Annotated in this window: 50 protein-coding genes and 1 pseudogene (2 of these 51 cut by a window edge); 36 read left to right on the plus strand and 15 right to left on the minus strand. The window is 43.2% G+C overall.

Annotated elements, in window-relative coordinates; translation table 11 throughout:
• Positions 1 to 943: the final stretch of an FdhF/YdeP family oxidoreductase gene (locus tag UF05_RS14210; protein WP_045545393.1), read on the plus strand. Its footprint begins 1,382 nt before the window's first position; only the last 943 of its 2,325 coding nucleotides appear in the window; the start codon falls outside the window, past its left edge; it ends in the stop codon at positions 941 to 943.
• Between the two features lie 106 nt (positions 944 to 1,049).
• On the opposite strand, the gene UF05_RS14215 is transcribed toward UF05_RS14210, so the two are convergent.
• Positions 1,050 to 2,753: an FAD-dependent oxidoreductase gene (locus UF05_RS14215; protein WP_005498910.1), complete on the minus strand. Its 1,704-nt coding sequence runs from the start codon at positions 2,751 to 2,753 to the stop codon at positions 1,050 to 1,052.
• A 71-nt stretch (positions 2,754 to 2,824) separates the two neighbouring features.
• A complete protein-coding gene (locus tag UF05_RS14220; protein ID WP_005460908.1) occupies positions 2,825 to 3,010 on the minus strand; it encodes a YgaP family membrane protein in 186 nt (61 codons plus the stop codon).
• Between the two features lie 178 nt (positions 3,011 to 3,188).
• Between UF05_RS14220 and UF05_RS14225 the strand changes: the two genes are divergently transcribed.
• From UF05_RS14225 to UF05_RS14245, 5 genes are read left to right on the plus strand one after another with little or no spacing between them, the layout of a single operon-like run.
• A complete protein-coding gene (locus UF05_RS14225) occupies positions 3,189 to 3,497 on the plus strand; it encodes an ArsR/SmtB family transcription factor (RefSeq protein WP_005460911.1) in 309 nt (102 codons plus the stop codon).
• 28 nt (positions 3,498 to 3,525) lie between these two features.
• Positions 3,526 to 3,945 (plus strand): YeeE/YedE family protein, encoded by a 420-nt coding sequence (locus UF05_RS14230; RefSeq protein ID WP_005394547.1) that lies wholly within the window; start codon positions 3,526 to 3,528, stop codon positions 3,943 to 3,945.
• Between the two features lie 10 nt (positions 3,946 to 3,955).
• The gene (locus UF05_RS14235) at positions 3,956 to 4,414 is read left to right on the plus strand and encodes a YeeE/YedE family protein (protein WP_005460965.1); all 459 of its coding nucleotides are present in this window, start codon (positions 3,956 to 3,958) and stop codon (positions 4,412 to 4,414) included.
• 28 nt (positions 4,415 to 4,442) lie between these two features.
• Positions 4,443 to 7,751: an efflux RND transporter permease subunit gene (locus UF05_RS14240; RefSeq protein ID WP_045545394.1), complete on the plus strand. Its 3,309-nt coding sequence runs from the start codon at positions 4,443 to 4,445 to the stop codon at positions 7,749 to 7,751.
• Complete coding sequence (locus UF05_RS14245; protein ID WP_045545395.1) at positions 7,748 to 8,803, plus strand: efflux RND transporter periplasmic adaptor subunit; 1,056 nt, start codon at positions 7,748 to 7,750, stop codon at positions 8,801 to 8,803. The genes UF05_RS14240 and UF05_RS14245 overlap by 4 nt, the downstream gene beginning before the upstream one ends.
• Positions 8,804 to 8,891: 88 nt before the next feature.
• Here the strand turns inward: UF05_RS14245 and UF05_RS14250 are convergent, their stop codons facing one another.
• Complete coding sequence (locus tag UF05_RS14250) at positions 8,892 to 9,758, minus strand: endonuclease/exonuclease/phosphatase family protein (protein WP_025794132.1); 867 nt, start codon at positions 9,756 to 9,758, stop codon at positions 8,892 to 8,894.
• 309 nt (positions 9,759 to 10,067) lie between these two features.
• On the opposite strand from UF05_RS14250, the gene nrdD reads away from it, so the two are divergent.
• Both nrdD and nrdG read left to right on the plus strand, forming a co-directional pair.
• A complete protein-coding gene (gene nrdD, locus UF05_RS14255; protein WP_020842161.1) occupies positions 10,068 to 12,188 on the plus strand; it encodes an anaerobic ribonucleoside-triphosphate reductase in 2,121 nt (706 codons plus the stop codon).
• 84 nt (positions 12,189 to 12,272) lie between these two features.
• A complete protein-coding gene (gene nrdG, locus UF05_RS14260) occupies positions 12,273 to 12,743 on the plus strand; it encodes an anaerobic ribonucleoside-triphosphate reductase-activating protein (protein ID WP_045545396.1) in 471 nt (156 codons plus the stop codon).
• 84 nt (positions 12,744 to 12,827) lie between these two features.
• On the opposite strand, the gene UF05_RS14265 is transcribed toward nrdG, so the two are convergent.
• A complete protein-coding gene (locus tag UF05_RS14265) occupies positions 12,828 to 14,213 on the minus strand; it encodes an MATE family efflux transporter (RefSeq protein WP_045545397.1) in 1,386 nt (461 codons plus the stop codon).
• Between the two features lie 158 nt (positions 14,214 to 14,371).
• Here UF05_RS14265 and UF05_RS14270 point away from each other — a divergent pair, with 158 nt between their 5' ends.
• From UF05_RS14270 to UF05_RS14280, 3 genes are all read left to right on the plus strand, one after another.
• Complete coding sequence (locus UF05_RS14270; RefSeq protein ID WP_045545398.1) at positions 14,372 to 15,229, plus strand: AraC family transcriptional regulator; 858 nt, start codon at positions 14,372 to 14,374, stop codon at positions 15,227 to 15,229.
• 155 nt (positions 15,230 to 15,384) lie between these two features.
• Positions 15,385 to 16,572, plus strand: a complete 1,188-nt coding sequence (locus UF05_RS14275; protein WP_005460937.1) for an amino acid aminotransferase — start codon at positions 15,385 to 15,387, stop codon at positions 16,570 to 16,572.
• A gap of 11 nt (positions 16,573 to 16,583) precedes the next feature.
• Positions 16,584 to 17,261, plus strand: a complete 678-nt coding sequence (locus UF05_RS14280; RefSeq protein WP_005498901.1) for an ATP-dependent zinc protease family protein — start codon at positions 16,584 to 16,586, stop codon at positions 17,259 to 17,261.
• A 77-nt stretch (positions 17,262 to 17,338) separates the two neighbouring features.
• Here the strand turns inward: UF05_RS14280 and UF05_RS14285 are convergent, their stop codons facing one another.
• Both UF05_RS14285 and UF05_RS14290 read right to left on the minus strand, forming a co-directional pair.
• Complete coding sequence (locus tag UF05_RS14285) at positions 17,339 to 17,875, minus strand: hypothetical protein (protein ID WP_005460944.1); 537 nt, start codon at positions 17,873 to 17,875, stop codon at positions 17,339 to 17,341.
• Between the two features lie 155 nt (positions 17,876 to 18,030).
• Positions 18,031 to 18,402 carry a YgiW/YdeI family stress tolerance OB fold protein gene (locus tag UF05_RS14290; protein WP_020842156.1) on the minus strand — a complete coding sequence of 124 codons (372 nt, stop codon included), beginning with the start codon at positions 18,400 to 18,402 and terminating at the stop codon, positions 18,031 to 18,033.
• A gap of 161 nt (positions 18,403 to 18,563) precedes the next feature.
• Between UF05_RS14290 and UF05_RS14295 the strand changes: the two genes are divergently transcribed.
• From UF05_RS14295 to modC, 4 genes are all read left to right on the plus strand, one after another.
• Complete coding sequence (locus tag UF05_RS14295) at positions 18,564 to 20,015, plus strand: cobyric acid synthase (RefSeq protein WP_025587111.1); 1,452 nt, start codon at positions 18,564 to 18,566, stop codon at positions 20,013 to 20,015.
• 125 nt (positions 20,016 to 20,140) lie between these two features.
• Positions 20,141 to 20,896, plus strand: a complete 756-nt coding sequence (gene modA / locus UF05_RS14300) for a molybdate ABC transporter substrate-binding protein (protein WP_025505836.1) — start codon at positions 20,141 to 20,143, stop codon at positions 20,894 to 20,896.
• Positions 20,897 to 20,923: 27 nt separating this feature from the next.
• Positions 20,924 to 21,613 (plus strand): molybdate ABC transporter permease subunit, encoded by a 690-nt coding sequence (modB, locus tag UF05_RS14305; RefSeq protein WP_045545399.1) that lies wholly within the window; start codon positions 20,924 to 20,926, stop codon positions 21,611 to 21,613.
• Entirely contained in the window at positions 21,610 to 22,716 is a 1,107-nt protein-coding gene (modC, locus tag UF05_RS14310) for a molybdenum ABC transporter ATP-binding protein ModC (protein WP_045545400.1), read from the plus strand. Before modB ends, modC begins: the two co-directional genes overlap by 4 nt.
• 74 nt (positions 22,717 to 22,790) lie before the next feature.
• Here modC and UF05_RS14315 read toward each other — a convergent pair whose 3' ends face one another.
• Positions 22,791 to 23,228, minus strand: coding sequence for a DUF3069 domain-containing protein (locus tag UF05_RS14315; protein WP_005461031.1), 438 nt, complete (start codon positions 23,226 to 23,228; stop codon positions 22,791 to 22,793).
• Between the two features lie 181 nt (positions 23,229 to 23,409).
• On the opposite strand from UF05_RS14315, the gene UF05_RS14320 reads away from it, so the two are divergent.
• Both UF05_RS14320 and UF05_RS14325 read left to right on the plus strand, forming a co-directional pair.
• Entirely contained in the window at positions 23,410 to 24,369 is a 960-nt protein-coding gene (locus UF05_RS14320) for a GGDEF domain-containing response regulator (protein ID WP_005479359.1), read from the plus strand.
• Entirely contained in the window at positions 24,366 to 25,355 is a 990-nt protein-coding gene (locus tag UF05_RS14325; protein ID WP_045545401.1) for a Solitary outer membrane autotransporter beta-barrel domain, read from the plus strand. Before UF05_RS14320 ends, UF05_RS14325 begins: the two co-directional genes overlap by 4 nt.
• A gap of 75 nt (positions 25,356 to 25,430) precedes the next feature.
• On the opposite strand, the gene UF05_RS14330 is transcribed toward UF05_RS14325, so the two are convergent.
• Positions 25,431 to 26,675: a GGDEF domain-containing protein gene (locus UF05_RS14330; protein WP_011106381.1), complete on the minus strand. Its 1,245-nt coding sequence runs from the start codon at positions 26,673 to 26,675 to the stop codon at positions 25,431 to 25,433.
• Between the two features lie 256 nt (positions 26,676 to 26,931).
• On the opposite strand from UF05_RS14330, the gene UF05_RS14335 reads away from it, so the two are divergent.
• From UF05_RS14335 to UF05_RS14375, 10 genes are all read left to right on the plus strand, one after another.
• Positions 26,932 to 27,300 (plus strand): late competence development ComFB family protein, encoded by a 369-nt coding sequence (locus tag UF05_RS14335; protein ID WP_005479403.1) that lies wholly within the window; start codon positions 26,932 to 26,934, stop codon positions 27,298 to 27,300.
• A gap of 53 nt (positions 27,301 to 27,353) precedes the next feature.
• Positions 27,354 to 27,635, plus strand: a complete 282-nt coding sequence (locus UF05_RS14340; RefSeq protein WP_005460998.1) for an HlyU family transcriptional regulator — start codon at positions 27,354 to 27,356, stop codon at positions 27,633 to 27,635.
• A 433-nt stretch (positions 27,636 to 28,068) separates the two neighbouring features.
• Complete coding sequence (locus UF05_RS14345) at positions 28,069 to 29,625, plus strand: Re/Si-specific NAD(P)(+) transhydrogenase subunit alpha (protein ID WP_045545402.1); 1,557 nt, start codon at positions 28,069 to 28,071, stop codon at positions 29,623 to 29,625.
• Positions 29,626 to 29,634: 9 nt separating this feature from the next.
• Positions 29,635 to 31,011 carry a Re/Si-specific NAD(P)(+) transhydrogenase subunit beta gene (gene pntB, locus UF05_RS14350; protein ID WP_045545403.1) on the plus strand — a complete coding sequence of 459 codons (1,377 nt, stop codon included), beginning with the start codon at positions 29,635 to 29,637 and terminating at the stop codon, positions 31,009 to 31,011.
• A gap of 155 nt (positions 31,012 to 31,166) precedes the next feature.
• Entirely contained in the window at positions 31,167 to 32,621 is a 1,455-nt protein-coding gene (gene vxrA, locus UF05_RS14355) for a sensor histidine kinase VxrA (protein WP_029839387.1), read from the plus strand.
• Positions 32,596 to 33,258, plus strand: coding sequence for a response regulator transcription factor VxrB (gene vxrB, locus UF05_RS14360; RefSeq protein WP_005479407.1), 663 nt, complete (start codon positions 32,596 to 32,598; stop codon positions 33,256 to 33,258). The genes vxrA and vxrB overlap by 26 nt, the downstream gene beginning before the upstream one ends.
• A 6-nt stretch (positions 33,259 to 33,264) precedes the next feature.
• The gene (locus UF05_RS14365) at positions 33,265 to 34,146 is read left to right on the plus strand and encodes a DUF2861 family protein (protein WP_005455351.1); all 882 of its coding nucleotides are present in this window, start codon (positions 33,265 to 33,267) and stop codon (positions 34,144 to 34,146) included.
• Positions 34,147 to 34,206: 60 nt separating this feature from the next.
• Positions 34,207 to 35,328, plus strand: coding sequence for a conjugal transfer protein TraF (locus UF05_RS14370; protein ID WP_005455289.1), 1,122 nt, complete (start codon positions 34,207 to 34,209; stop codon positions 35,326 to 35,328).
• Positions 35,329 to 35,371: 43 nt separating this feature from the next.
• Positions 35,372 to 35,530 (plus strand): YoaH family protein, encoded by a 159-nt coding sequence (locus UF05_RS24765; RefSeq protein ID WP_005479401.1) that lies wholly within the window; start codon positions 35,372 to 35,374, stop codon positions 35,528 to 35,530.
• Between the two features lie 747 nt (positions 35,531 to 36,277).
• On the plus strand, positions 36,278 to 36,667 hold the full coding sequence (locus tag UF05_RS14375) for a universal stress protein (protein WP_045545404.1): 390 nt from the start codon (positions 36,278 to 36,280) through the stop codon (positions 36,665 to 36,667).
• A gap of 48 nt (positions 36,668 to 36,715) precedes the next feature.
• Here UF05_RS14375 and UF05_RS14380 read toward each other — a convergent pair whose 3' ends face one another.
• Both UF05_RS14380 and UF05_RS26560 read right to left on the minus strand, forming a co-directional pair.
• Entirely contained in the window at positions 36,716 to 36,928 is a 213-nt protein-coding gene (locus UF05_RS14380; protein ID WP_005479370.1) for a hypothetical protein, read from the minus strand.
• A gap of 332 nt (positions 36,929 to 37,260) precedes the next feature.
• Positions 37,261 to 37,491 (minus strand): annotated as a pseudogene (locus UF05_RS26560) (LysR family transcriptional regulator); the annotation flags it as partial.
• 1,531 nt (positions 37,492 to 39,022) lie between these two features.
• On the opposite strand from UF05_RS26560, the gene UF05_RS14385 reads away from it, so the two are divergent.
• The 6 genes from UF05_RS14385 to UF05_RS14410 all read left to right on the plus strand — a co-directional run bounded on the left by UF05_RS14385 (position 39,023) and on the right by UF05_RS14410 (position 47,923).
• Positions 39,023 to 40,483 carry a site-specific integrase gene (locus UF05_RS14385; RefSeq protein WP_231583873.1) on the plus strand — a complete coding sequence of 487 codons (1,461 nt, stop codon included), beginning with the start codon at positions 39,023 to 39,025 and terminating at the stop codon, positions 40,481 to 40,483.
• Complete coding sequence (locus UF05_RS14390) at positions 40,467 to 42,110, plus strand: site-specific integrase (protein WP_231583874.1); 1,644 nt, start codon at positions 40,467 to 40,469, stop codon at positions 42,108 to 42,110. The genes UF05_RS14385 and UF05_RS14390 overlap by 17 nt, the downstream gene beginning before the upstream one ends.
• 3 nt (positions 42,111 to 42,113) lie before the next feature.
• Positions 42,114 to 44,654 (plus strand): hypothetical protein, encoded by a 2,541-nt coding sequence (locus UF05_RS14395; RefSeq protein ID WP_045545405.1) that lies wholly within the window; start codon positions 42,114 to 42,116, stop codon positions 44,652 to 44,654.
• Positions 44,647 to 45,144: a hypothetical protein gene (locus UF05_RS14400; RefSeq protein ID WP_031829309.1), complete on the plus strand. Its 498-nt coding sequence runs from the start codon at positions 44,647 to 44,649 to the stop codon at positions 45,142 to 45,144. The genes UF05_RS14395 and UF05_RS14400 overlap by 8 nt, the downstream gene beginning before the upstream one ends.
• A complete protein-coding gene (locus UF05_RS14405; RefSeq protein ID WP_031829308.1) occupies positions 45,141 to 45,602 on the plus strand; it encodes a hypothetical protein in 462 nt (153 codons plus the stop codon). Before UF05_RS14400 ends, UF05_RS14405 begins: the two co-directional genes overlap by 4 nt.
• Positions 45,603 to 45,730: 128 nt before the next feature.
• Positions 45,731 to 47,923, plus strand: a complete 2,193-nt coding sequence (locus tag UF05_RS14410) for an AAA family ATPase (RefSeq protein ID WP_197065584.1) — start codon at positions 45,731 to 45,733, stop codon at positions 47,921 to 47,923.
• A gap of 609 nt (positions 47,924 to 48,532) precedes the next feature.
• On the opposite strand, the gene UF05_RS14415 is transcribed toward UF05_RS14410, so the two are convergent.
• Genes UF05_RS14415 through UF05_RS14425 form a run of 3 tightly spaced genes read right to left on the minus strand, consistent with a single transcriptional unit; the run spans position 48,533 to position 51,123 of the window.
• On the minus strand, positions 48,533 to 50,134 hold the full coding sequence (locus tag UF05_RS14415) for a DUF2326 domain-containing protein (protein WP_031829305.1): 1,602 nt from the start codon (positions 50,132 to 50,134) through the stop codon (positions 48,533 to 48,535).
• Positions 50,127 to 50,342 carry an ABC-three component system middle component 7 gene (locus UF05_RS14420; RefSeq protein WP_127891323.1) on the minus strand — a complete coding sequence of 72 codons (216 nt, stop codon included), beginning with the start codon at positions 50,340 to 50,342 and terminating at the stop codon, positions 50,127 to 50,129. The genes UF05_RS14415 and UF05_RS14420 overlap by 8 nt, the downstream gene beginning before the upstream one ends.
• Positions 50,332 to 51,123, minus strand: coding sequence for an ABC-three component system protein (locus tag UF05_RS14425; RefSeq protein WP_031829304.1), 792 nt, complete (start codon positions 51,121 to 51,123; stop codon positions 50,332 to 50,334). The genes UF05_RS14420 and UF05_RS14425 overlap by 11 nt, the downstream gene beginning before the upstream one ends.
• 589 nt (positions 51,124 to 51,712) lie before the next feature.
• Between UF05_RS14425 and UF05_RS14430 the strand changes: the two genes are divergently transcribed.
• The 3 genes from UF05_RS14430 (at position 51,713) to UF05_RS14440 (ending at position 55,512) form a co-directional block, all read left to right on the plus strand.
• Complete coding sequence (locus tag UF05_RS14430; RefSeq protein ID WP_260834204.1) at positions 51,713 to 53,068, plus strand: RES domain-containing protein; 1,356 nt, start codon at positions 51,713 to 51,715, stop codon at positions 53,066 to 53,068.
• Positions 53,069 to 54,274: 1,206 nt separating this feature from the next.
• Positions 54,275 to 54,778: a hypothetical protein gene (locus UF05_RS14435; RefSeq protein ID WP_031829302.1), complete on the plus strand. Its 504-nt coding sequence runs from the start codon at positions 54,275 to 54,277 to the stop codon at positions 54,776 to 54,778.
• Positions 54,779 to 54,987: 209 nt separating this feature from the next.
• A complete protein-coding gene (locus UF05_RS14440) occupies positions 54,988 to 55,512 on the plus strand; it encodes a hypothetical protein (protein ID WP_031829301.1) in 525 nt (174 codons plus the stop codon).
• A gap of 256 nt (positions 55,513 to 55,768) precedes the next feature.
• On the opposite strand, the gene UF05_RS14445 is transcribed toward UF05_RS14440, so the two are convergent.
• Together UF05_RS14445 and UF05_RS14450 are read right to left on the minus strand one after the other, a co-directional pair.
• On the minus strand, positions 55,769 to 57,379 hold the full coding sequence (locus UF05_RS14445; protein WP_045545407.1) for a hypothetical protein: 1,611 nt from the start codon (positions 57,377 to 57,379) through the stop codon (positions 55,769 to 55,771).
• Between the two features lie 2 nt (positions 57,380 to 57,381).
• Positions 57,382 to 57,671, minus strand: the 3' portion of a protein-coding gene (locus tag UF05_RS14450; protein ID WP_031829298.1) for a hypothetical protein. The gene runs 70 nt beyond the window's last position; only the last 290 of its 360 coding nucleotides appear in the window; its start codon lies off the right edge, out of view; its stop codon occupies positions 57,382 to 57,384.

Genomic DNA, 57,671 nt, shown 5'->3' on the forward strand with positions numbered 1-57,671 from the left:
TATCGGTTTGGGCGGTAACTTTGCACAAGCTACGCCAGACACAGAACGTACGCACAACGCGATGCGAAACTGTAATTTGACCGTACACATTTCGACGAAGTTAAATCGTTCTCACCTTGTCACAGGTAAAGATGCGCTTATTCTTCCATGCTTAGGCCGTACTGAAATTGATCAGCAAGCGACGGGCCCACAAGGTGTGACGGTTGAAGATACTTTCAGCATGGTACATATCTCATTTGGTCAGCTAAAACCGCGTTCGGAGCATTTGCGTTCAGAACCAGCGATTATTGCCGGTATTGCCAATGCTACACTCGGGGCAAAACCAATTGATTGGTTGTGGGCGATTGAAGATTACGACCGTATTCGCGATTTGATTGCCGACACGATTCCGGGCTTTACCGACTTTAACCATAAGCTTAAACACCCGGGTGGATTCCACTTGGTAAACCCAGCTGCTGAGCGTCGATGGAACACACCAAGCGGCAAAGCGCAGTTCAGCTCTAGCGAGTTGCCGAAGCAGTTGATCAGCGAAGCGATACTCGAAAAAGGCCAAAAGCCAGATTTGATCTTGCAAACCATGCGCTCACACGACCAATACAATACGACACTTTACGGCTTGAATGACCGTTATCGTGGAGTATTTGGTATGCGCGAAGTGCTGTTTATCAATGAAGCGGATATTCGTAAACTCGGTTTTGAACCGGGCGACAAAGTGGACATGGTGTCATTATGGGAAGATGGCGTTGAGCGTCGCGTGAGCGGATTTACGCTTGTTGCCTATGATGTGCCAGCAAGTCAGGCGGCGGCTTACTATCCAGAAACAAACCCATTAGTTCCTTTAGATAGTTATGGGGATAGAACATTTACGCCAACCTCCAAGTTTATTGCGATCAAATTGGAAAAATCGACATCCGATAAGATCGCTTTGGTGGAAACGGAATAGTTACCAAACCAGCACTACAATATTCGGGATAAGAAAAACGGCTGATATATGTATCAGCCGTTTCTATTTCTCAAATCAAACAGATTTAATGTTTGCGAAGATTACATTACGCTTTTGCAAACTTGTAAGTACGGTAACCACCAATCAAGTTACGAGCTTTGTAACCGTTGTTGACGAGTTGACGGTATGCCACGTTACCGCGCAAGCCTACTTGACAGTAAATCACAATCTCTTTGTCTTTTGGTAGTTCACCCATACGATGGCGCAGCTGATCAACCGGAATGTTGATTGCCCCTTCAAGATAACCAACCGACTCCAATTCACCCGGGTTACGGACGTCGAGGAGAATTTGATCTTCAGTCAGGTTGTCGATTTCATCGTAATGAATCGCCGTTGCGTCACCTTTGATGATGTTATTTGCCACAAATGCTGCTTGGTTGATCACATCTTTTGCACTGCCGTAAGGTGGCGCGTAAGTCAGTTCAAGATGCTGCAGTTGTTCAACCGTCATGCCAGCGCGTTGTGCAACAGCCATAACGTCGATGCGTTTATCGATGCCATCTTTACCAACTGCTTGAGCACCTAAAATCTTGCCTGATTGTGGGTCGAACAACATTTTGAACGACACCACTTCGGCACCAGGGTAGTAACTCGCGTGGCTTGCTGTATGCACGTACACTTTGTCGTATGCGATACCAGCGCGTTTTAGTTGCTTCTCGTTTTTGCCGGTAGAAGCTACTGCAAGGTCAAAGATCTTACAAATCGCTGTCCCTTGTGTGCCTTGGTAGGTTTCTTTGCGGCCGAGCATATTGTCCGCTGCCATACGGCCTTGACGGTTTGCCGGGCCTGCAAGTGGCACTAGAGTTTGCTCGCCTGTAACGAAGTCTTTCTCTTCTATCGCGTCGCCGACAGCGTAGATCGAAGGATCGCTGGTTTGCATGTATTCGTTCGTGTAAATACCGCCTAGTGCGCCAATTTGAAGGCCAGCTTCTTGCGCCAGTTTTGTCTCAGGACGTACACCGATTGCCATGATCAGAATATCGGTAGTGAGTTTTTCACCGTTGTTCAGTGTTAACTCCAATTCACCTTCTAGGTGTTGGTGTTTCTCACTCTCACCAGAGTCGAAACTTGCAACGTGTTCGTTAGGTACGAATTTCACAGATTCAAGCGCGACGCCAAGTTTGAGGTCGACACCTTTGTCACGAATTTCTGCATGAGCAAAACCTGCCATTTCACGGTCTACTGGCGTCATGACTTGGTCTGCCATTTCGATCAGAGAGGTTTTAATGCCAAGTTGGTGGAAGGCTTCCATCATTTCTAAACCGATGAAACCGCCGCCAACAACTGTCGCATGCTCTGGCTTGTTCATTTGGATCGTTTCGATGATGCGATCCATATCTGGAATGTTACGTAGCGAGTGGGTGAGCGGGTTATCGAGGCCTGGGATTGGCGGAACAATAGGGCCTGCACCTGGGCTAAGCAGTAGGAAGTCGTATGATTCTACGTATTCAGACTCATCCAACAGGTTTTTGATCGTAACGGTTTTGTCCTGTCGGTTAATAGATACCACTTCATTCATCACGCGAACATCAACGTTAAAGCGTGCTAAAAAGCTTTCTGGCGTTTGTAGTAGTAACTTACTGCGTTCTTGGATATCGCCGCCGATGTGATAAGGCAAGCCACAGTTGGCAAATGAAACGAATGGGCCACGTTCAAACATGATGATTTCGGCATCTTCGCTTAGACGACGAGCACGCGCCGCCGCAGATGCACCACCTGCAACACCACCGACGATTAAGATCTTAGTCATTTTTAACTCCAAGTTTTAGGGCGAGCTGACCTTTCACGAATAGCCTGTGTGAAAGGTCACTACGCTCTAGATTATCTAAAACCAAATTTCTTTAAAAAATAAGCAGCAGGGCAGATTCCCGTGTAAGCACTTTGAATAAGATTAACGCCGATAAACACGGTGAACCAAATGAAGTTACTGTGAACGAACACGGTTAGTATGACCGAGACCAATACCATCGTGCCTGCAAAAACTCGTACTGCATTTTCTAACGTCATAACTCTTCTCCTTCGTACTCTCAAACTGAGAACGCCATCCTTTGATGTTCATCACTATAATTAACTAAATTAGAAATGTCTAATGTTAATTTGTCTAAATTCACAATTACTAATTTAGTGTTGACTAAATATGTTGTTTTAGTAATATCTAATTTAGTTTTTAATGTAGAGGTGAGTCATGAGCTATACAGATATGGATGTAGCAGCAATGAAAGGCAATGCAAATGAAGCTGCTGATCTCCTAAAAGTAATGGCACATCCGGAAAGGCTAATGGTGTTGTGCCAACTGACCCAAGGTGAAGTTGGTGTTGGGGAACTGCAAAAGAACTCGTTCCTTAGCCAATCCGCCTTTTCACAGCACTTAACGGTGCTTCGCAAACACAAATTGATCACGGCTCGTAAGGCATCACAGCAAGTGTTTTATTCGTTGTCAGAACCAAGGGTTGAGTCATTAATCAAAGCGCTTCATGGCGTTTTCTGTAACTAATTCGTAGCTAAGATTTTAGAGGTAAATAATGTTAAACGTTATTCCATGGGAATCGTTGTTTGGTGGCATTTTGTTAGGGATCTCCGCCACTATATTGTTGTTGGTTAACGGTAAAATTGCCGGAATAAGTGGAATTATGAATGGCATTATGTCACCGAAAAAAGGTGATTATTCGTGGCGATTGCTTTTTGCGGTTGGAATGATAGCTGGTGGCTTGATTAGCGTTCTGATGTTGGGCGTTGCGGTTCCTAGTACCGCGAACCTTTCTTTAGGGATGGTGATTGCCGCTGGTTTATTGGTAGGAATCGGGACCAGACTGGGTAACGGATGTACTAGCGGACACGGCATTTGTGGCATGGGCCGTTTGTCTAAGCGCTCTATTGTGGCGACCTGTGTATTTATGGCTGTCGCTGGCCTAACGGTATTCGTTCGACTTCACCTAGTTTAAGAGAGATTCCATGAACAAGACTATTTTTCGTTTTTCTGCTCTTTTGAGCGGTGTGTTATTCGGTATGGGCATGGCGGTGTCCGGCATGATCGACCCAGCTAAAGTCATTGGATTTTTAGATATTTCTGGCAGTTGGGACCCAAGTTTGGCTTTTGTGATGGGCGGCGCACTCGCGGTATTCATGCCAAGCTATTTTTTAATCATCAAGCCGAGAAAACAATCAGTTAGCGGTGAAGCGTTTTGCACACCAACCAATAAGAACATCGACGGACGTTTGTTATCTGGTGCGGCGATCTTTGGTTTAGGTTGGGGTTTGGCAGGTATTTGCCCTGGCCCTGCAGTTGCGAGTTTGGCATTAGGCAACGTGAGCATTGTAGTGTTCTTCCTTGCGATGTTAGTTGGGTCTCTGTTCGCGAAAGCGATCATTACTAACCGTAACGCGAAGAAGATGAAAACCGCGAACGCGTAAACAATCAATCTGATATGGAGGGGAAAGGATGCCCGACAAACTAAAGCGAAGTTTTGTTCAGTCTGTGATGAACAGCTTTTTCCCTCCGATCATGATCTTACTCGCGCTTGTGGTCGGTGCCGCAGCCTTGTGGTTGACCCCGAAAGAGGAAGACCCGCAAATCGTTGTGCCGATGGCAGATGTATTGGTTTCGGCTCCCGGACTCAGCGCTTCTCAAGTCGAAAATCAAATCACTGAACCATTAGAAAAGCTTGTTAGCCAAATTGACGGTGTGGAATACGTTTATTCCTCGTCCATGGAAGGTGCTGCGCAAGTCATCGTTCGTTTCTATGTCGGCGAAAACCGCGAAGATGCTCTGGTTAAGCTGTATAACAAACTCTATTCCAACCAAGACAAAGTTCCTCCTTCTGTCACTAACTGGCTTGTAAAGCCTGTTGAAATCGATGATGTACCCATTGTTGTTGCCGCAATTTATTCCACCGATCCAGACATTCTCGATCGCCATCAGCTGAGACGTATTGCAGACCAAGCCACGTTAGGCATTAAATCATTGGATGCCACCAACAAGGTGGAAGTGATTGGCGGTGAGCCGAGAAAAATCCAGATAGAGCTTGATTCCGTTGCGATGGCAAACTTCAAAGTGACCATTGATGATCTCGAACAGGCCATTCAGCTCAGTAATAGCAAAACCCAAGGCAAGAACATTCGCGTAAACGAGCAAAATTACACATTGGAATCGGGACGGTTTCTGACTAACGCAGAAGAGGTTGGCGATCTTGTTATCGCGGTGCTCAATGGTAAACCCGTTTATTTGAAAGATGTCGCGCGTATTTACGACGGTGAAGGTGAGGCAACATCCGATACTTGGTATCGCGATAAAAACCACGATGAAGCATACCCAGCGGTGTTTATTTCTGTCGCTAAACAAAAAGGCTCGAACGCGGTTAACGTCGCTCAGTCTGTTCGGAATAAACTGGCGGCGCTTCAATCAGAGCAGTTTCCTCCACAAGTTCAAGTTGCAGTCATTCGTGACTATGGCGAAACGGCGAATGCGAAAGTAAACAACTTGGTATCAAGCCTTGGCATCTCTATTCTAACGGTCGTGGTGTTTGTCGGTTTGTTCTTGAACTGGCGAAGCGCATTGGTGGTTGGTATCGCGATTCCGATTAGCTATGGTGCCGCGCTCGGGATGGACTTGGCATTTGGCTATTCCATCAACCGAGTCACACTCTTTGCGTTGATTTTGGCGCTAGGTTTGATCGTGGACGATCCGATCGCGAGTATCGACAACATTGAACGCTACCTCAAACGCAAAAATCTAACACGAACCAACGCGATTGTTCTCGCCATGGCAGAAATTCGTAGCGCCTTGTTAATGTCGACGGTCGCAATCGTGATCGTGTTTACGCCGATGTTTTTTATCACTGGGATGATGGGGCCTTACATGGCACCACTGGCGTTCAACGTTCCGATCAGCGTTATCTTTAGTACCGTTGTCGCGTTTATGATCACGCCTTGGCTTGCCAAGAAGCTACTCAAAGGTGCTGAGGAAAACGGCCACTATGACATCCAATCTTCGCCGATGTATCGTTTGTATCGTGGAGTGTTGATTCCGCTACTTGAAAGTCGCAAGAAAGCATGGCTTTTCCTTGGTTTGGTTGCCTTGTTGTTCGTCTTGGCAGCATTGTTGCCAGCACTTCGCTTAGTTCCACTCAAGTTGCTGCCTTATGACAATAAAAATGAGTTCCAATTGGTATTAAACATGCCAGAGTCTTCAAGCTTTGTGGATACCTCCAACGCGCTGTCGAGCTTTACGGACTATTTAATGACGGTGCCGGAAGTGACAAGTGTGTCGGGGTTTGCAGGCACCGCTTCCCCAATGGATTTCAACGGCATGGTGCGCCACTACTTTATGCGTAGCGAACCATACCAAGGCGAGCTTCGAGTCGTTCTTGCAGAGAAGAATCGCCGCGCAATGCAATCACACGAACTGGTGACACGACTCAGGGCGGATTTAGAGCAGATTGCAGATAAGTTTGACGCTGACGTGCAGCTAGTCGAAGTGCCGCCAGGCCCGCCTGTTATCGCCACCATTACGGCAGAAGTTTACGGTGATGAAGCGACATCTTATGAAGATCTGATGATTCAAGCAGAGAAAGTCGCGGATAGGCTTCGCAAAGAACAGTTGGTTTCTGAGGTGGATACCAGCATCCAAGGTGATTTAGAAACGTGGCAATTCATCGTTGATCAAGAAAAAGCGGCGCTGTCCGGTGTTTCTGTTGCTGATATCAATAACACGCTTATTACCGCCGCGAACGCCAAAGTGCTCGGTTATATCGCCGATCCAAGAGAAGTGGACCCACTACCTATCGAAGTGCAGCTCCGACGCGAAGACAGAGATAACCTGAATCAACTAGAGCAGCTTTATGTGCGAGGCCGTCCGGGCATTGCAAAAGTAGAATCCAATGGGGCGGTTGTGGATGCTCCTCAGCCTATCGTGCAGTTGTCTGAAGTCGGTCATTTTGTGAAACGTGCAGCGGACAAACCGATTTTCCATAAAAACCTCAAGCCTGTTGTGTATGTCTACGCCGAGGTAGTTGGGCGTGTTCCGGGTGAAGTGATTGCCGATGTGATGGCTGACCAAGATACAACTCACGCGGAAGATGTGCATCGTCACTGGCAAGATCGCACGTACTTGAGCAATGGCGCTGGTGTCAATTGGAGCTTGCCAGACAACATCGAAGTGGTTTGGAGTGGTGAGGGGGAATGGAAAATCACAGTGGACGTATTCCGCGATTTAGGCATTGCTTATGGCGCAGCGCTGCTTGGCGTATTTGTGGTGATGTTGATTCAAACTGGTTTACCTGCGGTATCGGGCATCATCATGCTGGCGATACCTCTGACTGTGATTGGGATTATGCCGGGGTTCTGGATTTTGAATGTGTTAAGCAGTGACATCGGTAATTACCCGAATCCAGCTCTGTTCACGGCGACCGCGATGATCGGCATGATTGCGCTAGCAGGGATTGTGGTGCGTAACTCACTCGTTTTGATTGAATTTGTTCAGCAATCGCTGGCTGAAGGTCGTAGCCTACATGATGCGTTGATTGAATCTGGTGTTGTTCGTATGCGGCCAATATTACTGACCGCGGGTACAACGTTACTGGGTAATGTCGTGATTACGTTAGACCCAATTTTTAACGGTTTGGCTTGGGCAATCATATTCGGAATTACCGCCTCGACCATCTTTACGTTGCTTGTGGTTCCGGTGGTTTACAACCTTGCATACCAAAACACCAAAGGACATGGATTACCTCAGATGGAGGAAGAGCAATGAAATTAGATACCAAATGGTTAGGCGTGATTCTGTTTGCCATACTCGCGCTTCTTTTTCTCTATATGGCTGGATTTTTTACAGAAAAGTTGCCGACCGAACATGACGCGAAAACTAACCAGATTGATGTAAATAATGCAGAGACACATCAACTGATGTTAACCAGCGAACCGGTTGTTCGAGAGTTTCCGGGCGTCGTCGTTGCAGAGCAGCACGCCGATATCGCTGCACGGTTAACGGCATCGGTGATGGAGGTATTGGTGAAGGTTGGCGATAGAGTGAAGCAAGGAGACGTGTTGGCGCGGCTAGAAAGCGATGATCTCGACGCGCGAGTTCGTCAAAGTGAGCAGGCTTTATCCTCTGCACAAGCGCAGCTCAATGCGGCGAGAAAGGAGTTTTCTCGTGTCAGAGCGCTTTTAAACAAAAAGCTGATCCCTCAATCGCAATTTGACCAAGCGGAAAGTGCGTTGCAAACCGCACAAGCCAACTTTAATAAAGCGCAGGCGGCGGTCTCTGAGGCGGAAACGACCTTTGGCTACAGCATTATTACTGCGCCGTTTGATGGCTTGATCACGCAAAAGCCCATCAACAAAGGTGATACCGCGACGCCGGGGGCTTTGCTTTTATCAATGTACAATCCAAACTCGTTGGAAATAGAGGTGAACTTTGCTGAGTCTGTCATGCCTTATGTGACTTATGATAAAGAAGTGGACGTTGTTTTTCCGTCTTACAACCTCAACGCGCAAGCGGCAGTAAAAGAAGTGACGCCGTCGGCAGATGCCAACTCGCGCAGTTATACCGTAAAGCTTCAATTTGAGCCGCCAACGGCTATCTATCCAGGTACATACGCCAAAGTTGCGTTGACCTTGACCGACGATGTCATACTTCGCGTGCCAAAAGAGGCGGTTTACCAAGTTGGCCAATTGGACTACGTAAAAGTGGTGCAAGACAGCGGTGAGGTAGAAACTCGGCTTATTCAGCTTGGAGAGTTGGGGAGAGTGCGAACTGGGTTAAAGCAGGGTGACATAGTGCTGCTGAATCCAAGAGCGCTTTGATAGAACGGTTTCTCTTGTTAACTAGTTAAACGTCTATCTAGCAAACAACATAAAATAGCCCAGCATCATGCTGGGCTATTTTGTTCGTTCAGTTAAGCGTTACCGTTGCGTTTACAGGGCAATGGTCACTCAGTTTGTAATCCAAAACATCTTGTGAGCTGAACAGCGTTTGATGCGCGTTTTTCGCTTTTATTTGCGGGCTAACAATAATGTGATCAATCAAAGAGCGAAATTGATGTGTTTTGCTTGGGTTCTTATTTGAGCGAACCTTGCAATCGGCTTGGGTATCTCGCGTTACCAATTGTGCATCGTTACCGAGCGTCATGATCGCCCACAACCAATCACGTTGATACGACAAGTTGTGATTGAAATCGCCCATTACAGCGTACTGCTCTTTTTTCTTTTCTCTTTCGCTCATCCATTTCGCAAGTGCTTCTCCTTGTTGACTCAGTGTCTGGCAATCACGACTGTTTTTATACGCTCCGCTGCATCCTGCTTTTAGATGCACAGAGAGCAGGTGAAGCTCGTCCTTTTGACTTGGGTTAACGACGATGTAGCTGGCAAAGCGCAACTTGCTATTACCACGCGTGATTGAGAAGTCTGCTGGGTCAGACACTTCAATGTCTTTGCGCACAGCAAAACCGGTGTACTGATTGGTATCAGAAAACTGAAGGTGCTTATTGTTTGATTGAGCTCGATCAGAGAGATAAATCGCGTAGCCATCGCCTACAGCTTTTTGAACTGCGGCTTTGGAGTCGACCTCCTGAAAGGCGATGATGTCGGCTTGAGTTTTATCCACATATTGGTTGAGTTTGACGAAATCGTCACTGGTTCTCGAAACCTTATCTCCATTTATAGACAGCCATTCTATATTCCAACTGGTTAAGTTGATGGAGTTTTGAGCAAGTGACGTTGAACTAAAAATTAATAAGGCAGTAACAAATAGTGATCGCATATTGGCTTGTTTCACTCCTGGTTTTTAGCGTATTCCTTTCCAACCTTTATTCTATAAGACATCCCAAAAAAGCAAGTAGATTTAGTTCCAATTTTGCAATTTTCACGGTTTTCTTCGCAACTGAGATCAGTACCAATAAGATCGATTTGTTCTTGTCCGCTAGCCGATCTTTATTGATCAAAATCAATGTTTTCAAGTGGTGCTTTTCGTTAAATACGCCACAATATATTGTGTTAGCAGAATAAAAAATAACCCCATATAGTGTGTTTGTGGATAACTCTGTGAGTATGCTGGGGTAAGGAGAAGAAAGTGAAACCAATCGTAATCAAGCGTGACGGCTCAAGAGCTCCGTTCAACAGGGATCGTATCCAAGCAGCAGTTGAAGCGGCAGCGGAAAACAAAGATAAAGATGTCGCCATTTATGCTCTTAATGTCGCTCTTGCTGTCGAGTTACAGCTAAAAGATCACGATGAAGTTCACATCCATGAGATTCAAGACTTAGTCGAGAATGAACTCATGCAAGGTCCTTACAAAGCTCTAGCACGTTCTTACATTGAATATCGCCATGATCGCGACATCGCGCGTGAAAAGCAAAGTGCACTAACTCGTGAAATTGAAGGCTTGATTGAAGAAAGTAACCTTGATTTGATCAACGAAAACGCGAACAAAGACGGCAAAGTTATCCCAACTCAGCGTGACCTTTTAGCGGGTATCGTGGCGAAGCACTACGCGAAAACGCACATCCTGCCTCGAGATGTGGTTCAAGCACACGAAGTGGGTGACATTCACTACCACGATCTGGATTACGCGCCATTCTTCCCGATGTTTAACTGTATGCTTATCGATTTGAAAGGCATGCTAACGCACGGCTTCAAAATGGGTAATGCAGAAATCGACACGCCTAAATCGATTTCAACTGCGACTGCCGTAACGGCGCAAATTATTGCGCAAGTAGCTAGCCATATTTATGGCGGTACGACAATCAACCGTATCGACGAAGTGCTTGCTCCGTACGTTATGACAAGCTATGAGAAGCACCTAGAGATCGCGAAAGAGTGGAACATTGCCGAGCCAGAAGAGTTCGCTAAAGCGCGCACCGAGAAAGAGTGTTACGACGCATTCCAATCGCTAGAGTACGAAGTAAATACACTGCACACGGCAAACGGTCAAACGCCATTCGTTACGTTTGGTTTTGGTCTTGGTACAAGCTGGGCGTCTCGTCTTATTCAGCAATCGATTTTGAAAAACCGTATCGCTGGTCTTGGCAAAAACCGTAAAACCGCCGTATTCCCTAAATTGGTGTTCGGTATTAAAGACGGTCTAAACCACAAGGCAGAAGATCCAAACTACGACATTAAGAAACTTGCACTTGAGTGTGCTTCAAAACGTATGTACCCAGACATTCTTAACTACGACAAAGTCGTGGAAGTAACGGGTTCATTCAAAACACCTATGGGTTGTCGTAGCTTCCTAGGTACTTACGAAGAGGATGGCGAACTTATCCATGAAGGTCGTAACAACCTTGGTGTAGTTAGCTTGAACTTGCCACGTATCGCACTTCGCGCAAAAGGCAGCGAAGCGAAGTTCTATGAACTTCTTGATGATCGTCTACGTCTTGCTCGTAAAGCACTGGAAACGCGTATTTCTCGTCTAGAGAACGTAAAAGCGCGCGTTGCACCAATTCTATATATGGAAGGTGCATGTGGTGTGCGCTTGAAAGCGGACGATTCGATTGCAGAAATCTTCAAAAACGGCCGTGCGTCAATTTCTCTAGGCTACATTGGCGTGCATGAAACTATCAACGCGTTGTTTGGTACTGAAGCGCACGTTTACGATGATGCCGTATTGCGTGAAAAAGCGGTCGCGATCATCAAACATCTAAAAGATGCGGTGAACCAATGGGCTGACGAAACTGGCTATGGCTTTAGCTTGTACGCAACACCAAGTGAAAACCTATGTAGTCGTTTCTGCCGCATCGACACCAAAGAGTTTGGTTTGATTGAAGGCGTAACAGACAAAGGTTACTACACCAACAGCTTCCACTTGGATGTTGAGAAGAAGGTTAACCCTTACGACAAGATCGACTTCGAGATGCCTTACCCAGAAATCTCAAGCGGTGGCTTCATCTGTTACGGTGAGTTCCCGAACATGCAACGTAACGTAGAAGCGCTAGAAAACGTGTGGGACTACAGTTACACCCGCGTTCCTTACTACGGAACCAACACTCCGATTGATGAGTGTTACGAATGTGGTTACACCGGTGAGTTTGAATGTACAAGCAAAGGCTTTACTTGCCCAAGCTGTGGCAACCACGATTCAACCAAAGTATCGGTGACACGTCGCGTATGTGGCTACTTGGGCAGCCCAGATGCACGTCCGTTTAACTTCGGCAAACAAGAAGAAGTTAAACGTCGAGTGAAACACCTATAAGGTTAATTACCACTCGATTCAACACTTTGAAAATCAACCTGCTTTAGGTTGATTTTCTTTTTCGCGACAACAAAGAGACGCATTATGAACTACCACCAATATTATCCAATTGACGTTGTTAACGGACCGGGTACGCGCTGCACATTGTTTGTGTCGGGGTGCGTGCATCAGTGTCGTGGCTGTTATAACCAGTCGACGCAACGCTTGGATTCGGGGGTGTTGTTCACGCAAGAAGCGGAAGACAAGATCATCAATGACTTGAATGACACGCGCATTAAACGCCGTGGCTTGTCGTTGTCTGGAGGAGATCCGCTTCATCCTGCTAATGTACCTCATATTCTAAAGATCGTGAAAAGGGTGAGAGAAGAGTGTCCGGGCAAAGACATCTGGGTTTGGACAGGCTACACGCTGGCTGAACTGGATGACACGCAAAGAGAAGTGGTGCAATACATCGACGTTTTGATTGATGGTAAGTTTGAACAAGACAAGAAAGACCTCAATCTCGAATGGCGTGGCAGTTCAAACCAAATCATTCATCGCTTTACGGACATCTAACCAAGCATTCTCCAGACATAAAAAGGGCTCACGCGTACATAACGGGTAAGCCCTTTTGGTGTGAGTTTATTGAGTTAGTTTGAGTTACACTGTCATTACGTGGTCATCTTCAACCATATTGTTTATCCAACGTTTAGACTGAATACGATAAGTCGTCAGCACGCCTTTTACGAACTCTTCGGCTAGCAGCGACATCAAGACAAAATGCAAAGGCAGCCCAAGTACCATCCCAGTGTAATAGGTAAGGGGAATACCAATAGCCCACTGGCCGAACGTATCAATAAAAATACTGTAGCGAATATCTGCGCCGCTTTTAAGTACGCCGCCAATCCCCACCATGTTAAACACTCTCAAAATCATACCCAGCGCCATGACTAAGCATACGTTAAGTGCCATGTCTGCATCGGTTAATGGACTCAATACCAACAAGTGATGAATCAGAGGCGAGTTTAACCACACTAGGAAAAACAGCAAGGTAGCTAAGATTGCGCTGGTTAACACATACCACCACGCTGTTTTCTCGACCCGATCATAATGTTTTGCGCCAATATCATTCCCAAGAAGAACGGATGCAGCGACCGCAAAGCCCATAAAGGTTGAAATCAGTACACCTTCAATTGGCGACAAGAATGAGATGATCGCAAGTTCTGAAACGCCCAATTGACCATAGATGATGCTGTAAACGATCAGTCCACCAGTCCAGAGCGCATCGTGGACCAACATGGGTAGAGAAACCTTAAAGTATTTTTGACGATACTGCTTTAAACGGCCTTGTGCCCAATCGAATTTGGTCGGAATCAGGTGCGCATAACGTTTGCAGAAAAAGTAAATCAATACCGCAGTTTGGAAAAATCGAGAAACAAAAGTACCGACTGCTGCACCAAATACGCCCCATTGAGGAAATCCAAATAAACCGAAAATCAAAACGGAGTTCAGCACGACATTCACAACAATGGCGGAGATACTAACGTTGGTTGCCAGTTTGGTTTGGCCTACGGAGCGCAATACCGCTTCAATCGGTACCACTATCGCCGTTGCAATGAGACTAAAGCCCGTAACCACAAGATAGTCACGTGCATAAGTGACGTATTCAGGATCGTCTGACATGAAAGAGACGATCTCTTCATCAAAAATCGCATAAAGAACAATAAATGGCAGTGTCACTAAAATGGAAATACACCAAGACTGCGCCAACGTTCTGCGAATTCCCGCCATATTCCCTGAGCCGTAATATTGAGAAGCCAGCACCGTTACCGCACCACACAGGCCAAAAACGACCGCAAGGTTGAAGAAAAAGATGCGGTTTCCGACACCGACCGCAGCTGTTGCGGATTCGCCGAGTAGACTCACCATGAAAATATCCACGACGCCGAGCAACGCAAAAAGCATGGATTGCAGTGAAACAGGGAGGCCAATCGCAATCAGCTTTTGCCAAAATGCTTTATCGATGTATTCGCGTGTTAAGAGCATCGCATTTCTCCTTAAAGATTGATGCGAGTAGTTTATCCCCATGATTTCGCGTTGTATTTTTCAAAGGCATCCAAAACTTTTGCAAAACTCTCAACTAACACCCGCAAATAAATTTTGTCATTGTAAAAACGCGATGACTCACAGTACGAGCCACCGACATGGAAGAAAAGCAAGAGCGCTACACCATCTCAGAGAAAACCTATCAAGAGTTCATTGATCACACGCGAGTGCTTGCACTGGAAGAACGAGGCATTGTGCAGTGTGGGATCGCGACTTGCCGTGACTTCTTTTCCGTTTATCGCAAGAACCAGAAGAAACACATGCTGCTTTATACTGTGCGGGGTAAAGGTTGGTTAGAAAGTGGGGCGTGCCGTTATGAGCTTGAACCCGGATCGCTGGTGGTCGTGCCTGCGGGGATTGAAAATGGGTTTGGAATGGAATATGAAACGTGGCAAATCGCTTGGGTATTTCTTTCCCAACATAAAGAGTGGTCGATGGTGGGAGAAAACATCAGCTATCAACTAACACCTGCACCGGAAGTGATGTATTCATGTATTCAGACATTGCTTCGTAGCATAAATCTGTCCATTGATTACGGCAGTGCGGTCGGTGCTCACAGCGCAGCGCAACTGGAATTGATGCTGAATATGCCGTCTTCGGAATCTGTTTCTCGCAATCAGCTTAAACTTCGCCGCGTATTTGACCTCGTTCAGCGTCAATTACATAAAGACTGGAGCGTTGAGCAGTTAGCGGCACTCTATCCATGTTCGGAGCCCCATTTACATCGTTTAACGCAGCAACAATTTGGTCGAAGCCCGATGGCACACTTGATGCGCATGCGAATGGAGTATGCCGCGCGTTTACTTCGTTCAACAGAGTGGCCGATTCAACATATTGGTGAGATTGTCGGGTACCCAACCAGCGCAAACTTTAGTACGCGCTTCAAAGCGTGGTCGAGCATGACGCCAAGAGAGTTCAGACAAAATGGAAGAATAGAGCGAGATCCTGAGAAGTGATTCGTACTTTTTGTGAACGATTGGGCGCACAGAACCTCTTGGCTCTCAGAATATTCTCCTCTAATTGATGAAATAAGTGAAAAATCATTTCGCCATTTTTAACGATAGTGTTAACGTGAGGTTCGATACTTGAATTTCAAAGGGTTATGACTTTCATGTTTTCTAATCTACCAACTCCCGTATTAGATCCAATTTTATCTTTATCCGTTGCATACCGTAACGATGAACGTCCAAACAAGGTTGACCTTGGTATTGGCGTATACAAAAACAGCGCAGGCGAAACGCCGATCATGAAAGCCATTCAAATGGCTCAAGATGTCGTTGTTGAAACTCAAAAAACCAAATCTTACGTTGGTCTTGCTGGTTGTGAAGAATTCAACCAAAGCATGATTGATCTTCTACTGACGGGAACGTCAGCGATGGATCGTGTTGCTGCAATTCAAACGCCAGGAGCGAGTGGTGCACTGCGTATGCTGGGTGACCTAATGAAGGTCGCACAACCAGATACAACGGTTTGGATTTCGAATCCAAGCTATGTGAACCACAAGCCAGTAATGGAAGCTGCTGGGCTTAAAGTTAAGTTCTACCATTATTTCTCGCCAGAAACGAAACAAGTCGACACTGCAAAAATGCTGGATGATCTTGCTAAAGCAGGGCCGACAGATGTGGTTCTACTGCATGGTTGTTGTCACAACCCAACAGGCGCAGACATCGACTTTTCCGCATGGCAAGCTATTACAGAACTTTCTCAAAAGAACGGTTTTACGCCATTTGTTGATATCGCGTATCAAGGTTTTGGTGACGGCTTAGAAGCTGACGCAAAAGGTCTTCGTTACATGGCGGATAATGTCGAAGAGATGTTGATTACAACTTCTTGTTCTAAAAACTTTGGCTTGTACCGCGAACGTACTGGTGCTGCTATTGTTGTGGGTAAGAACACGCAAGACATCACTAACGCGAAAGGCAAATTGTTAACGTTGGCGCGCTCTACGTATACGATGCCACCCGACCATGGTGCTGCTTTAGTGAAAACCATTCTGCAAGATGCGAACCTGACTTCTGTCTGGAAGCAAGAGTTGAGCGAAATGCAACAACGTTTGGTCAGCCTTCGTCAAAGTTTGTGTAACGAATTGAGAAACAACCATAATACAGATCAATTTGACTTCATTGAGAGTCACAAAGGCATGTTTACTGTGCTAGGCTTTAGTGAAAACCAAATGGCGCAACTGCGTGAAGATTATGGCATTTATGGTGTTGGCGATGGTCGAATTAACATCGCTGGCTTAACCGAAACTCATATTCCATACGTAGCTGACGCAATTAAGAAAATATCTCAACCTTAATTGGAGTGTGGATGAATAACTGGAAACTGATTCTGCCGCTTATGATGAGCGGCAGTTTAATTGCTTGTACGTCAACTCAAACGACCACAGAGCCTGTTGAGCCAGAAACACCAAAAGTTGAACAACCGGTGACGGTTGAACCAGAAGTGAAGCCAGAGGTTGAACCTAAGCCTGAGGTGAAACCTAAACCGGAAACAAAGCCTGAAAAGAAACCAGAACCAAAAAAACCTGTGAAGGTGCAAAAAACACCTGATGGTATGCTGATTTTGGGTTCAGAAGAGTGGGTTTATGTGCCCGCGATTGACCAGACGTTTAAAGCGAGAGTCGATACCGGTGCAACAACGTCTTCAATCAGTGCGACGGAAATCGTGCCTTTTGAGCGTGATGGTAAAGATTGGGTTCAGTTTAAAATCGACATCAATGGTAAGACGAGCAAAGAGTTCAAAGTGCCTGTTGAGCGTTGGGCTAAGGTGAAGCAGTCATCTTCTGATGAAGTAGATAAACGCGCTGTTGTTGTCGCTTATATCCAAGTTGGCGATTACAAAGAGAAGACGGAGTTTACTCTAGCTGACCGCGATCACATGAAGTTTCCAATTCTCTTAGGCCGAAGCTTCTTCAGAGATATCGCAGTTGTGGATGTGTCTAAAAAGTACATTCAAGACAAACCAACAAAGTCGACCAAAAAATAAGAGTTTTAATACGACAAAGGCCTCCAAAACGGAGGCCTTTTTATCTTACAGAGAAATTAGATTGGCCTGAATCAACATTAGAACGCGAAACGGGCAGACATTACGATCTGCTGACCATAAACACCGTTGTTTTTGAAATCTGCGCCTAAAGATAGCTGTTGTGTCGAGTGGAATCGAGCACCAACGTTGTAAATCGTATTGGCGTTGTCGTTATCCATGATTTGACCAAGGCGCGCGTGAAGTTCTAAATTTTGCATAAACCAAATGCGAGTACCGATGTTGACCTCTGTGCGCCACTCATCGCCAACTTTATCGCTGCCGTGTTCTTTGATGTTATGTACCAACATCTGACCGTAAATATCAGCAAATTGACCAGCAGGGCCATTGAAACCAATACCACCAGCAACATCCCAGTCACCACTGAATTCACTGTCAGCGCGCGCAACAAAGTGGGTGTTTTCTGTAAAGTACGTAGTGAACTCGCCACCAAAAGTACCAGGGCTAGTGCCCATGCGAAATTCCATCATGTTGTAGTTGAAATTATTTGCATGTGCGGATAGTGGCAAAACAGCACACAAACCAATGGCTGCAACCTTTAGAGCTTTACCTAGCATGGCGTCTCCGGGCAAGATGATTAAAATGAACAAAAAAATGGTCTGCAAAAAGCAGACCAAGAATCGTAAAGCTATCATTTTAAGTGCTTGCCGTCATCTGTTAACAGACACAATTTCTTACATCATGCTGATATAAAGCGAAATTTGTGACTACCTTACATAATGACTAATTGCTCAACCTCGATTTCTGGCTTGTTGCCACCTTCGAACTCACCAAACAAGCGAACTTTGGTGGTTTGGTCAATCGGAGAATTTAGGCGAATGTCATCGTCTAACTCGACCATAACTTCACCGGTTCCATCGCTAAAAATGAACGTATCAGCACGAACTTGGCGGAGTAAATTACCTTCTACTACTACGTCTTTCTCTGTGAACATATTGGAATCTTTCAATAGCGTATCTAACTTTTCGACGGTAACTGGGCCGCCAAATTGCACGTTAGATGGGGTTTGATTGTGATCTTTTGCAAGTGCGATAGATGGGGCAATAGTCAATGCTGCAATTGTTGCGATAATTGTTTTTTTCATGATGTTTGATTCCTATGTGTGTTTGTTTTCGATGGTGCTATTAAAACAAACCGAGTTTGAACCAATGATGATTTCAACATTCATATTCCATTCATTTGCTTGAGTCAGGACTGACGATAACGTTATGATTGTTCATCTTCTTTTACTCCTTACAAATGTTCATGAAATCAGCAATTCCATCGTTAATGGTTCAAGGTACCACCTCGGATGCCGGAAAAAGTGTGCTTGTGGCAGGTTTATGCCGTGTATTAGCCAGAAAAGGGATAAATGTTGCCCCATTTAAGCCACAAAATATGGCGCTCAATAGTGCCGTAACCAAAGATGGCGGTGAAATTGGACGAGCTCAAGCGGTTCAAGCTCAGGCGTGTAATATTGAGCCAACTGTGCACATGAATCCGGTTTTGATTAAGCCAAATAGCGACACAGGTGCTCAGATCATTCTTCAAGGTAAAGCTTTGTCGAATATGGATGCCGCCAGTTTCCATGACTACAAAAAAGTGGCCATGAACACGGTGTTGGATTCGTTTTCTAAGCTGACTAAAGAGTTTGATTCGATCATGATCGAAGGTGCTGGTAGCCCAGCGGAAATCAACTTGAGAGAAGGCGATATCGCAAACATGGGGTTTGCGGAAGCAGCCGATGTGCCAGTGATCATTGTTGCGGATATTGATCGTGGCGGTGTGTTTGCGCATTTATACGGAACATTGGCGTTACTTTCTGAATCTGAACAGGCGAGAGTAAAAGGGTTTGTCATTAATCGCTTTCGTGGCGATATTCGTTTGCTGCAATCAGGTCTGGATTGGCTAGAAGAAAAAACGGGTAAGCCTGTTTTAGGCGTGTTGCCATATCTGCACGGCTTGAACCTAGAAGCCGAAGACGCCATTACTGCACAGCAGGAGTTGAACTCTGAAGTTAAGTTAAATGTGGTTGTTCCGGTGTTAACGCGCATTAGCAATCATACTGACTTTGATGTTTTACGCTTAAATCCCGACATTAATCTTCGCTATGTTGGGAAAGGTGAGAAGATCGATAAAGCCGATCTCATCATTTTACCGGGAACGAAATCAGTACGAGACGATTTGGCATATCTAAAAAGCCAAGGTTGGGATAAAGACATTCTGCGCCACATTCGTTTAGGTGGAAAAGTAATGGGCATTTGTGGTGGCTACCAGATGCTTGGTAAAACGATTGATGATCCAGACGGTGTAGAAGGTGAACCGGGTTCAAGCGAAGGTTTGGGACTATTGAATGTTCATACCGTGCTGACTGGTAGTAAACAGCTCACCAAGACTGAAGCTGTGCTCAATCTCAATAACCAAAAAGCGAAGGTGAAAGGTTATGAGATTCATGTTGGTAGAAGCCGGGTACTTGACGAACAACCGCTTGAACTCGACAACGGAGAATGTGACGGTGCCATTAGTGAATGTGGCCAAATTATGGGAACCTACTTGCACGGATTTTTTGACGAAGCGGAAGCGCTAAACCTCATTACTGAGTGGGTGAATGGCACTCAGGTCAAACAGCAAGATTTTGAAGCATTGAAAGAACAAGGTATTAACCGTATTGCGGATGCGATAGAACAACACATGAACCTTGACTTTCTGTTTAAATAACTCCTTAACCAAACGCTATCTTTAACCAAATTTTCTCTCGGCTCCTTATTAGAAAAACGGATCGGGCTGGGAACGCATTCATTTGGCTAGATAGAATTTTCGCTTGCCTTGTACGGAGTCACTTTATGAAAGCATGGAAAACGCATGCTTGCCTAGCGGCAATATTAAGCATTTCATTCTCAACAAATGCAGCAACGGATCTGAAAGTTTATGCTGCGTCTTCGATGACGAATGCGATTGACGAAATCGCTCAAGATTTTAAAGAAAAGTATGACGTAACAGTTACGCCTGTGTATGGCGGCTCGTCTTCGATCGCACGACAAATTATCAATGGTGCCCCAGCTGATGTGTTTATTTCTGCAAACACGAAATGGATGGACTACTTGGTTGATGAAGGTGTTATAGATGGTGACAATGTCACTAATTTAGTGCGCAATAGTCTCGTTCTTATTGCACCTCAAACGTCAAGCTTAGCCGTATTTAACTTCGCGGATGCAAAAGCTTGGGAAGCGGCGTTAAATGGCAGTCGCCTCGCATTGGGCAACCCTACGTCTGTGCCGGCAGGGATGTACGCGAAAGAATCACTGACTACACTGGGTGTATGGAAAGAGATTCAAACCAAAGTTGCACCAGCAAAAAATGTACGTCTTGCTTTGGCTTTAGTTGAGCGCGGAGAAGCTCCTTTAGGGGTGGTTTATAAGACCGATGCGCAGTTGACTAGCAAAGTGAAAATCGTTGGCGAGTTTGCGAGTGATACGCATGCGGCCATCGTTTATCCAGCGGCGGTAGTGAACGATTCAACGGAATCGAGACAATTCTTCCAGTATTTGAAATCGGAAGACGCGAAGCGAGTTTTTGCTCATTACGGTTTCCAACAATAATGCTGTTTTCAATAATAGGGACAAAGAGTGACAGAACTTGAATACCAAGCCCTAATGTTGAGCTTAAAAGTTGGCGCTTATGCGGTACTTTGGCTTATTCCTTTAGGTGTATTTCTTGCTTGGTTACTTTCTCGCAAAGAGTTCTTCGGCAAATCTATTTTAGATAGCTTGATTCATTTACCACTGGTGCTTCCACCAGTGGTGATTGGTTATTTGTTGTTGGTCTCGTTAGGGCGACAAGGCTTTTTAGGGCGTTGGCTCTATGAGCATTTAGGTTTGGTGTTTAGCTTTAATTGGAAAGGGGCAGTTGTCGCTTGTATTGTTGTCGCATTGCCTTTGATGGTTCGCTCTGTCCGGTTGAGCTTGGAGGGTGTGGATCCTAAGCTGGAACACGCGGCATCCACGTTGGGCGCATCGCCTTTAAAAGTCTTTTTAACCATTACTTTGCCTCTGACGATTCCTGGAATCATCACGGGCACTATGTTGTCGTTTGCCCGCAGTCTGGGTGAGTTTGGCGCAACCATCAGTTTTGTGTCCAATATTCCCGGGGAGACACAAACCATTCCCCTTGCTATGTACAATTTTATTGAAACACCGGGAGCGGAAATGGAAGCGGCACGCTTGTGTATCATTTCTATTGCTCTCGCTTTATCGACGTTGATGATTTCTGAGTGGTTGAATCGTAAAGCAGCGAGTAGATTGGGTGCGAAGCGATGACAATTAAAATTCAATTCAAACAAACGCTTGGCGAAACTAACTTTGATATCGATCTTTCGTTACCACGTAACGAGATAAGTGCATTATTTGGACGTTCTGGAGCTGGTAAAACCACATTAATCAATGTGATTAGTGGGTTGGTGACGCCAAAACAGGGCAGAATTGCAATTGGTGAGCACGTCTTGTTTGACAGTGAACAAGGGATCAATTTACCAACGCATAAACGTAAAATCGGGTATGTATTTCAGGATTCGCGTTTATTTCCTCATTACTCTGTACAGGGCAATCTTTTGTATGGGGTGAAGGAAAAAGATGATGCGTATTTTGATGCCGTTACGGACTTGCTCTCCATCAAACCTCTTTTAAAGCGTTTTCCAATCTCACTCTCTGGCGGTGAAAAGCAACGTGTCGCTATTGCTCGTGCACTGTTATCGAAGCCGGATTTGTTGTTGATGGATGAACCTCTCGCATCACTAGATATGCCCAGAAAGCGTGAAGTCATGCCATTTCTGGAAGAGTTGTCAGACAAGGTGAATATTCCCATTATCTATGTAACGCATAGCCTACAAGAGATTTTGAGGCTTGCTCAACATCTTGCGATTATAGATAAAGGACAAGTAACCACATCTGGCAAACTTGAAGAGGTTTGGGCTTCTCACGCAATGCGACCATGGCAATCATTCTCCGATCAAAGCAGTCTGTTTGAAGGAAAGATCGATGCACACCATTCGCAATATGCGCTGACTCGTGTGAAGCTCGCTCCAAGCGCGTCACTTTGGGTTCAAAAGATTGATGGTGAGCCCGACACGCCAATTCGTTTACAGGTGCGTGCAAATGATGTCTCGATTGCTTTAGAGCAGCCGAAAGCAACGTCAATCCGAAATGTATTGCCTGCCGAAGTTCATTCGATAGAAGCGTTTAACGCGGGAGATGATAAGCAAAGTATTAACGTCTCTTTGCAGTTAGATGATGGATGCTATTTGTGGGCGACTATTACGCCATGGGCGCTTGATGACTTGAACTTGAAAGTGGGTGACAAGGTTTATGCTCAGGTGAAAGGTGTGAGTGTCACGCAGAGAGACGTTGCGCTAGCACCGCATTAAACTTATAAAAGAATTGACTTATTACATGACCAAAAAAGGCCGCGATGCGGCCTTAATTATTTGTATTCTAGCAATTATTTTGCAAATACTTCTTTGAATTCACGCTTAAGAATTGGGTCGCGGCGTGCTTTCTTCAGTTGCTTAACCATGTCTTTAACACAGTTGTGAAGAACGTTATCAAGCAGTTGCGAACGGTACTCTTCTTTATCTTCATCTGTCATGTTTTCTGGCAGATTCAGAGTTGGGAACTCTTCCATTACATTAATACCAGCAAACGCTTGGCCTACTGATACTAGAGCATGGAACTGCTCGAAGTTATCTAGAATGTTTTGCGCGCTTGCAGGCATTTCGTCCCAAGACGCACGTACAGCTTCTTCAGACACTTCATGGATAGAGGTAACCATTTCGAACATTTGCTCTGGAACTTCGTCAAATTCGATAACTTTACGTAGTTCTGGAGAAATGGTTTCTAGATCAATTTTTTTGCTTTCGTTGTTAGTTGCTTCTGACATGGTGTGTCTCTCGTTACAAAAGGCGGGAATAGTAATACCAAATGCATCAAATAGCTACCATAAGAACCATTTGAATTCGTGACAAATCGACAAAAAATATAGCACTTAATTCTTAGCGTAATGCAACAAGTCTATGAGTATGGTATATGTTTAATAAAGACAAATAAAAATGGAACGCGTTATGCAGCCTACAGGGACATCAATGCGTATTCTTCTGGTTGACGATGTTCAACTAGACAGAATGCAGTTGGCTATTCGTCTTAAACAGCTTGGACATATCGTCAAAGCCGTCGGTAGCGGTATAGAAGCTTTAAATACTTACGAGAGCTTTGACCCCGAACTGGTACTGCTTGATATTTCCATGCCTGAAATGAACGGTTTTGAAGTCTCCCTCCACGTTCGAGAAACTTTTCCAGACTGGATTCCTATCATTTTCTTAAGTAGTCATGAAGAACCTGAAATGATTGCGAAAGCGATCGATGCAGGCGGCGATGACTATTTGATTAAGCCAGTTGACAAACTCGTCCTGAACTCCAAACTCATAGCGATGCAGCGTATCGCGCATATGCGTCGAGAACTCAAACAAGCAACAGCCCAACTAGAGCAAGTCAACCAACTTCTTACTCAACAAGCCAACGAGGATGGACTGACCAAGCTTTTCAACCGCCGTTACATTGATCAAAAGTTAGATTCAATGGTGGCGTGGCATGGAAGGCACCATATGCCGATGGCGATGATACTCTTGGATGTCGATTTCTTTAAGCCATTTAATGATAACTATGGACACATAGAAGGTGACCGCTGTTTACAAGCGATTGCCAACCAGCTTAAAGCAACATTCTGTCGTTCTGGTGAATATGTTGGTCGTTATGGCGGAGAAGAGTTTGTGGTTTTACTCAGTAGCACGGACGCGCAAACGGCAGAAAGAGAAGCAGAGCGAATTCAAGAAGCGATGTACTTCCTTGACTATCAGCATGAGTTCTCAAGCGTTGCAAATAGAGTGACGGTGTCACAGGGTGTGTTTGTGTTCCAACCCACTGGAAAAGAGAATCAAGCAGATTTGTATGCCACGGCAGATAGGGCGCTTTATACTTCAAAATCGTTAGGTCGCAATACTTATACAATGGTAAACGCAAGTTGAAACAAGCTGTTATCAACAGTTACGCTGTAGCTACACTGTCACTTTTGTCCGCGGCTTCACAAGCCGAAACGCTTAATGATTTAATAGTCAAAGAATTTGAGTACAACTTTGCATTGAGTGTGGTTTTAACTGACACCGATGTATTTACATTTGGGTTTCATGATTTCGACCCTAACCAATACTTCAACTTAAGTAACGAAGATATTGGGACGGCAGACTCTTTGGAGCTGCGCAAAGAGATCAAAGAATTCACGTTACCTTACAGCTTTGACCTTGCCGAAAACGAAACTGAGAAACTAACGTATCGTTTTAATGGACGCTTTTATCTGTTGGGCATTGATCAAGATGTTTACTTCAATGAAGAACCTATTCCAGATCGAAGTAAAGAGCAGTTTATCGGTGGGTATAACGAGTTTGAAGTGGAAAAGCAGCTCACAGAACACTTTAGCTTAAGTGGTGCGCTAGGGGCTCACCTCATACATTATAAAACGGACTATACCTACCGAAGTGATGCAATTACGGCACTCCAACCTATCTTGGATGGTGCATTGATAAATACCAGCGCTTGGGCTTTGCTCGGACAGCTTAACGCCAAGTTAAAATATCTTGAGCAAGAATCATGGGGTAAATGGTATCTCTGGACATCGCCACATTACTTCTATGGAACCGGATGGGGTGAGGCAAATAACGGGAATGTAGGAAAGCCGGAAGGTTGGTATTGGGTAAATGGTGTCAAAGTCTTCTACGACGTCGCTCATATTGGTACGACCGTACAATCTTTCTATACCAGCTTTAGTCGAATCGATATTGGTGGCGATACGAGCGATCCGCTAAATACCACGAATTATTATGAAGGCAGTATTGGATGGTTGATGACTCCACCGTTTGAGTCCGATTGGATAGACAATATTGGTATCGGTTTAACCATCAATTATGGTAGTGATCTGAAAGGCGGCAGTTTGGTTCTGTTCTTTAATCAGGATTGACGAAACTTGCCGTTGAACTGTCTAAACAAAACGACCGCACTTATTTGAGTGCGGTCGTTGTATTTCTTTATCTGATTAGTTCTGATTTACTCTTGTGCAATTTCGACCTGCTTTTTTAGCTTTATACAATGCCGCATCCGCCAGTTTGATGACTTCAGCAGGTTCTCTTCCGTTTCTACTGTCTGCAGCACCAAAGCTCGCCGTGACGAATACCGATTCTCTTTGCATGTCTTCGGTACCTCGGTTTTGCTGGCCTTGCTTGTGATCGTCAGGGCGAGAGGCTTTGTCACGAAGGATCATTTCATATTCAGCGATAGCTTTACGAGCTTCTTCTATATATTGGCGACAATCTTCAACGTTTTTTCCCTTGAAGACCATGGTGAATTCTTCGCCGCCGAAGCGATAAACCTTTGCACCACCACGTGTTTTCATTAATCTTGAAGCCACCATTTTGAGCACATCATCGCCGATGTCATGCCCGTACGTGTCGTTAAATTTCTTGAAGTGGTCGACATCGAGCATTGCAATTGTGAATTTTCTGCCCATGTGTTTTAGATCTAAATCTAATGCTCTGCGGCTTGGAATCTGCGTTAGGCTGTCAGTAAAAGCAAGTTGGTGACTCGCCGAGGTCGAATAGATGATGATGAGCAGACCAGTAAGCGTAAACATGGTGCTGGAAATGTACTGCACATCAAAGAAGATGAATGTCGCGGAAGCTAAAGCCATTGCAGAATAGGTCATCGCATGGATGATTTTGTTGGTTTTCAGCAGCAGAATACCAAGAAAGCACACAATACCAACACAATACAAAACAAGAATAAACGGCAGCTTAGATACGCTAGGCACAATGAACAAAATGCCGCTGGTCCATTGCTCAAAGCCACCATCAACGTAATAAGCCAAGATGATGTAGGACCACAAGATGAACATCACCAGCATCAAAACATAGATGAACATGGCTTTTGAATCGAATCCATCTTTGTTGAACAGAAAGACCGTCAAAAAGGAGACAGGAAGCAGGGTAGCGAGAATAGTGAGTTCTAATAACGCGGTTCCGCTGTTTAGAGGGACTTGCAATCGATGCTGAATAACAAAGTATGCCACCAACATGGATAAGCAGACCATTGACTCTCTGCCTTGCTTAAAGGAGTAGCAAAGCACGAGCGCACAACCTAGCAAGATATAAGGTAGGTTTGCAGCAATACCCCAGTTGGATTGAGTCATCTGAATGATGTTGCCCATACCAACACTCACCATACCTAATAGTGCGATCGGGAATAAAAATCTAAAGCCTGATGACGTCATTAAAGATGAGGACATTTATTAAAAACTGCCTGCAAATAGTTGATTATATCTAGTATGTTACGTTAAGCATTCAATCAATACTGAGTAAGGTGAGTATTTGATTTTCCAGCTTTTTGATTTAAGAAGAATACGTGTATTTACGTATTTTCCCAAGTATTTTGGCTCGCATCGCAACAAAAAGAGAGAGATTGATTAAATTAAGAGCAATCAAAGAGTTGTTCAAAACGACCGGCTGCTATACTTGTTCACAATGAACATAGGAGAATCATCAATGCAGATCAGTTCTGACGTACATAACTATATGGAAACCCTCGTTGGTCAAGTGCTAAGTTCAGACCAATACACTTCTCAATTCGATAACGAGCAGTTGGCAGATATTGCCTGTCTCGCGCTGATTCAGCTTAAACCTGTTTATATTCGTCATGATATTGATTTTCTCTCTGCACTACCGGAAAGAAAACTCACTCAGTTCAAGCAAAGCGTGGATGTCGCGGTACACAATGCTGCCGCTATGATTTTAGAAGACAGGCGTAAGAATCGCGATAATGATGTGCCTGTCATTTTCTCTCATACTAGTTATGATGATGACAAAGAGCTGGACTGGTTTGAGAAACCAATCTTAAACGTCAACATTAGGTGATTGGCGTTTGCGCAAAACCGAAACAATAGAGTAATCGTACCCAAGGAGGAATCGTGGGATTCTTTTCACGCTTGTTTGGTGGCAGTGAAAAAACTGCCGAAGTAAAAACGATAGAGCCTGTCGAATACAAAGGCTTTCTGATCTATCAAGAGAGCATTTCAGAAGGCGGTCAATACAGAATCGCAGGGCGCATTGAAAAGTCCTACGATGGAGAAGTCAAAACGCATCGTTTCATTCGCTCTGATTTGCTCGCCTCTGAGGGAGATGCAAACGAGCTGATGTTGAAGAAATCTCAAATGTTTATCGATCAAATGGGCGACAAAATCTTCGATTAACAATTCGCTGCAACTTGATACGAATCATCTTAACGAGGGCCATTAGTGTATATGCTGATGGCTCTTTCTTTTTTTAGCTTAAATGTCTGTTAACTAAGTAGTTACGACGATCTGGTTAGACCTCGGTCTTGTGTGACAAAGCGTTGTTATTTTTCATGGTCAAAGCGAGAATCTTTGATTACTTAGCGTTATATGTAATGAAATTTAGTATTTAAATTACAAAACACTTGAAGTCATAACCCACGTTCGATACAAACAGAATAATAACAGGGCTGTTAGTCAAGGTGTTATTGTGCAAATGGGTGGCCCCAAACACCATCTTTCGTTTGCAATTGTCTTGCGTGGTAAACAGATAGAAATAAAAAAGAATTAGAGTAGAGCACAGCTCTGTTTTGGGACTAATTTATTGATATGTATACAAGGAGTATGCGTTTTGCAAATCGGTGTACCTAGAGAGATACTCGCGGGTGAATCGCGAGTGGCTGCATCGCCGAAGTCGGTTGAGCAGTTAATTAAATTGGGATTCGACGTCGTTATCGAATCTCAAGCGGGGGTGCTAGCAAGTTTCGATGATGCTGCTTATGAAGCTGCTGGAGCGAAAGTCGTTTCTAGTGACGAAGTATGGGCATCTGGTCTTATCTTAAAAGTGAATGCGCCAATCGTAGATGAAGAAAAAGGCATCGACGAAATCGCGTTACTACAGGATGGTGCAACACTTGTTAGCTTTATTTGGCCTGCTCAAAACGCAGAGTTGATGGAACAACTATCAAGTAAGAATATTAACGTTCTTGCTATGGATTCTGTTCCTCGAATCTCTCGTGCACAAGCCTTGGATGCACTTTCTTCAATGGCTAACATTGCCGGTTACCGCGCGGTAGTTGAAGCAGCGCATGAGTTTGGTCGCTTCTTTACTGGTCAAATTACGGCTGCAGGTAAAGTGCCACCAGCGAAAGTTTTGGTCGCTGGTGCTGGTGTAGCGGGTTTGGCTGCAATCGGTGCGGCTGGCAGTCTTGGCGCTATCGTTCGTGCGTTTGACGTTCGTCCAGAAGTAAAAGAACAAGTTGAGTCGATGGGTGCGGAGTTCCTGACCGTAGATTTCCAAGAAGACTCTGGTTCTGGTGACGGCTACGCAAAAGAAATGTCTGATGACTTCAATAAGAAAGCGGCAGAGCTATATGCAGAGCAAGCTAAAGACGTTGATATCATCATCACAACTGCATTAATCCCGGGCAGACCTGCTCCGAAGTTGATCACCAAAGAAATGGTCGATAGCATGAAAGCGGGTAGTGTGATTGTGGACTTGGCAGCCGCTAATGGTGGTAACTGTGCATACACAGTGAAAGACCAAGTTATCATGACAGACAACGGCGTAAAAATTGTTGGTTACACCGACATGGTCGGCCGTTTGCCAACGCAATCTTCCCAGCTTTACGCAACCAACCTTGTAAACCTTCTTAAACTGCTTTGTAAAGAAAAAGACGGCAACATCAATATTGATTTCGAAGATGTAGTTCTTCGTGGTGTTACTGTTATTAAAGAAGGCGAAATCACTTGGCCTGCGCCACCAATTCAAGTATCGGCTCAGCCTCAAGCTAAGCAAGCTCAACCCGTTAAGAAAGAGCCAAAAGTTGAAGAACCAACTTCTCCGACTAAAAAGTTGATTGGTCTTGTTGCAGCCGTTGGCGCATTTGCTTGGATTGCATCTGTAGCACCTGCTGCGTTCCTTTCTCACTTTACCGTGTTTGTTCTTGCGTGTGTGGTGGGTTACTACGTAGTTTGGAACGTAACACATGCTCTGCATACGCCACTAATGTCTGTAACGAATGCTATCTCGGGCATTATTGTGGTTGGAGCGTTGTTGCAAATCGGACAAGGAAACGGGGTTGTATCATTCCTATCCTTTATTGCTGTATTGATTGCAAGTATCAATATATTTGGTGGTTTCACCGTAACCAAGCGCATGCTTGAAATGTTCCGCAAAGATAAATAAGGAGTCACAATGTCTGCAGGATTAGTACAAGCAGCTTACATTGTTGCTGCATTATTTTTCATCATGAGTTTGGCGGGGCTGTCTAAGCAAGAGTCCGCACGTAACGGTAACTACTACGGTATCGCGGGTATGGCGATCGCGTTGATCGCAACGATCTTTAGCCCAGATGCTCAAGGGTTTGGTTGGATCATTATCGCGATGGCGATCGGTGGTGCGATCGGTATTTTCTACGCCAAGAAAGTAGAGATGACCGAAATGCCAGAACTGGTTGCTATTCTACATAGCTTTGTAGGTTTGGCGGCGGTACTTGTTGGTTACAATAGCTACTTAGACGCACCAGAAGCTGCAACGCATGCAGAGCATGTTATCCACCTTGTCGAAGTTTTCCTTGGTGTATTCATTGGTGCTGTAACGTTCACAGGTTCTATTGTTGCGTTTGGTAAGTTACGTGGTGTGATTTCATCGTCTCCACTGAACCTTCCTCACAAGCACAAAATGAATCTGGCTGCGATCGTAGTTTCAACGCTTCTAATGATCTACTTCGTAAAAGCAGATGGCAGCATGTTCGCGCTTATCGTGATGACGTTAATTGCGTTCGCGTTTGGTTACCACCTAGTCGCATCCATTGGTGGTGCGGATATGCCAGTTGTTGTTTCTATGCTTAACTCGTACTCAGGTTGGGCAGCGGCAGCAGCAGGTTTCATGCTTGCAAACGACCTATTGATCGTAACAGGTGCTTTGGTTGGTTCTTCAGGTGCAATTCTGTCATACATCATGTGTAAAGCGATGAACCGCTCGTTTATCAGTGTTATTGCTGGTGGTTTTGGTCAAGAGATTATCATTTCAAGTGATGAAGAGCAGGGCGAACACCGTGAAACCACTGCTGAAGAAGTGGCTGAAATGCTGAAAAACTCGAAGTCAGTAATCATCACTCCGGGATACGGCATGGCAGTAGCGCAAGCGCAGTACCCGGTGCATGAAATTACTGATGCACTTCGTTCACAAGGTATTGAAGTTCGTTTTGGTATTCACCCTGTCGCGGGTCGTCTGCCTGGTCACATGAACGTGCTACTTGCAGAAGCGAAAGTACCATACGACATCGTTCTGGAGATGGAAGAAATCAATGATGATTTCTCAGAAACAGATACGGTTCTGGTTATTGGTGCGAACGACACTGTAAACCCAGCAGCGCTAGAAGATCCGAACAGTCCGATTGCTGGCATGCCTGTATTGGAAGTGTGGAACGCGAAAAACGTCATCGTATTCAAGCGTTCAATGAATACTGGTTACGCGGGCGTTCAGAACCCACTGTTCTTTAAAGAAAACACTTCGATGCTGTTTGGCGACGCTAAAGAAAGCGTAGAGGCGATTTTTAAAGCGTTGTAATCGAAATTGTTTTAAAACTATACAGGGTCAGCACTTGCTGGCCCTTTTTTGTTCCGTTTCAATGTTATAGTAATGCAAATCCTTAAGTTAGCTAATGTCAATTGCTTGTAGATTGATGTATAGTTTTCGCTAATGAAACAAGTAACGGTAACAGTTTGATTAAACAGTTTTTGCTCGGTTTTGCATCAATATTGCCACTATTCTCGGCACCTGCATTATCCGATTCACTACCAGAACGCATAGATACGTTTACAGAGCTATTTAACTATGAAGTGGCTCTTAAATCGTATGATATACGTATTCTGCAATCAAATTACCCTACGAAGTTGCTTTCACCTGATTCGTTGCTTCCTCAAACTTCGGACTATCCTTTGAAGGATATTCAGCAGCTCTACAGCTTGGCGAATACATGTCGAGGAAAATTACCACTCAGCCCTCTAATTACTGAGCCTCTAGTATTTACTCGTGCTATTTGTAAAGGCACGCAGCTAACGCCGCGCTGGTTCTCGCGTAGTGGATTAATTCACCCGGGTGGCGGTACTTACGCGGCGCGCTATGTAGAAAAGTATCCCGAGTTGCGTCCTAAACTTGCTCAGTACATGCACATTAAAGAGCGTGATAACGAAGAAGGTGACGAGCTACTAGAAAGCTTGCAAAACATGGACGATGACGCCATTAATGCTCTAATTGCAGGAGCAAGTATGTTTATTGAAGGCAAGGAAATGTGGCTTCGTCGTGGAGACCGTTACTTCGTATTTTCCAAAGATGTTTGGCAAGAAAACGTCGCGAATGCGGGTCTTTCTTATACATTAGCGTCACAAAGCAAAAGCTGTTTCGTAAAACGAGGCAACATATGTTGGGATGTAGAAGATCACTCGCAAGTATTGCGGATCAGTATGATCATCCTTGTCATTGCAAACATCTTGCTTGTCATTGGCTGGGCGGTGTACCGTTGGAACAGTAAGCGTGAAGAACTTCGTAGCCGTATGCTGGTCTTACAGATCTTAACGCATGAGCTTCGAACGCCAATTGCTTCACTATCGCTAACCGTCGAAGGATTTAGACGAGAATTTGAGCACTTACCTGAAAGTGTGTATGACGAATTCCGAAGATTATGTGAAGATACTCGCCGATTGCGTCAATTGGCGGAGGCAAGTAAAGATTATTTGCAATCTGATAACCAAATGCTTGCAACAGATTGGGTTCCATCTGTAGCAGAATGGCTAGAATATAAGATTGAAGAAGAATTTGATAACGCTGTGCTTTTCAACATCAACGAAGATGTAGCGGCAAAGGTTAACGTTTACTGGCTTGGAACATGTATCGATAACTTATTGCGAAACGCACTTAAGTATGGCGTTCCACCGGTTGAACTGAACGTTCAAACCAGTAAAGAAAAAATCGTATTCCAAGTCCGAGATGCCGGTGATTTGACTTCTAAAGACTGGGCAAATTTGAGAAAACCGTTCGTAAGTAAGAGCGGGTTAGGACTTGGATTAACAATCGTTGAATCTATGGTAGGCCGCATGGGCGGAAAAATGTCCCTAATGGGACCACCTACAACCTTTATATTGGAGATACCTTGTGAAACAGACACTGCTTCTCGTTGAGGACGATAAAAACTTGGCTGATGGCCTGTTAGTAAGCCTGGAACAAGCAGGATATGAGTGTTTACATGTGGAGCGTATTGCCGACGTCGAACCTCAGTGGAAAAAAGCGGATCTTGTCATCCTAGATCGCCAGCTACCTGACGGTGACTCCGTACAACATCTCCCTGAATGGAAGAAAATTAAAGACGTTCCAGTTATCTTGTTAACGGCTCTTGTTACCGTTAAAGATAAGGTAGCTGGTTTAGACTCTGGTGCAAATGACTATCTTACAAAACCGTTTGCAGAAGCTGAATTGTTCGCGCGTATTCGTGCTCAATTGCGTGCGCCTGACTCTGCTGATCAAGCTAATGCAGATAAAGTGATGACGAAAGATCTGGAGATCGATCGCGCAACACGTGAAGTTATCTTCAAAGGTGATTTGATCACGTTAACTCGTACTGAGTTTGATTTGCTTCTGTTCTTGGCGTCAAACCTAGGCCGCGTTTTCACTCGTGATGAACTACTAGACCACGTATGGGGTTACAACCATTTCCCAACAACACGTACTGTAGATACCCACGTACTTCAACTTCGTCAGAAATTGCCAGGCCTTGAAATCGAAACGCTTCGTGGCGTAGGCTACAAGATGAAAGCATAATCGATAATGAAAACGCTACTCCCTGTAGTTCTCTCGTTAGCGTTAGTGAAACCAGTCCAAGCGATGGACTGGTTTCAAACCAATACGCCACTGACACAAGCTCATCAACACCTGCTTGAAGATGACCTCGCAGGGATGTTCAACTCGTTGGTTGAGTTATGGCAAACAGAGCCAAGCAAAGATCTAACTCCTCATCTCAATGACTTACTCGGTCAATCTCTTTCGAAAAATTGTGGCAAATCACTGACAGGTGTTACCTTGCCTGATTGGATCAGTGGCGTAAACGTGATTCGTCAAACTATCCAAAGCCCGGGGCGCGATACTTTCCGTTTGGTGATTAAACTTAGAGCGACAACAGATATTGAGGACATATCGTTTCGTCGTTGGGTTGATGAATCTATCTCTGGTGACAGCTCTTTCAGTTATGAAGAGCAAGCTGATGGGACAGAAATTGCAAACGAACGCAGTTTTCTCAAGCGATACAACCTCACAGGTAAACTGGAAGCCGGTTTGTATCACTTGTCCGTTGTATCTAAAGATAAACAAGTTTACCGAACTTGGGTGATACTCGGAGACTCAAACTCCTCCCAATATGTACGCTGGACATCAAAAGAGAACTGGAAAGTAGAAAAGAGTGCACTTCGCAATCCTCATTGCCCATTACCTCAATTAGAAGTCGGTCTGTACGACTATGTGGATGGCCAGTATGAGCAGATGTGGAAGAAAACCTACGAATCTAATTACCCAAACTCACTTGAATTAGCTGGTGTACCAAACGATAGATATGTTTTAGCGGTAAGTATCAACAGTAGACGTTGGCAAGGGGACATAATTGTTGAGCAAGCTCAAACAATCAGCCGTACTTATGATCTTTCTCAGGAAGAATAATTAAAGAAATAACATTTGTGCCGATATAAGTTCAGGAAGAACTAAAAACACAAGTGTAGTATGAAAACCCAATTCAAAATTTTAGCCACCACCATCACAGCATCACTATTTGCGAATGTCGCGTCTGCTGCGACTTATGCTATTGAAGCACGTAGCGATGCAATGGGTGGTGTTGGTACCGTTTCTGCCTCTTATCTGACCGCTCCATTTTTCAACCCTGCGTTGACTGCAATCTACCGCCGCAATGACGACGCGGGTATGATCATTCCAAGTTTCGGTATAAGTTATGACGATCAATATGATCTTATTGACGAAATCGAGCGCATTAGTAAGCTGACCGATGTTGATGAGATCAAAAAATCCATGGACGCTATTGACGGCAAAAAAATGGATTTTGACTTAGGTGGTGTCGTTGCCGTTGGTATTCCAAATAAATTCTTATCAGCAACTGTCTACGGAAAACTCTACACAGAGTCATTTGTTCAACCTAATGTTGATACATCAGGTGTCGATCCACTGACAGACAGCTATGTTCAAGGTGTTTCGATTGGCGTAGCGGAGGCGGGGGTGTCTCTTGCCAAGTACACTAACTTTATGAATCAGCATCTTTCTTTTGGTATCACCCCAAAACTGCAGCGTATCTATACATATTCTTATGCGACCAGCTTTAAAAACTTTGATACGAAAGATCTCCGTGAACACGAAACTGCTGAAACTATGTTTAACTTAGATGCTGGTGCACTTTGGTTCTTCGGCCCATATCGTTTGGGTATCTCGGCTAAAAACTTGATTGGAAGAGACGTGAAAACCAAATCGTTCCAGTACAATACTGATACGATTCAGTCATACGAATACAGTATGAGACCTGTTTACACTGTAGGTGCGGGTATCGTTGCAGACTACTTTACCATGAGCGTCGACTACGACTTAAATGAAGAGAAACGCTTTTCCTCATTTGATGACAACACCCAAATGATTCGAGCTGGCTTCGAAATAGACATTTTGCGCCAAATGGCACTACGAGGTGGCTATATGAAAAACCTTGCTAGAAGTAATGATGAAGGGACGATTACGGCTGGTATAGGCTTATCGCCATTGAACTTGATTGAATTAGATATTGCTGCGAGATACACAAACGAAAATGCAATGGGCGCATCCATTAATTTTCTTGCGACCTATTAACTGAATCGTTATAGTCGGCTCCTCACATTGAGGAGCCTTTTTTATGTTTGACGATTTACCACCTATATCGCACAAAGAGCAGCAAGAAGCTGTAGAACGAATTCAAGAATTGATGGCAAAGGGCACAAGTACAGCCGAAGCGATCAAAATCGTGGCAGACCAGATTCGCGCAGAATACGCAGCCAAACAACAAGGCAGTTAATAGAAGAAGCAGGGCACAGACCCTGCTTTTTTTACCCCTTTCTTAATCCATTTCCCATCAAACAATTTAAGTCATTCAGTTACCGCGTAACACAACCTTCTTAACTACAGCAGTAAAAGAGGCCAACCATTTAGACGAAAGCAATAGGTAAAATTTTACCAACTCATCTTTATCCATAAACATGCTTCAGTGGTGATTTTATGGTTGTTCAGGTTAATCTTGGTTAAATCTGATATTAATCAGTGAGTTATCGTAGGATTATTTGCTTTCTTAAGATTGATGAGTAATTTGTATGTAATTAAATTACACAGTAGCCATTAAGGGGGAACAATTGGCCAGTATAATGTGTTGAATTTTTCATTTAGATACAGTGTCACAAAATCAAATTAGATGCTTATATATACTTCCATGTAAAGACAGTAAGTACTTGCAGACGGTGTATCAGAACTGCTTATCCAGGGGCTACATCATTAAAATTGCGGCAGAGTTTTTGATGATCTTTAATCTAGATTTTCAGAGCGCTTAGAGGCAGGAGCCACTACGGACTTAGTTTTACAGCATCGCTTACAAGTAAACTTAAGTTACGGCGTAATGTTTAGTGAGAGGCTTAGGGGTATATGTTCGAACAGCTGAGCTCTTAGAGATGGGGATTTGGATGTTTTCATTTATATATCGGCGGGTAAGCCGATGTTTAGTGTATTCGATAAGCTAGACTAAAAGTAGTACCATTCTAAATAGGAGAACGTAATGAGTTATGGACATATTTTGGTTGCGGTAGACCTTACTGATTCCAGCAAAAAAGTCATCGATAAAGCAGTTTCTTTAGCGAAAGATGAAAAAAGTAAGCTTTCCTTAGTCTATGTAGATGTCGATAAGATTATTCTAGAGTTGAAAGAAGAACGAAAGTTGCAGAATGCATTACAAAAGCTTGCTGACGAGTGTGATTACGAAGTCCATGACAGTAAGGTTGTGGTTGGTGATCTTCACATCAAGATCTCCGGAATTGCGAAGGAAGTAGGGATAGATCTCGTTGTATGTGGCCATCATCATAGCTTGTTGAGTCGTTTCTTTTCTTCTGTCCCTAAGCTTGCGAACGCCATAGAAGCTGATTTGCTAGTCGTGTACTTAGATGATTAAACAATGATGAATAAAAGCCGAACCAAAGGCTAGTTCGGCTTATATCGTTTATCGAGTTAACGAGAATGGCTTTTTGGACAAAACAGAAACGGATTCAGCATTTGAAGCCATGTCAAAATGTACGTTAACTTGGACGCCTTCTCGCTCAAAAGTTACATCGTCAAAATCTGTCATGGCGATTTTGAACCCGTTCTTTGCAAAAAGGCCAGTAACCATGGTGCGCTGTTTAATTTCTAAAGCGGACGCCAGTAATTTATCCATAGCCAATATCCTTGTTTTTATGGGGGTCACAAACACCATACCGCTCGCAGATTATGAAATCAATTGATTATTGGGCTGTACTAGATTTATGTTTTAGTTAAAGTCAATTGATGCACTATTTAACGTGATATGCATTCATTAGAAGCATTTCCGAGGATATGTTTTACCACGATCTCTGTGACGCAAAGCATCATTCCTCTATTGAGATAATTGAATTGACAATCTTGCTAACACAATTTGTTACAAATTAACTTTATTTTTGAGTGTTATTTGTCATTTTTCGGCTGACCTCAAATGAGTGAGTCCAACTGGATGTGACTCCGTAATTATAGTTATTTTTCACCTAATATCGCTGTGAGCTCTAACCTTATGAAAGATGAAATTTCTGCCAGCTTTCTCGGTAATGGATTTTGATAGGGGTAGGCGACATACATTGACTTTTCTGTGCTGGATGTATGGGTAACTTTTAAAAGTTCTTGATGACTACTGCCTTTTAATAGGTAGTTGGGTATTACGCCTAATCCCACACCTTGCTCAACAAAGTTCAATAAAATTGATGTATTCAATTTGAGGTTTTGGGTGACTGCGTTTATCAGGTTACTTGGGAAGACACTAAGCGGAACATGTATGCAGTAAATCTTTGGAACGTTCACACAGGGCTTCAATGGTAAGTGTTGTTGACTTGATATGTAAGCTTACTTACACTTGATTTGAATTTGGACTTTTTTGGTCCAAAACCTCTGAAGTGAGTGTGATCACCTCAGAGGATTGGAGGTTTAGCGCTTGCTCTTAAGCGCAAGGATTAGTGTTGCTAGTGAACCAATAATAGCTGCAACACCTTGGAGCGTATCCGGATCCATAAGGTCTCCTTATTGTGAAGAATGAAAGCCCTGAGTTGCAGCTCGGGGCTTTTTTATTTACGAGATAAGAATCTCGTCGTTTTCAATCATCTCACTGAAATAGCGAATCTGGCAAGACCGCCCAAAATTTAATTTATTAACTTGATTTTGAGATGTTATCTAATGGGGAACTTAAAAGGATTAACTCAGAAGCTTTTAATAACCTTACAGCCTTAGTGCGCATTATATGTGTTATGTTAAATATGTCGGGTTTTAAGTTAGGTTCATGAGGAGTCAAAGATCAACGACTTAGCGCCTCTCTAAGCCCTTACCAACTTTATGTGATGGGTTTATGATAACTTCATACATTGGAGTTTTGGGTTTTTGTTAGGTTCATGTAATTCTGTATATTTAACAGTATTCTTGATTTACCATAAAATAGGTAATTAACACCTTACTTTAAGGTACTGCTGCAAATGGTCAGTTTGCCTTGCCCTTCAAGTTCAGTACTTATTACCAAGAGCTACAGAAAACAAGCTCTGCAAGCACATTGCTTTGCTGCTATAGATTAAACAAAGCACACGAGCAACACCGATGTATTGTTTTTGTTTAGCTCTGATTCAGTTTTACTGCACGTATAGTGATTTCTCGACATTTTATAATGCATCCCTAAGAATGTTCTGACCTCAAAAGCCAAATTTTAATATGTGGACACCCACATCCAACCAATACACTGCAAATACGAAAACTCACGTTATCTGCAATCCTAAAGGCATAACTCTGCTTAAAGCCAACGCTCTTTCGAATAAATTGTTTAGGTTCGAGTGCGTAAACAATGCAAATAACGATGTAACTCTAATCTCTGTGTCTATTTAATATTTTCGCCTTGTTACATATAAAAACTCACGTCCAATTAGCACATTTAACCATTACGCTGTCACAAAATTTAGCTATAGTGCCACATAATACTCTGTATATAGGGATTTGGCGGGCTATAAATTTGCAATGATTGCTAATTTTGGGTTTATATACTTATCGTATATTTTGTTGAAGCAATCTGTGGAGGATTTAGTACATGCATAAGGAGGAGAACTGTGACGGTGATTTTTGCTGGCTTTGAGGTGGTTGGAAGTTAAGAGTCACATTATTTTGGTGACAAAACATAGATTTTAAACTAAATATTTTGAGGGCTTTCGTTAGGTTCATGACATACACCAACTTACATATCTCAAGGAACGGACAGCGAACTCATGTCATGGTTGATGACGAGACCACCCTACCATCCATGTTCCTTACAATTTATGGATTGAACAAGCTAAGTAAGAAACGTTTAGGTACTCAGGAAAACATCTTGAGCTCGTTGCGATTCTTCTATGTGTATTATTACAAGAAGCACAAGCGGACATTTGATTACGACTTTTACCTGAAGAAATACAACATTGCTTATTTTATTGATGAGCTAGATGGCTTCTTCAACTACCTGCTTGGCAAGCAGCACCTCAACAACGAGAAAGATATCCTTGGGCTTGGGTTCTTGCACTCAGCAATCTCCAAGAACAATAAGATCACCTATGGCGGTCATGTAAGAAGTATTGGGAAGTATTTTAAATACCTCAACTATCGGTATATGAATGTCCGTTTTCAGGATATGTCGCCAAGTGAAGCCCATAAGATCCACGAGGCGAATCGCCTAAACCTTAAAGACAAGATAAAGGTCTTCAATAAGGTTGAAGTGTCGAAGGAAGAGCCAGCCAGTCGATATAAGAGTATTACTGATAGTCAGAATATTGAGCTGAACAACATGCTTCTCCCCTCCACTCCTGAGTTCACCGACGTGGATACAGGGGAAGTTTATGAGGCTGTAATTAACCCACAGAATCCATTTAAAGAAGGGTTCGAGCAATACCGCAATTACATCATTCACAGGCTGATGTACAACTACGGTTTGCGTGTTGGTGAAACACAGTTATTGACGAAGGATTGCATTGGGCCATCGTTGCCTGATTCACGGGGCAACATTCATTACATCATGGTCGTGCAAAACTTGCCTGATAACGTTGATGACCCTAGGAAAAGGCCGCCTTCACTGAAGACCTTGCATTCTCAGCGGCGAATTGAACTGACTGAAGATGACTACACGATGATTTCGATTTATATCGAGAGTTTCCGTGATCCGCTATTCATTGAAAAAGGCTTTGATGACCATGGCATCCTGTTTATCAAAGGAACAGGTAAGTTAACTCCGTTAACTTACGATGCAATCAGGACTTTTTATAAGAAAAAGGTAGATCCGACTTTTATCAAACTTCACCCCTACTACCGTACCGTGAAGAATAAGTACATCGACTACATGGTGACCCTAACTCCACACGTTGGGCGTCATACTTGGGCTTATATAACGCTTGAGTACATCTATAACGCACTCCTAAAGGAGTCAGTGATGATGGCAAAAGACTTTGGCATTAGAGCAAGGATGAATGGAGAGCTTGATGCTGCCGTAGAGCAACTCCGCGCCTTAGGTGGATGGTCGGTTACAAGTAATATGCCTTTAATGTACGCCAAGCGATTTATCGAGCTGGTTGCCAACCAAGCTAACCTTGGCAGAACAATCCGTTCTGACCAATATATGGTTGTTCCTGAAGCGAAAGCCATAAACGAAGTGACAGAATACACCTACAACGTATTAGAAGATGATGGGTATGATGAATTCCTATAGCGCTGTTATGCGGGACCAAATTCAAACGGAACAGTCGACTCCCCTGTTCACTCATGAGCAACTCAACTGGATTAAATCAACTGAGTTGCCTAGCAGGGTTTTCCTGAAAAGTGCCACAGAGTTTGATGATCATTTTTTGTATCTTCATAACGATTGGCGCTTCCGGTATTCAGGAGAAAACAAGAGCATCCCTTTCTCTAAAGGTAAGAATTTCAAAAAGTTGCATCCTGAAACAATCAAGCTGATTAAGATTATCTCACTCAAGTATATTGAGGAAAACTCAGCTTCTGTTGTTGACGACTTTGCTATTGGCTTAGCAATGACGTTTGCTGACATCAGTTCTGTCACGCGTGACAACCTGCTTGCCAAATTATACGCCCTTGTTGCCAAGGTAAAAAGGAAACATGCAGATAACAAGCAGTTTTACTTCACGCTGTTTGCTTTGCGTAAACTTGACCGTCTGAAGTTTTTTAAAAGCACGGACGGCAAGGAAGATTTGGAAGAGCTTTTGCTGGAGCTACCACGACCGAGGAACGGCAATTGGAGTGTTTACCAAAACCTAGACATGGTAATTCCTGAAGAAGTGTGCCTAATGATCGAAAATGGTATACAGCGTTGGGCGTCTTACTTGACCCCTTCACTGAAGACCAAGGACGAGAAAATTGCTCAATTAAAGAAAATCAAAAATGTCCTAAACCTTGATGAGTTGCGTGACTGTGTAATTACAGGGATCGTTTATTATGTTGGGTCGAGACCAGTTCAGCTTGATAAGATGGCAGGAGGTGATTTTGTTATTGACACCAAGAATGAACATGGGAGCCGCTTCTCCATTCTTATCCCCTATGCCAAGAAATCAAAGCTAACCATTGAGCGGATTCGAGTAGCTATCCCTGAGGAGCTTGGGAAGCTAGTCATGCTTTACATGCGCCTTGCTAATATTGGCAAGGAAGATGCCCTGCTACAAAAAAAATCGACTTCTAATAAGCCAGTTAATGACGCTATTAAGCGAATGCTTCTACTATTCTCTCCCAAAGAAATTCAAAAAGCAGTGGAAAATAAAGACTACAAGCTGCCTGTCTATACAGCTAGTCTTTTTCGCCACAATGTTGGTCATTCTATGGCGATGAATGGTGCAAGCGCCACCGAGATTGCTTACATTTTGGGGCATTCATCTGTTGTTGTCGCTGAACGTTATATTGCTGCTACTCCAGACATGGCTGATATCCGTGAACAGGCTCTAGGTCGTAACCCGGTATTCAAGAACATGATTGTGCTTATGCTAACTGGAAACCTTGTACACAGCAGTAAATGGACAGGTCGCAGGGTCGCTGGTTCAATCGGTGGAAAACTCCATCACCACCTTGGCGGTTGTGATTATGAAGAGGATATCTGCCCCTTCTCTCAAGGCCGTGCCTGCTATGGCTGCTTATACTTTAAGCCCTTCACTGACGGTAAACATCACGATGTCCTTGACTCGTTCAATGATGAGCTAGCAGAAGTCCGCAATGTGGCGGACGACACTGCTGTAGTTAATCACCCTTTGCTTAAGGAACTGACTCGCCGTAAGCAACATGTAATTCAAGTTATCGCTCGCATTGAAATGGCTGCAACACAGGAAGGAAAGTAATACATGCTTGAGCAAATGAAGAACTTAAATGCTTATGTCGAGAAGTTTCGCGGTAAGTTTAACGAGCGTCTTATTGCCTACAATGCTGAAGGCAAGATGGACTGGGACGCAGGTTCTTGGCATTTTGGTGAGAAAGGCGTCGCATGGCTTAAGGAGACCAAAGACCATGCCTTTAAGTTCGATGAAATCAGCAGCCGAACTAGAGGTCTTTCAAAAATGGAAATCTCCAAAGAGTATCAAGGCTTTATGCGTGCTTACCAAATGCTAATGGTGACCTCAAGTGATTCACTTGTCTCCGGGTCTACATTGGATAAGCCATTGCAGGTAATGAAACGCTGGTATTGGGAAATGGTCACACAAACGGGTCAGACTCACCCTATGTACCTTACAGCCGACATCATTCATGCTGCCATGGATCGTCACAAGGAGAACACTAAGAGCGCACCTAATCTAAGTGATTATTGTGATGTAGCCGTAACTGCTATCAAGAGGCTGCGCAGGTATAACCTATTCCTAGTGAATATTGAGGTTGAGAACAAGCACCCCTATCGCAACCAATCCAACGGCACCAAAGAAAGGCGTAAGGCTGAACAAGCAGATCCAGATAAAACAGACGATAAAAAGCTGATCTCAATCCGTGCATTCATGTGTGTCATTGAACTAATAGCATTAGCTGAAAATGACTATCAGCGTGTGTTTTACAATATGCTACTGCTCGCAATCATCTGTGGCTTCCGCTTCCAAGAAATGATGCTGATGAATATGGATTCATTAGTCAAGAGAGATATTACTGATGAAGACAAGCGACAGCACGCAATCGATCAAGGTTGGCCTACCTACAAACTAGGTATTGAATACCTTGGTGCTAAGCAAGCTGGTTGGCGAATTCACTGGTTGGCACCATCTACTTACCCTGTAGTTGAGGCTATCTACAAATCAATGGAAGAACTTACGGCTGAATTCCGAGAAACTCTAAAAGGTTTCAGGGAGTCCAATTTCACCAATATGCTGCCAAGCAAGATCACAGAGCTTCCTGATGAGTGGGTTGAGTGTCGTGAGCTGGAAGGCGTCATGTTCACTGGTTCTGGTGGTTCCCGTAAAGACCTTGGCAAGAGTATCAGAACATCTATCAAGGCGTTTTCTGGGCATGAACCGAAGGTCATCCCTGTTCATAAGCAACGAAAAGATTGGTATTACACCAAGGAACAGTTGAATGATTACGTCTACCAACGTTACGCCCAAACCAAAAACTTTGAAGACGGGCATCAGTGTGTCATTTCAGCCAAGAATGGCGGCGACTGGGAGCATTTCAACTATGAGGATTTGATGTTCATTGTGCCTGAGGGCAGCTTTGGAATCGACAACGACTTCGTTTCTTTGATGCACCTTGTACCACTGGATGAGCACTCAGTTGAGGCATGGCTTGGCGGTGCCAAAAACAGGAAGTCTATCTTCGATTATTACAACCTGTTTGAAGATGATGGTTCTCGTATCAACATCAAAAAGAATGTTCCAAGGCATAACATCAACACCTTCTTGGCAATTGCTGGAGTTACCGACCATATCCAAGCTATCTTGATGGGACGTGTTGATATTACCCAGAACAAGCATTATCAGCACCAAGCCGAATCTCAGTCATACCAAACGGCTTCCCTAGCTGTTACTTCGCTGGAAAAGGCTTATGAGGAGAACAAGAAATCCCTAACAAAAGATGAACAGTTACCCCTGTTTACTGATGGAGAACCGACCCCACAGCCAAAACCGGAGGTGCCTGTAGCGCCAAAAACTGAGGCTAGTCGCCGTATGGCTGCTTTGGCGAAGTCAGTCAAAAGTCAGAAGAATACAGGTGTTGCCAACGTCAAAGCATCAGCTTCGATAATGGTCGATCCCAAGCTCAGTATGGAGCACAACCTCAAGCAGAATATGCAGACTTTTGGTGAGACAACCGACGAAATAGCCCACTACTTCGAAGGTGCAATGTCTGACAACTTCTTGCCTGATTTGAAAAGTGCTCACGACAAGTTGCTGAAGCAAAATCTGGCCGCTAAAGCCAAGGAATTACTGGAACGTCATGCCAAACTGCACCCTCTAGGGTTTGGTGCCTGCACAAGAGATGTGGGTCGCTGGGGCTGCCCTCACGCGATGAAATGCCAGTCTGGTGTACCTTGTGGCTACTTCTCCCTTACAGGTCGTATGGGCGAAACTGATGAGGTCTCACGGCGTTTAAAGGCTAAGAAGGGAGAAGTCATAGACCTTCGTAAGCTCTACGAAGAAAACCCTTCGTTCAAGTTGGCTCTAAATGAACAGGAAGAAGCATTGATAGTGTTCGAGGCACTTGAAAGTAAGGCTGTCGATGCTCTGAATGCTAAGAAACTAGTGTCCCTTCTATCGGAAGATAAATATAACCCTCTCGGTAAAATCATCGAGCGGATTAATGAACAAATGTTAATTGGTAAAACACCGAAAACTCTTGCTGACCTGTTCTTCATTGAGCAAAAACGAATGGAAAGAGATGCAGCGAATGAGGAAGGAAACAATGGCTAAGACACCACGCAGTCGTAATGTCGATGACAAAGTTATTCAGGGAAAAGAGCTTGATGCTTACATCAAGGCTGAGCTGCAAGCCATGGTACGTGAGGGGCTTGAGCAGTCCCCCATTCAGCCATCGACAGTACACGCTAGACTAAAGGCAAAAGGCATCATTAAAGGCGGCATCAGCACCCTGAGTTCCCGCAGAGAGATGATCAATGAATACAAACTTCGCCAGCATAACAACCATGAGGATGGCAAGCGTGAGCTAACCCCAGAAGAGAAAGCCATGTTGTCTGAGGGGCGAACTGGTGCTGCCTACATCAGTAAGGCAAATCGCCTCGATGCAGAGCTTGATGATTTTAAAGCTAAGTATGAGAGAAACATTTTGGCAGTTGCTGACATCATTGAGTACGTGGACAACGCCACTACTTTGAATGTTGAAGACCTTCTAGCAGATGACCTGATTCGGGAATTGACAGAGCGGAAAAGGAACGGCAAATGAGCAAGAAAAATCAAGGGAATGAACAGGATAAGAAGCTAACCCCTGCCGAAAAAACTTTGGAAAAACTGAGGGTTTGGATTAGGGATCAGACTCGTGAATCCATTATGGAGCTTGATAACAACGGCAAGGTTAACAGACAAAAATTTAAAGCGCAGTCTGGGGTTAATTCACGAGCAGTCACAGGCCAAAACCCGAAGGCAACCAAGATGCTGAGGCGTATGGAGCTGAAGTGGCGCAAAGCTGGCTGGCTTTCAGAGGTAGTCGAAGGCACCAGTTCTGGTAAAAGCAATAATTCTGGCTCTGGGGAGTCTGAATTCCTTGATCCTAGAGATGCTGAAATTGCACGCCTTAACGGGGAAATCAGTAAGTTGAAACAGCATCTCTATCAAAAAGATATTCAGCTTAAGCGGTTCGATGAGTTCAAGGATGTCCTCTACCGAGAAGGATTCTTTTCATGACCGGAATACCTAAGAATATTCCGTATTCAGCAGATAAACCGTTCGTTAGTGGCAATGTTCGTATGTATTTTCGGATCACCTACGTCCATTATGATGAGCGAAATAATAAATGCTTTATGCGTGGGACGGTGAACAAGCGTGACAAACGGAATAAGCACACTGCTATATCACAGGTAAAGGTTAATACGACCTGTTTTGGGCTACCTTCAATCCCTGCTAAAGGAGAATACTGGCAAGCCTATGGTCAGATTGAATACTACACCGAGGTGAAATACAACTCGGTTAAGCACATCTTCCACTACAAAGAGCCTCAATGCCTTGAGTTTATGATGCCTAACACTCTGGAAGAGGTAACAGAGTTCGTTTCCAAATCGGATGACTTTCCAATGATTGGGGCGTCACGGTTATTCAACATCTGGGATAAGTACGAAAATGAAGCTCTGAAAATCATCTTGGATGGTGATATCGCGAAATTAACCGCTGTTGATTTGGTGTCAGAAGAAAACGCCATAACGCTTATAGAGGGCTTCAAGAAGTACGAAAACCTCAAGTATGCACCGTGGTTTGCCAAGCATCGAATCCCCCCAATGATTCAGCACAACTTCTTCAAAATGACGGCTGTAATGGAGCTTCAGGATGGTGAGGAAACCAAGGAAGTGAAGATGCCGCCCCCGCCAGAGGTTATCTCTGATAATCCATACCAGCTCACCTGCTTGGGGATGAAGTTTGCTGACATCGATAAAATGGCGCTATCAACCTTCAACAAGCCTCTGGATGATAAAAACCGTTTGGTCGCCGCAGTAAACCAAGTGCTCTCAGAGGATGTAGTGCCACGGGGCCGTACCTTTGCTTACCATTCTCAAATCATTGCCCGTATAGCAAAGGTACTGGATAGCACTGAGTTGGCCGAACAAGCCTTGGTGCAGTCGGAAAAGATGCTGAACTTCCGACGTGGTGAGAATGGCACATACCACCATGGTTCCCTTTACCTGATGGAGTGCCTTATTGCAGAGCGATTCAGCACTCTCTTAAAGCGTAAGTCAGAATGGACTGATGAGCACCCGATAAAGATTAATACCGCCATGGCAGAGGTTCCTTTCCGCCTTGCCCCCAAGCAGGTTGAAGCTATCTTTTCCGCCTTGGAAAACGAGGTTTCCATCATCTCGGGAGGCGCTGGTACGGGTAAAACGACGGTACTGAGAACGGTTCTGAGGGCTTTTGAAAAGCTAGGTTACACCATCCATGGCATCGCATTATCTGGGCGAGCAGCATTGCGATTGTTCGAGTCCATAAGGATTCCGACCAAGACCATTACACGATTCTTGGGTGATCCTGACCTTCGCAGTGAAGATGCGGAAGGCAACCCACTGAAGCACCTAGTGGTTATTGATGAATCTTCGATGGTAGATACGCTAAATATGAGCCGGATCGTCACCCACACCAGTCCTGAGGTACGGTTCTTGATTGTTGGTGATGATGAGCAACTTGCACCTATTGGTGCAGGCAAGATTCTCTATGACCTTATCCAATCTCGTGTTGTGCCATGTGTTGAGCTTGACCAAGTCCAACGTCAGGATGAAAGTACTGGTATTCCTGAATACTCGCGAGTTATCAGGAGTGGCAAGGTTCCAGATGAGCTTTCATTCCTGAATGTCAGATTCCATGAGTGCCGCGAAGCTGACATCGTTGATAAGTGTATCGAGATTTACCAGCACAACCGTGGTCGAAGCCAGATGATATCTGCAACCCGCAAGACTACATGGGCGTTAAACGCCAATTGTCAGGCATTGTTCAATGCTCATTCGCCAACGCTCACCTATGAGTACGTTGGGCGCACCATTGAATCGGGCTTCCGTCAGTTTGATCCGGTAATCTTCACGAAGAACCACATCAAGTTGGGCATCCAGAATGGGTTACTAGGTGGCCTAAGCTCTATTCAATGGGATGACGCTGGTTATGGAGGTGTGAAAACCCTTGAGGCAGAAGAGCTGATACCACTGAGTCCGCAGCTTATTACAGAGCTACAGTTGGCATATAGCATCACTCTGCATAAAGCCCAAGGCTCACAGTTCCCTGTGGTTATCGTTGCACTGGACAACAGTAGCTTGATTGACAGGTCATGGCTCTACACTGCCATCACCCGAGCAGAAGTGGAGGTTCATATTGTTGGCACCAAGGCCAAGTTCATTCAAGCTGTGACGGGAGGTAACAAAGGCCACAGACGCCAAACTTACCTCCAAGAGCTTATCCATAGGTCTTTAAAGCGCATTAAGCGTAAGAAAATGGTGCGCCAGACAGTGAAGCGTATCCATGCCGCATAGCGGCATATAAGGGCGAAAAGAACACTAAGGGGTCACTGAACGTGAATCCGCCCGAGACCCAGCGAAGCTGATGTACACTACCTCTCTGGCAGTGTTAGTGCGCAGCATGCGCCCCCCTGCAAAGCCGCTCTTTACAGACCTTCAGCAACTAACAGTGCTAGTTATTGTCGGTGATGACCCAGCAGAGTGTTGATTGACTCACCAAGCCAGCTGAACTTCAAACCAAAACCGCCGAGTGTAACACGTCACCTTGGTACCTTTGTGTGCCCCGCCGATTAAGTGGACATTAAGGTATCCTCGTCAATACCTTAATGTTCACTTAGTTAATGACTAATGGCGTATGTGAACATAAAAAAAGAAGGGGTATTTAACAAATTCGTTAGTCCTGACTAGTTAAATGCTTGGCCTTGTTAGCAATTCTTCTAATAGCTGATAGGGGTAAATGTTACGCATTTCAGCTGTAACACGTCTCTGGACAGAACTTTGTCAGTGACTTTACTAATTTAGCAAATGATTAATTACCGCGCGTATGGCAAAATTAAGCCTAGAGGTGCCGCAATATAAAATAGAGGCGTAAACAACGCCTCTATTCTTGGGTATTTAAACTATCTACTTGTTTTTACTCTTCCACTTAATCCCAAAGGCAACACGATCTTTGTCTAGTTTGATGAATTGGGAATTACTGATTAGTTCCTTTGTGGCTTCCTTGTACTTTGAAACCTCATCAATAGAAATGAAAATTTGCTTATCAAAATTTGAGTAAGTAGAAATTAGATTCTCTATTGATGTTACATCCATGTTTTTAAATAAAAGACTATCGTGGATAATGCTTGGCAGACAGGTTTCTTCAAGAAAAGTCAGGTCGAGTGAGATCATATTAGCAAATCCTTTACCAGTGCCTCTATCATCACCTCTCTCGAATTTATAGTCACTGTCTAGAATGTGAAGCTCTGGGCTAATTGGGTTTTCCAAATAGATCTTACTGATGTATTTCTTCAACCCTTGATTTACAGTGCTTTGGATTCGTTCAATAGAGTCGACAAGAGCATCTTTAATCCCTAACTTAATTGACTTGATCTTTTCTTTGACTTCATCATCTTTCTGCCAGAAATCATTCTGTTGAGTCAAATCATTTTCAAGACGATCAAGCTCAATTAGTTTCTCAAGCAGGTAAACGGACTCTTCTTTTGAATCAACTAGTTTCAGAAGCTCTTTGTCAATTGTTTGAATCTCTTTATCAATGTTGTTGATATTGTCAATAATAGAGCGCTTTTCTTCATTAAGTTGGTTTCTCATTATTTTGCTAATTCCATTATGGAATGAATCAACTTGTGATAAACGCTCTTGATCTATTTCTGGGAAAAACTCTACTAACTCATTAAAGCTCTTACTATTTTTCAGTTTTGTTTTTGAAAGGCTGTCTTCAATCCTGCTAAGGCTTGTTTCTAGCTTAATTCTCATGTCAATAAGAGAGTCTTTATTTTTCTTAAGTTCTGCATTCTCTTTGCTTATTACAGACTTTATGTCAGTGACATTAGTTTCCAGAGCTTTCTTAATGCCAGCAATGACTTCTCTAAGCTCTAAGATTTTAACTTCATTCTTTTTAAATGTTGTTTTGTTAATCTTAGCGATAGCACCAGTGTTAAAAGTTCCCTTGATGTCATTCTTGTGCTCTGTTTCTATCTTCTTATCTTGTTCAAGTTTTGAGATAGTACTGTATTCATTAAATAGCTTAAGAACGCGTTTTCTAATTGATGCCCATCCCTCCTTGGGGAAGTTGTCCAAAGGTCGCTTATCGTTGTAGTTATCTCTCTGATAGATCCTATAGAATCCGCTTACACACTCACGGAAAGAGAGAGCATGCTTGTCGATCCCATACATCTTCTGAAGAAAGCCTCTGAACTCTTCTATCGTGAGAACTTCTTGTTCTTCAATGTAATAGATATCATCACTGGTGCCAGTGTTTCGAATGAAAGAATATTTCTTATCAAATTCAAATACCATTCCAACATCAAAATCGCCGATGTTTTTTATTACGTCATCACACTTTGTCGGAAAGTCATCACCGCCAAAAGCAAAATCAATCAACATTAAAATAGATGATTTTCCAATTGAATTATGGGCATCATCAGCACCAACAACAGAGTTTAAACCACGTTGAAAAGTTAATGTTGTTTCTACAATCTTTTCGCAACCAATTGATTTAAGCAATTTTAATTACTCCGTTATTTAAATCTAAATCTATTTTTTTGAGAGCAAATAGAATATCTAGAGCTTCAATATAATCTGGGATGTCAGCAAAGAGCCTTTTATTTTTCGAGTACAACTCTGTAACTTCCACATCACCATCAATTTTTGACATTAGTTTTGCAGCTTTGTAAATGCCGCTTTCATCAATTGATATAATCTTATTCGGCATTATCATCAGAAAATATCTCGCAGTTTTGAATGAAGTAAGAAACTAACACTTCGGCTTTAGTCCTTTCGTTGATTCCTGTATTTACCATGAACCATTCACACATGTGTTCAAAAATTTCACTTTGACTAAAGTTTTGAAGTAGTAGCGCAGTATAGAAAGTTCTTACTTGATTGCATATGAACAGAGAACTTGCTTTTCTTTGCATCTCAAGGCGTTTAAGCGATTCTTTGATATGAGCAAAGTAGTTAATAACAAACGTATTAACTTTCATTTCATTAATGGCACCAAAAGTATTATCCGTTTTGTCTGATACCTTCAGTGCATTATAGGAGAGTTGAGTATCTGCTAATTCATCTTGGCTTAGTTGACCAATTTTCTCAGCAACAATAGAAATGTCTTTATGTAAGGTCTGAGTGTCCCAAGTCTCGGTAAGCGCGCGTATTCTGTTGGCTGCTTTTTTTATTTCAACTAGCTGTCGATACTCGTCAACAGTTTTCTTAGTGTCATAAATCTTGTGGCACTCTTTGCAAAGAGCAATGAAGTTACCCTCTGAGTCAATATCTTCACAGAGTTTCTCTTCATTTGCTAGCAGCTCTATCTCACGGGCGGTAGCGTTTAGCGGATAGATATGTGCCACATCGAACACCCGCACAGGAACATTTGATGCTTTTTTTCGTTTGATAAGACTCTTTCGACACAGAGGGCATTTCCCCTGAACTTCTGAGAGTAGGCTCATTTTAACAGTATCGTTAACCTGTGCTCGTCTTAACTGTTCTGCCAATCTGGTAACACTCCGCAGTGAGAATTGTATAAGTTATTGGAGATGCAAACGTATTCACCCAAAGCCCCTCCGATCGCATAGCATTCTATCGCATATGAAAAGTACGTTCAATTCATAGGGTTAAAGCGACTATTCCGCAGCGGGACTTTATTATGTGGAGCATGAAATTGTAGGCAATAGTACGAAGCAACCCGTAGCTGAAATTCATTACTCGCTCAATTGCTTCACATCAAACCCGAAATACCGTAAGACTTTTGTTGTCCGTCCGTTGATAACTGGAAGATTTTCTTTGTTTATCCACCCAATAAGCTCTTGAACATTGGCTTAGATATAGCAAACTTAGCTAAATACAATGTGAAGGAGCCTTTGCTCTAACTGATAAAGGGGCAGAAGTGGCTTAGAATTATCACTCTAAGCCTGTGCTTTACTAAGTTCGCAACAAACTGATTACCTTTTGTGCGCCTGAACTTTTCTCTAATACAAGATAAGATGTACAATTATAGTCACTTAAATTACAAATCAACCAACTGATATGTCGAATAAAAATATTTGTTTAGAATGTATTGGAAACACCTATCTTCACAGCCAAATGGAAAAAAATAGCAACGAGTTATGTAGTTATTGTGGAGAGACTTTTCCGTGCATGACTTTCGAGGACCTTCTAGGTGCTGTTAAGACTGTCCTTATCCAGCATTACTCTATCACGCCTTCTGAGCCTGAGGCTTGGGAGTCTGCCTACATGAATGATAAAGAGTATGATGGAGATGGTTGGTACCGTGATGGAATGGACTTGTCCGATACACTCGGCGATTTGTTAGCATGTCCAGAGAAATTAATCTTGGATTTATGTGACGCATTAGATATCAACGAAATATGGGAAGTTCCGGGCTTTAACGAATACGATGAGGACCCACATTTTGATATGTCTATTAATCGAGACCAGAATTGGGAAGATAAATGGCATGATCTGGAGCAGTCAATTAAAAATGAAAGTCGTTTTTTCAATCAAGAAGTGGAAAAAACATTAGATACAGTATTTGCTGGATTAGATAGTTTAAAGACTAAAACTGGAAAACCAGTGGTTGTATATGCAGGCTCGCAAAGTGAGCATATTCATAGCTTATTTAGAGCCCGTGTTCACAGTAGTAGAGATTCATTAAAAAGAACTTTGGCATCTCCGGAAATAGAGTTGGGCCCACCTCCGGGCAGTTTAGCTAGTGCTGGGCGAATGAACCCGCGTGGAATTGCTGTATTCTATGGTGCTCTAGAACAGCAAACAGCAATTACAGAAGTCAGACCACATGTTGGTAGTTTCGTCGTTGTTGGAAAGTTTGACCTCATAAAGCAACTTCGACTTGTAGACTTGTCCGCCTTACAAGAAGTAGTTAGTGACCGTACTGAACTATTTAATCCAAGAACATACCACTTGGAGCAACAAGCCATCTTCTTAGAGCTGTTAAGTAAAAAGATTTCGAAGCCTATACATCCTTACGAAGCTGAAATCGAGTACATTACAACACAAGTTATAGCAGAATATCTATCAAAGTCATTCGACGGCTTAGTTTTCAGTTCCGCCCAAAAATCTGATAACCAACATAATGTAGTATTGTTCCATTCTTCATCTAGGGTTAAGCCAGTTTCTAGAAAGACAGATGAAGAAGTAGATGTACATCTACATGATCCGTTTATGTATGATGAGCCAACTCTCTCTCCTAGGGTTGTAACATGGAAAGATAAACCTCTAGAATCAGCCTCCAAAGAACAGAATGAACTACCTTATTTTTATGACGATACAGATCTAGGCAATTTCACTGATACTCGCGAGAGCACCCTAGAACTCGATAAAAACAACCTTTTTGTCACTGAAATTCAAGGCATTGAATATGAATACAATGAAGCGAAGGTAGAACATAGTTTTTATGAAAAAAGTCAGTTTGAGTTCTAATTAGTGCCCCATTCTGTTTCTTCGAAGCTCAATAACAAAAACTTGGTCAATAACCAAGCATTGCTATCAAACTTTGGGGCAAAGATGAGTCAGTATTTAATTTACTGACTCGTTACTGGACAGAAATACGTTAAGAACTAAATTCTTCTCTAATTAGAAATCTATGACTACCTCACATTGCGCCTTGTCAGCAATCTTTCAGCGAAATTTTGACTCGTTTAAAATATTGAAATGTCTTTGCCTGTGACCACAAACAACAAGTTCGTCAAATATTGGACAACCATTCACACAAACCGAGCGGTGATTACACTTTACACAGCGTTCAGAACTAAAGTAGTTACGAAATGCGGCCATATTTTGAGATTTTGTCCAAATGTCCAAGAGCGTTGTGCTGTCATCTAACAGGTCTCCTTCTGCAACCGCCACTTGAGAAGAGCATGGATTTTCGCAGGTCTGGGCAGTTTTAAGCTACCGCCAAAATGGGGATGAGGAAATCCTTTGCGATGGTATTAATGTCGAACATCCCATTGCATTCGCAATTTGTACCTCATGCGTAAAACGCCCTAAAAGGGTACTTGATGTGTCATAAGTTGAGTGATTTTTGGTTCTTCGTTTTCATCTGTAGAGTTCTCAACTGTACACTAATTGCAACGTATTGATCTGTGCAGCGATCAATAAAATGTGGCTACTAATGAACGTAAGGTACTATTGAATTACAGAACACAGGTCAAAAAACACTCACTCAGAAATTGAAACTAACTCATTTTATGTGGCATTAGTATGTTAGAGAAATCTATCACAGTTAAAGAATTGGCAGATTGCATGCCGACCAAATCACTTAATGTTCCGGGCAATTAGTACCCGCCGCCCCCTTCCTTCTCCAAAAAAATTTTCGTCACAAGCACGTTTAAATTTAAGCTATAAAATCAACATTATACATTCGGATTTGATTCATTTGTTTACAGTTCCAAAGCTGTATCAATACAAGCAGTAAATCCATTGGTTATTTCACCTACCTAGGTAGGAAGATATGCTAAAAAGTGAATAAGATGAGGCACTTTATGCATAGATGTCGATCACTTACTTGGTATTGCAACACCAAGTAAGTGATTGTTTTTAAAAACATTTGACTCAAAATAACCCCTTGCCAAATCGTGTCTTTTTCTTTATAAACATGCATAAATTTAGACATGGTGAGGAAGAGTGATGTGTTACGGATGTTATGAGCCTGAAGAAATCAATTGGTTTTTACAGCTTTCAAAAAGACTAAGTTCGGCGATGGGTATGAGTTGTACCGAAGATTATCATCCATATCAGGGAGCTTGTGCTTACGTAACGCTCTATAAAAAAGCTCAGTTACTAGACGTTAGTTATCACGCTCAACGACCAAATGGCCCCGACATTCTATCGTTTCCTGTCGGTGATATAGAGCACCTTAGGGCTATTGTTTTTCAAATCATAAAACTGGGCTTTCAACGTCTTCACTGGATTAACTCAGAAGAAGTTGAAGAAATGTGTCCTCTGCCATCACCGGGACTTGAACGCTTAAATTTTTACTTGGCGTTTATGAACTACGGGGACGGCAAATGTGAAACGAATAGATACCTTCGTGCTGAAATTAGCTCTCTCGTAGACCGGGGCACAACCTCACCAGATACTAGTACGGCAATGCTATTGCCAGCAATTCCAACAGCTGGCGATAAACTCTAAATAAGGAAATCATTAATGGAAAAGATATTACTTATTAATACTTATGTCGTTGTTCCTATTTTGATAGGAATCATCATCGGTATATTTTTTGGTGCGTTTGCTACAGTGAAATACATTAAGCGACGCAAATGATTACTTAATCCGTCACTTCATCTATTATTGCTGAAGTGACTTTTTTATTTTATAATTGCTATAAGCGATTTAAGAAAATGAATAAACCGAAAAGCTCAAAAAGTCACACCGCATTGCAGGTTCTATATTTTGATGTTGCGAGCCTGCTTCTCTCTACAGATTACCTCGATAAACATCCCCAAATGCGCTCTATAACAGAAATAGAGAATTATTTCTCCATGAGTCATGCTTCATTTCTAGAACAAGTAACGCTTGATCCTGAAGGGACTGAGTTACTAAACGTCTTTTGTTTGAACTCCAATGTGCGTTTGTACCCTCTGGGTACATTATTCCCTCAGGAATTTTTGATAAAACAAGGAATTAAACGAGAGTACTTAGCTTCAGACAAGAGGTTAACGCTCAGATTAAATGACTCCAATCCTATTCGGAGAATGTTAGCCCATGCATATAAAATGAATGCAGATTGGCGGGTTGTAGGCAACCTAAACCTATATGATTTTCAACTGTCGAGTTTTGCAGGTAGGTACATTAAAACAGATACTTCTTCCGGTATTACAGAGAATCTCATCCGAGAAATAGCGGATTCATTTCAAAATGAATAGTGGTGAATAATACTAAAACGAATAGATTAGTAAATGGGTCACTACCGAAACATACAGCCAACTTTCGGGCAGTGTAGCTTATATTTGGACAATTCTGTTTTTAGCATTTACTAAATTAGTAATTATCGGATTATCTAAGCTATGACTAAGCTGAATTGTGAGCGTGCTATAACGGTGGCGAATTAGGAACCGACTGACCACTGTTCAGAGCTTTTTTGACCTATATAGGTCTCACACTCCGCAAGGTAGGCCAACCTCACTGGTCGCAATATAGGTCAAAGCAATTGACAGCGATGGTGTTGGGGTAAAGCGTTTTCGCTTGGGTTTCCAGACATATATTGGTTGCACTCAAGTAGTTATAAGCAAGCTCACTCTTGCCCTTCAACTTCTCAATCAATATCGACATATCCGGTCTACAGGCTCGCTCCCAATAACCTTTTTGCATGTAATGTGAGTGTGCTCGAACCACTAAGCCACATATAACCAATTCTGGGATTGTTGTAACAATTTCTTTAAGTTGATCATTGGCCTTAATTGTTGGTTCGGTTGAGAGCCATACAGCATCAGTATATTCAATCAAGCATATGCTCTTTTTCGTATCATCATACCAACGTTGGATCTGGTCACTATCAATTCCTTCTGGTTTTTTAACCATCTCAAGCAATAGTTTTAGTGTACTAGATAGGTTAATTTTAAATGTGAATGCTGCTTGATTGACAGCATTTGAAGCAATTGCAGAGTGAAAATCAGAGACGTTACTTTCATTCAGTTTAGAAAAGTAGATTTTTAACTCATCCATATTTTTGATATTGAGGTATTTTAGCCAGTTAGAGTTCTCTGTAAATAGTGGTTGTTGTAAGGAACCACAAACTCTAACTCCAACATTAACTAAATAGTTAAAATCCACCCGATGTTTAGAGAATTTTCTCTCCGCAACTAACCACGGAAGTATGTCTTCTAAGTGATCAGCCTTTTTATATGTTGATATGTCTAGCGGAGAGTTACACATCATCAAGATGTGCTGCATAGCGATATGTGGTGAAAATTTCAACGCCCAATCGTTAGATTTAGACATCGGTATGACCAAGTTCATCGCACTAGCATATCTACCCTTTAAAGTCTTCGTTAACAAGTCTTGGGCTCTGGATTCGTCACCAACCAACTGTAGTACAAATAACTCTCTACAAATTGAGTACACTTCAAATAGAAACTGTAAGTTGTAAGCCTCCTTCGCTGGGAAAACCGTATCAACAGGTGACTGTGAGCTTATATAAGCACGATTCTTGGACCTATCATGGTAATTATCATGGGTTCCACAAAGGGACAAGCCACACCTTTCAGCGCACCACTCAAAGACTGTTGACAGTAGATTTGAAAACTCCCCACGAGGCATATTTTCCTGCGGTAGTTGGTCTCCATACAAGTAGTCGAGTAGAATATTGACCTTATGAAGGTGTTCAAAGACGTGCTCTAAATAAGAAAATAAGCCTTTGTCATCAGCAAGAACAATTTTAGCTCTTAAATTTCCATCGCTCTTCCACCATTCACGAAGATTCATGCCGCTATCTGGATGTAACCCAAGCTCAGACAGTTTATGCGAAAGCCAACTCACATCACGTGACCATGTCTCGTTTAAACGCCAATAGAATACACCTGCAATACTGCTGGTCATTAGTTGATGATGAGCGAACTCATGTTCCTCAGTTAAAAACGCTAACTTTTCATCTTCGGATAGGTTCTTCCATACCTCCTTCTTGGATCGTAGCGAACCTTCCATTTTCTTATTGACCTTAACCGAAGTGGAAATTGGAACGTTCACTCCAACCATATCTCCAATTAGCAGATAACTTCCATGGTTACCAGACATAACTATCCTTTGCTTTTATCTTCGGAGCTTTCTTTAGAAATGATCCCATCTTTATCTTTGACTACATACTCTTGTTTCTTACTCCTTAGTTCTGATATTACATAACCCACAAAAACACTTACTAGCTCATCTTTTACGGCTTCAAAAACATCGGTTCCAATGGATAGAACAAAGTTCAAAACTTCAGATTCAGACTTATTCCCAGCAGTAGCCATCGGGTACACTTCTAAATTATTCACACTATTTTTGTTTTCATTAATGAAAGCCATCAATTGCGCTTTCACTTCATTGT

It is taken from the genome of Vibrio sp. S457-15, from assembly GCF_000960545.1.
Taxonomy (GTDB): Bacteria; Pseudomonadota; Gammaproteobacteria; order Enterobacterales; family Vibrionaceae; genus Vibrio; species Vibrio parahaemolyticus.

What these genes read in the sequence shown, in the direction of transcription:
- UF05_RS14400 (WP_031829309.1), top strand. Translation starts at nt 44,647, where the DNA reads ATGGCTAAGACACCACGCAGTCGTAATGTCGATGACAAAGTTATTCAG.
- UF05_RS14380 (WP_005479370.1), bottom strand. Translation starts at nt 36,928, where the DNA reads ATGGATAAATTACTGGCGTCCGCTTTAGAAATTAAACAGCGCACCATG.
- UF05_RS14290 (WP_020842156.1), bottom strand. Translation starts at nt 18,402, where the DNA reads ATGAAAAAAACAATTATCGCAACAATTGCAGCATTGACTATTGCCCCA.
- UF05_RS14220 (WP_005460908.1), bottom strand. Translation starts at nt 3,010, where the DNA reads ATGACGTTAGAAAATGCAGTACGAGTTTTTGCAGGCACGATGGTATTG.
- UF05_RS14275 (WP_005460937.1), top strand. Translation starts at nt 15,385, where the DNA reads ATGTTTTCTAATCTACCAACTCCCGTATTAGATCCAATTTTATCTTTA.
- UF05_RS14430 (WP_260834204.1), top strand. Translation starts at nt 51,713, where the DNA reads ATGGAAAAAAATAGCAACGAGTTATGTAGTTATTGTGGAGAGACTTTT.
- UF05_RS14330 (WP_011106381.1), bottom strand. Translation starts at nt 26,675, where the DNA reads ATGTCCTCATCTTTAATGACGTCATCAGGCTTTAGATTTTTATTCCCG.
- UF05_RS14405 (WP_031829308.1), top strand. Translation starts at nt 45,141, where the DNA reads ATGAGCAAGAAAAATCAAGGGAATGAACAGGATAAGAAGCTAACCCCT.
- UF05_RS14235 (WP_005460965.1), top strand. Translation starts at nt 3,956, where the DNA reads ATGAACAAGACTATTTTTCGTTTTTCTGCTCTTTTGAGCGGTGTGTTA.
- modC (WP_045545400.1), top strand. Translation starts at nt 21,610, where the DNA reads ATGACAATTAAAATTCAATTCAAACAAACGCTTGGCGAAACTAACTTT.
- modA (WP_025505836.1), top strand. Translation starts at nt 20,141, where the DNA reads ATGAAAGCATGGAAAACGCATGCTTGCCTAGCGGCAATATTAAGCATT.
- UF05_RS14225 (WP_005460911.1), top strand. Translation starts at nt 3,189, where the DNA reads ATGAGCTATACAGATATGGATGTAGCAGCAATGAAAGGCAATGCAAAT.
- UF05_RS14445 (WP_045545407.1), bottom strand. Translation starts at nt 57,379, where the DNA reads ATGTCTGGTAACCATGGAAGTTATCTGCTAATTGGAGATATGGTTGGA.
- UF05_RS14385 (WP_231583873.1), top strand. Translation starts at nt 39,023, where the DNA reads ATGGTTGATGACGAGACCACCCTACCATCCATGTTCCTTACAATTTAT.
- UF05_RS14270 (WP_045545398.1), top strand. Translation starts at nt 14,372, where the DNA reads ATGGAAGAAAAGCAAGAGCGCTACACCATCTCAGAGAAAACCTATCAA.
- UF05_RS14250 (WP_025794132.1), bottom strand. Translation starts at nt 9,758, where the DNA reads ATGCGATCACTATTTGTTACTGCCTTATTAATTTTTAGTTCAACGTCA.
- UF05_RS14215 (WP_005498910.1), bottom strand. Translation starts at nt 2,753, where the DNA reads ATGACTAAGATCTTAATCGTCGGTGGTGTTGCAGGTGGTGCATCTGCG.
- UF05_RS14335 (WP_005479403.1), top strand. Translation starts at nt 26,932, where the DNA reads ATGCAGATCAGTTCTGACGTACATAACTATATGGAAACCCTCGTTGGT.
- UF05_RS14320 (WP_005479359.1), top strand. Translation starts at nt 23,410, where the DNA reads ATGCAGCCTACAGGGACATCAATGCGTATTCTTCTGGTTGACGATGTT.
- UF05_RS14375 (WP_045545404.1), top strand. Translation starts at nt 36,278, where the DNA reads ATGAGTTATGGACATATTTTGGTTGCGGTAGACCTTACTGATTCCAGC.
- UF05_RS14395 (WP_045545405.1), top strand. Translation starts at nt 42,114, where the DNA reads ATGCTTGAGCAAATGAAGAACTTAAATGCTTATGTCGAGAAGTTTCGC.
- UF05_RS14265 (WP_045545397.1), bottom strand. Translation starts at nt 14,213, where the DNA reads ATGCTCTTAACACGCGAATACATCGATAAAGCATTTTGGCAAAAGCTG.
- UF05_RS14370 (WP_005455289.1), top strand. Translation starts at nt 34,207, where the DNA reads ATGAAAACCCAATTCAAAATTTTAGCCACCACCATCACAGCATCACTA.
- UF05_RS14315 (WP_005461031.1), bottom strand. Translation starts at nt 23,228, where the DNA reads ATGTCAGAAGCAACTAACAACGAAAGCAAAAAAATTGATCTAGAAACC.
- UF05_RS24765 (WP_005479401.1), top strand. Translation starts at nt 35,372, where the DNA reads ATGTTTGACGATTTACCACCTATATCGCACAAAGAGCAGCAAGAAGCT.
- UF05_RS14295 (WP_025587111.1), top strand. Translation starts at nt 18,564, where the DNA reads ATGAAATCAGCAATTCCATCGTTAATGGTTCAAGGTACCACCTCGGAT.
- UF05_RS14230 (WP_005394547.1), top strand. Translation starts at nt 3,526, where the DNA reads ATGTTAAACGTTATTCCATGGGAATCGTTGTTTGGTGGCATTTTGTTA.
- UF05_RS14365 (WP_005455351.1), top strand. Translation starts at nt 33,265, where the DNA reads ATGAAAACGCTACTCCCTGTAGTTCTCTCGTTAGCGTTAGTGAAACCA.
- UF05_RS14240 (WP_045545394.1), top strand. Translation starts at nt 4,443, where the DNA reads ATGCCCGACAAACTAAAGCGAAGTTTTGTTCAGTCTGTGATGAACAGC.
- UF05_RS14280 (WP_005498901.1), top strand. Translation starts at nt 16,584, where the DNA reads ATGAATAACTGGAAACTGATTCTGCCGCTTATGATGAGCGGCAGTTTA.
- UF05_RS14390 (WP_231583874.1), top strand. Translation starts at nt 40,467, where the DNA reads ATGATGAATTCCTATAGCGCTGTTATGCGGGACCAAATTCAAACGGAA.
- UF05_RS14440 (WP_031829301.1), top strand. Translation starts at nt 54,988, where the DNA reads ATGAATAAACCGAAAAGCTCAAAAAGTCACACCGCATTGCAGGTTCTA.
- UF05_RS14285 (WP_005460944.1), bottom strand. Translation starts at nt 17,875, where the DNA reads ATGCTAGGTAAAGCTCTAAAGGTTGCAGCCATTGGTTTGTGTGCTGTT.
- pntB (WP_045545403.1), top strand. Translation starts at nt 29,635, where the DNA reads ATGTCTGCAGGATTAGTACAAGCAGCTTACATTGTTGCTGCATTATTT.
- UF05_RS14420 (WP_127891323.1), bottom strand. Translation starts at nt 50,342, where the DNA reads ATGCCGAATAAGATTATATCAATTGATGAAAGCGGCATTTACAAAGCT.
- UF05_RS14435 (WP_031829302.1), top strand. Translation starts at nt 54,275, where the DNA reads ATGTGTTACGGATGTTATGAGCCTGAAGAAATCAATTGGTTTTTACAG.
- nrdG (WP_045545396.1), top strand. Translation starts at nt 12,273, where the DNA reads ATGAACTACCACCAATATTATCCAATTGACGTTGTTAACGGACCGGGT.
- UF05_RS14245 (WP_045545395.1), top strand. Translation starts at nt 7,748, where the DNA reads ATGAAATTAGATACCAAATGGTTAGGCGTGATTCTGTTTGCCATACTC.